Source organism: Inquilinus limosus, assembly GCF_002195995.1.
Taxonomy (GTDB): Bacteria; Pseudomonadota; Alphaproteobacteria; order DSM-16000; family Inquilinaceae; genus Inquilinus; species Inquilinus limosus_C.
This window is the reverse complement of record NZ_NHON01000011.1, coordinates 114,806-170,505: the sequence shown is the minus strand read 5'-3', so window position 1 is coordinate 170,505 and position 55,700 is coordinate 114,806. Positions and strand designations below refer to the sequence as shown.

General features: G+C 69.1%; 54 protein-coding genes (1 of these 54 cut by a window edge). 30 read left to right on the top strand and 24 right to left on the bottom strand.

Annotated features, from left to right (window positions below; translation table 11 throughout):
• From BWR60_RS08550 to BWR60_RS08525, 6 genes are all read left to right on the top strand, one after another.
• Positions 1-1,229, top strand: the 3' portion of a protein-coding gene (locus BWR60_RS08550) for a cysteine desulfurase (protein ID WP_088150577.1). 31 nt of this gene lie to the left of the window's left edge; only the last 1,229 of its 1,260 coding nucleotides appear in the window; its start codon lies beyond the left edge, outside the window; it ends in the stop codon at positions 1,227-1,229.
• Between the two features lie 2 nt (positions 1,230-1,231).
• Complete coding sequence (locus BWR60_RS08545) at positions 1,232-1,669, top strand: SufE family protein (RefSeq protein ID WP_088150576.1); 438 nt, start codon at positions 1,232-1,234, stop codon at positions 1,667-1,669.
• Positions 1,666-2,103, top strand: coding sequence for an iron-sulfur cluster assembly protein (locus BWR60_RS08540; RefSeq protein ID WP_088150575.1), 438 nt, complete (start codon positions 1,666-1,668; stop codon positions 2,101-2,103). The genes BWR60_RS08545 and BWR60_RS08540 overlap by 4 nt, the downstream gene beginning before the upstream one ends.
• Positions 2,104-2,366: 263 nt before the next feature.
• Positions 2,367-2,747 (top strand): HesB/IscA family protein, encoded by a 381-nt coding sequence (locus BWR60_RS08535; RefSeq protein WP_088150574.1) that lies wholly within the window; start codon positions 2,367-2,369, stop codon positions 2,745-2,747.
• On the top strand, positions 2,744-4,072 hold the full coding sequence (locus BWR60_RS08530; RefSeq protein WP_088150573.1) for a chloride channel protein: 1,329 nt from the start codon (positions 2,744-2,746) through the stop codon (positions 4,070-4,072). The genes BWR60_RS08535 and BWR60_RS08530 overlap by 4 nt, the downstream gene beginning before the upstream one ends.
• A 41-nt stretch (positions 4,073-4,113) precedes the next feature.
• Positions 4,114-4,422 (top strand): hypothetical protein, encoded by a 309-nt coding sequence (locus tag BWR60_RS08525; RefSeq protein WP_088150572.1) that lies wholly within the window; start codon positions 4,114-4,116, stop codon positions 4,420-4,422.
• A 164-nt stretch (positions 4,423-4,586) separates the two neighbouring features.
• Here BWR60_RS08525 and BWR60_RS08520 read toward each other — a convergent pair whose 3' ends face one another.
• A complete protein-coding gene (locus tag BWR60_RS08520) occupies positions 4,587-4,973 on the bottom strand; it encodes a nuclear transport factor 2 family protein (RefSeq protein WP_088150571.1) in 387 nt (128 codons plus the stop codon).
• A gap of 191 nt (positions 4,974-5,164) precedes the next feature.
• On the opposite strand from BWR60_RS08520, the gene BWR60_RS08515 reads away from it, so the two are divergent.
• The 5 genes from BWR60_RS08515 to BWR60_RS08495 all read left to right on the top strand — a co-directional run bounded on the left by BWR60_RS08515 (position 5,165) and on the right by BWR60_RS08495 (position 8,718).
• Positions 5,165-6,142 carry an aliphatic sulfonate ABC transporter substrate-binding protein gene (locus tag BWR60_RS08515; RefSeq protein WP_088150570.1) on the top strand — a complete coding sequence of 326 codons (978 nt, stop codon included), beginning with the start codon at positions 5,165-5,167 and terminating at the stop codon, positions 6,140-6,142.
• 2 nt (positions 6,143-6,144) lie between these two features.
• Entirely contained in the window at positions 6,145-6,972 is an 828-nt protein-coding gene (locus BWR60_RS08510; RefSeq protein ID WP_088150569.1) for an ABC transporter permease, read from the top strand.
• The gene (locus BWR60_RS08505) at positions 6,969-7,769 is read left to right on the top strand and encodes an ABC transporter ATP-binding protein (RefSeq protein WP_230982996.1); all 801 of its coding nucleotides are present in this window, start codon (positions 6,969-6,971) and stop codon (positions 7,767-7,769) included. Before BWR60_RS08510 ends, BWR60_RS08505 begins: the two co-directional genes overlap by 4 nt.
• Before the next feature lie 9 nt (positions 7,770-7,778).
• Complete coding sequence (locus BWR60_RS08500; RefSeq protein WP_088150568.1) at positions 7,779-8,288, top strand: OsmC family protein; 510 nt, start codon at positions 7,779-7,781, stop codon at positions 8,286-8,288.
• A gap of 130 nt (positions 8,289-8,418) precedes the next feature.
• The gene (locus BWR60_RS08495) at positions 8,419-8,718 is read left to right on the top strand and encodes a putative quinol monooxygenase (RefSeq protein WP_088150567.1); all 300 of its coding nucleotides are present in this window, start codon (positions 8,419-8,421) and stop codon (positions 8,716-8,718) included.
• A 70-nt stretch (positions 8,719-8,788) separates the two neighbouring features.
• Here the strand turns inward: BWR60_RS08495 and BWR60_RS08490 are convergent, their stop codons facing one another.
• The gene (locus BWR60_RS08490; protein WP_088150566.1) at positions 8,789-9,682 is read right to left on the bottom strand and encodes a LysR family transcriptional regulator; all 894 of its coding nucleotides are present in this window, start codon (positions 9,680-9,682) and stop codon (positions 8,789-8,791) included.
• 92 nt (positions 9,683-9,774) lie between these two features.
• On the opposite strand from BWR60_RS08490, the gene BWR60_RS08485 reads away from it, so the two are divergent.
• Complete coding sequence (locus tag BWR60_RS08485; protein ID WP_088150565.1) at positions 9,775-10,611, top strand: SDR family oxidoreductase; 837 nt, start codon at positions 9,775-9,777, stop codon at positions 10,609-10,611.
• On the opposite strand, the gene cysW is transcribed toward BWR60_RS08485, so the two are convergent.
• From cysW to BWR60_RS08460, 5 genes are all read right to left on the bottom strand, one after another.
• On the bottom strand, positions 10,608-11,519 hold the full coding sequence (gene cysW, locus BWR60_RS08480; protein ID WP_088150564.1) for a sulfate ABC transporter permease subunit CysW: 912 nt from the start codon (positions 11,517-11,519) through the stop codon (positions 10,608-10,610). The genes BWR60_RS08485 and cysW overlap by 4 nt on opposite strands.
• Positions 11,503-12,357: a sulfate ABC transporter permease subunit CysT gene (cysT, locus tag BWR60_RS08475; protein ID WP_218823401.1), complete on the bottom strand. Its 855-nt coding sequence runs from the start codon at positions 12,355-12,357 to the stop codon at positions 11,503-11,505. The genes cysW and cysT overlap by 17 nt, the downstream gene beginning before the upstream one ends.
• Before the next feature lie 244 nt (positions 12,358-12,601).
• A complete protein-coding gene (locus tag BWR60_RS08470) occupies positions 12,602-13,603 on the bottom strand; it encodes a sulfate ABC transporter substrate-binding protein (RefSeq protein ID WP_088150563.1) in 1,002 nt (333 codons plus the stop codon).
• A gap of 22 nt (positions 13,604-13,625) precedes the next feature.
• On the bottom strand, positions 13,626-14,690 hold the full coding sequence (locus BWR60_RS08465; protein ID WP_088150562.1) for a sulfate/molybdate ABC transporter ATP-binding protein: 1,065 nt from the start codon (positions 14,688-14,690) through the stop codon (positions 13,626-13,628).
• A 250-nt stretch (positions 14,691-14,940) separates the two neighbouring features.
• Positions 14,941-15,138, bottom strand: a complete 198-nt coding sequence (locus BWR60_RS08460) for a DUF3553 domain-containing protein (RefSeq protein WP_088150561.1) — start codon at positions 15,136-15,138, stop codon at positions 14,941-14,943.
• 90 nt (positions 15,139-15,228) lie between these two features.
• On the opposite strand from BWR60_RS08460, the gene BWR60_RS08455 reads away from it, so the two are divergent.
• From BWR60_RS08455 to BWR60_RS08445, 3 genes are all read left to right on the top strand, one after another.
• The gene (locus BWR60_RS08455; RefSeq protein ID WP_088150560.1) at positions 15,229-16,374 is read left to right on the top strand and encodes a trans-sulfuration enzyme family protein; all 1,146 of its coding nucleotides are present in this window, start codon (positions 15,229-15,231) and stop codon (positions 16,372-16,374) included.
• Between the two features lie 356 nt (positions 16,375-16,730).
• Complete coding sequence (locus tag BWR60_RS08450) at positions 16,731-17,825, top strand: ABC transporter ATP-binding protein (RefSeq protein WP_088150559.1); 1,095 nt, start codon at positions 16,731-16,733, stop codon at positions 17,823-17,825.
• Between the two features lie 77 nt (positions 17,826-17,902).
• The gene (locus BWR60_RS08445; protein WP_088150558.1) at positions 17,903-18,466 is read left to right on the top strand and encodes a GNAT family N-acetyltransferase; all 564 of its coding nucleotides are present in this window, start codon (positions 17,903-17,905) and stop codon (positions 18,464-18,466) included.
• Between the two features lie 4 nt (positions 18,467-18,470).
• Here BWR60_RS08445 and BWR60_RS08440 read toward each other — a convergent pair whose 3' ends face one another.
• From BWR60_RS08440 to BWR60_RS08430, 3 genes are all read right to left on the bottom strand, one after another.
• A complete protein-coding gene (locus BWR60_RS08440; protein WP_088150557.1) occupies positions 18,471-19,769 on the bottom strand; it encodes a sensor histidine kinase in 1,299 nt (432 codons plus the stop codon).
• A complete protein-coding gene (locus BWR60_RS08435) occupies positions 19,766-20,323 on the bottom strand; it encodes a hypothetical protein (protein ID WP_144445563.1) in 558 nt (185 codons plus the stop codon). Before BWR60_RS08435 ends, BWR60_RS08440 begins: the two co-directional genes overlap by 4 nt.
• 64 nt (positions 20,324-20,387) lie before the next feature.
• Positions 20,388-21,032 carry a response regulator transcription factor gene (locus BWR60_RS08430; RefSeq protein ID WP_088150555.1) on the bottom strand — a complete coding sequence of 215 codons (645 nt, stop codon included), beginning with the start codon at positions 21,030-21,032 and terminating at the stop codon, positions 20,388-20,390.
• A gap of 374 nt (positions 21,033-21,406) precedes the next feature.
• Here BWR60_RS08430 and BWR60_RS08425 point away from each other — a divergent pair, with 374 nt between their 5' ends.
• Entirely contained in the window at positions 21,407-21,721 is a 315-nt protein-coding gene (locus BWR60_RS08425) for a DUF736 domain-containing protein (RefSeq protein ID WP_088150554.1), read from the top strand.
• Positions 21,722-21,886: 165 nt separating this feature from the next.
• On the opposite strand, the gene BWR60_RS08420 is transcribed toward BWR60_RS08425, so the two are convergent.
• Together BWR60_RS08420 and BWR60_RS08415 are read right to left on the bottom strand one after the other, a co-directional pair.
• Positions 21,887-23,092, bottom strand: coding sequence for a lytic murein transglycosylase (locus tag BWR60_RS08420; protein ID WP_088150553.1), 1,206 nt, complete (start codon positions 23,090-23,092; stop codon positions 21,887-21,889).
• A gap of 104 nt (positions 23,093-23,196) precedes the next feature.
• Complete coding sequence (locus tag BWR60_RS08415) at positions 23,197-23,838, bottom strand: flavodoxin family protein (protein WP_088150552.1); 642 nt, start codon at positions 23,836-23,838, stop codon at positions 23,197-23,199.
• A 90-nt stretch (positions 23,839-23,928) separates the two neighbouring features.
• Between BWR60_RS08415 and BWR60_RS08410 the strand changes: the two genes are divergently transcribed.
• Positions 23,929-24,324, top strand: coding sequence for a winged helix-turn-helix transcriptional regulator (locus BWR60_RS08410; RefSeq protein ID WP_088150551.1), 396 nt, complete (start codon positions 23,929-23,931; stop codon positions 24,322-24,324).
• A 114-nt stretch (positions 24,325-24,438) separates the two neighbouring features.
• Here BWR60_RS08410 and BWR60_RS08405 read toward each other — a convergent pair whose 3' ends face one another.
• The gene (locus BWR60_RS08405; RefSeq protein ID WP_144445562.1) at positions 24,439-27,513 is read right to left on the bottom strand and encodes a class I SAM-dependent DNA methyltransferase; all 3,075 of its coding nucleotides are present in this window, start codon (positions 27,511-27,513) and stop codon (positions 24,439-24,441) included.
• A gap of 242 nt (positions 27,514-27,755) precedes the next feature.
• Positions 27,756-28,745: an aldo/keto reductase gene (locus BWR60_RS08400; RefSeq protein ID WP_230982995.1), complete on the bottom strand. Its 990-nt coding sequence runs from the start codon at positions 28,743-28,745 to the stop codon at positions 27,756-27,758.
• 279 nt (positions 28,746-29,024) lie between these two features.
• Here BWR60_RS08400 and BWR60_RS08395 point away from each other — a divergent pair, with 279 nt between their 5' ends.
• Positions 29,025-29,792: a hypothetical protein gene (locus BWR60_RS08395; protein ID WP_088150550.1), complete on the top strand. Its 768-nt coding sequence runs from the start codon at positions 29,025-29,027 to the stop codon at positions 29,790-29,792.
• Positions 29,793-30,069: 277 nt separating this feature from the next.
• Here the strand turns inward: BWR60_RS08395 and BWR60_RS08390 are convergent, their stop codons facing one another.
• Entirely contained in the window at positions 30,070-31,056 is a 987-nt protein-coding gene (locus BWR60_RS08390; RefSeq protein WP_088150549.1) for a D-2-hydroxyacid dehydrogenase, read from the bottom strand.
• Positions 31,057-31,277: 221 nt separating this feature from the next.
• On the opposite strand from BWR60_RS08390, the gene BWR60_RS08385 reads away from it, so the two are divergent.
• Positions 31,278-33,788: a GcvT family protein gene (locus BWR60_RS08385; protein WP_088150548.1), complete on the top strand. Its 2,511-nt coding sequence runs from the start codon at positions 31,278-31,280 to the stop codon at positions 33,786-33,788.
• A gap of 19 nt (positions 33,789-33,807) precedes the next feature.
• Here the strand turns inward: BWR60_RS08385 and BWR60_RS08380 are convergent, their stop codons facing one another.
• Positions 33,808-34,578 carry a class II glutamine amidotransferase gene (locus tag BWR60_RS08380; RefSeq protein ID WP_088150547.1) on the bottom strand — a complete coding sequence of 257 codons (771 nt, stop codon included), beginning with the start codon at positions 34,576-34,578 and terminating at the stop codon, positions 33,808-33,810.
• 315 nt (positions 34,579-34,893) lie between these two features.
• Between BWR60_RS08380 and BWR60_RS08375 the strand changes: the two genes are divergently transcribed.
• Positions 34,894-35,388, top strand: a complete 495-nt coding sequence (locus tag BWR60_RS08375; RefSeq protein ID WP_088150546.1) for a hypothetical protein — start codon at positions 34,894-34,896, stop codon at positions 35,386-35,388.
• Between the two features lie 39 nt (positions 35,389-35,427).
• On the opposite strand, the gene BWR60_RS36275 is transcribed toward BWR60_RS08375, so the two are convergent.
• Positions 35,428-35,619, bottom strand: a complete 192-nt coding sequence (locus BWR60_RS36275) for a hypothetical protein (protein ID WP_144445561.1) — start codon at positions 35,617-35,619, stop codon at positions 35,428-35,430.
• Between the two features lie 363 nt (positions 35,620-35,982).
• On the opposite strand from BWR60_RS36275, the gene BWR60_RS08370 reads away from it, so the two are divergent.
• The 3 genes from BWR60_RS08370 to BWR60_RS08360 all read left to right on the top strand — a co-directional run bounded on the left by BWR60_RS08370 (position 35,983) and on the right by BWR60_RS08360 (position 41,363).
• Entirely contained in the window at positions 35,983-37,566 is a 1,584-nt protein-coding gene (locus BWR60_RS08370) for a DegQ family serine endoprotease (RefSeq protein ID WP_088150621.1), read from the top strand.
• 139 nt (positions 37,567-37,705) lie between these two features.
• Positions 37,706-39,838 carry a glycoside hydrolase family 3 N-terminal domain-containing protein gene (locus BWR60_RS08365; RefSeq protein WP_088150545.1) on the top strand — a complete coding sequence of 711 codons (2,133 nt, stop codon included), beginning with the start codon at positions 37,706-37,708 and terminating at the stop codon, positions 39,836-39,838.
• Between the two features lie 193 nt (positions 39,839-40,031).
• The gene (locus BWR60_RS08360) at positions 40,032-41,363 is read left to right on the top strand and encodes a hypothetical protein (protein WP_218823400.1); all 1,332 of its coding nucleotides are present in this window, start codon (positions 40,032-40,034) and stop codon (positions 41,361-41,363) included.
• Between the two features lie 37 nt (positions 41,364-41,400).
• Here BWR60_RS08360 and BWR60_RS08355 read toward each other — a convergent pair whose 3' ends face one another.
• Together BWR60_RS08355 and BWR60_RS08350 are read right to left on the bottom strand one after the other, a co-directional pair.
• Positions 41,401-42,183 carry a CDP-diacylglycerol diphosphatase gene (locus BWR60_RS08355; RefSeq protein ID WP_088150544.1) on the bottom strand — a complete coding sequence of 261 codons (783 nt, stop codon included), beginning with the start codon at positions 42,181-42,183 and terminating at the stop codon, positions 41,401-41,403.
• 91 nt (positions 42,184-42,274) lie between these two features.
• Positions 42,275-43,192, bottom strand: coding sequence for a helix-turn-helix transcriptional regulator (locus BWR60_RS08350; RefSeq protein WP_179221680.1), 918 nt, complete (start codon positions 43,190-43,192; stop codon positions 42,275-42,277).
• Between the two features lie 108 nt (positions 43,193-43,300).
• On the opposite strand from BWR60_RS08350, the gene BWR60_RS08345 reads away from it, so the two are divergent.
• The 7 genes from BWR60_RS08345 to BWR60_RS08315 all read left to right on the top strand — a co-directional run bounded on the left by BWR60_RS08345 (position 43,301) and on the right by BWR60_RS08315 (position 49,627).
• Positions 43,301-44,764, top strand: coding sequence for an alpha-glucosidase/alpha-galactosidase (locus tag BWR60_RS08345; RefSeq protein WP_218823399.1), 1,464 nt, complete (start codon positions 43,301-43,303; stop codon positions 44,762-44,764).
• Positions 44,765-44,811: 47 nt separating this feature from the next.
• Entirely contained in the window at positions 44,812-46,062 is a 1,251-nt protein-coding gene (locus BWR60_RS08340; RefSeq protein WP_088150541.1) for an ABC transporter substrate-binding protein, read from the top strand.
• A gap of 232 nt (positions 46,063-46,294) precedes the next feature.
• Positions 46,295-47,200, top strand: coding sequence for a carbohydrate ABC transporter permease (locus BWR60_RS08335; protein ID WP_218823398.1), 906 nt, complete (start codon positions 46,295-46,297; stop codon positions 47,198-47,200).
• Positions 47,200-48,045, top strand: a complete 846-nt coding sequence (locus BWR60_RS08330; protein WP_088150539.1) for a carbohydrate ABC transporter permease — start codon at positions 47,200-47,202, stop codon at positions 48,043-48,045. The genes BWR60_RS08335 and BWR60_RS08330 overlap by 1 nt, the downstream gene beginning before the upstream one ends.
• Before the next feature lie 83 nt (positions 48,046-48,128).
• A complete protein-coding gene (locus BWR60_RS08325; RefSeq protein ID WP_088150538.1) occupies positions 48,129-48,821 on the top strand; it encodes a glutathione S-transferase family protein in 693 nt (230 codons plus the stop codon).
• A 3-nt stretch (positions 48,822-48,824) separates the two neighbouring features.
• On the top strand, positions 48,825-49,157 hold the full coding sequence (locus tag BWR60_RS08320) for an ArsR/SmtB family transcription factor (RefSeq protein WP_088150537.1): 333 nt from the start codon (positions 48,825-48,827) through the stop codon (positions 49,155-49,157).
• Positions 49,154-49,627 carry an SRPBCC family protein gene (locus tag BWR60_RS08315; protein WP_088150536.1) on the top strand — a complete coding sequence of 158 codons (474 nt, stop codon included), beginning with the start codon at positions 49,154-49,156 and terminating at the stop codon, positions 49,625-49,627. Before BWR60_RS08320 ends, BWR60_RS08315 begins: the two co-directional genes overlap by 4 nt.
• Positions 49,628-49,631: 4 nt before the next feature.
• Here BWR60_RS08315 and BWR60_RS08310 read toward each other — a convergent pair whose 3' ends face one another.
• The 5 genes from BWR60_RS08310 to cydD all read right to left on the bottom strand — a co-directional run.
• Positions 49,632-51,086, bottom strand: coding sequence for a sensor histidine kinase (locus BWR60_RS08310; protein ID WP_088150535.1), 1,455 nt, complete (start codon positions 51,084-51,086; stop codon positions 49,632-49,634).
• On the bottom strand, positions 51,073-51,753 hold the full coding sequence (locus BWR60_RS08305; protein ID WP_088150534.1) for a response regulator transcription factor: 681 nt from the start codon (positions 51,751-51,753) through the stop codon (positions 51,073-51,075). The genes BWR60_RS08310 and BWR60_RS08305 overlap by 14 nt, the downstream gene beginning before the upstream one ends.
• Before the next feature lie 70 nt (positions 51,754-51,823).
• Positions 51,824-52,243 (bottom strand): YbaN family protein, encoded by a 420-nt coding sequence (locus BWR60_RS08300; protein WP_230982994.1) that lies wholly within the window; start codon positions 52,241-52,243, stop codon positions 51,824-51,826.
• Positions 52,230-53,981 (bottom strand): thiol reductant ABC exporter subunit CydC, encoded by a 1,752-nt coding sequence (gene cydC, locus BWR60_RS08295; protein WP_088150533.1) that lies wholly within the window; start codon positions 53,979-53,981, stop codon positions 52,230-52,232. The genes BWR60_RS08300 and cydC overlap by 14 nt, the downstream gene beginning before the upstream one ends.
• Positions 53,981-55,700: thiol reductant ABC exporter subunit CydD (gene cydD / locus BWR60_RS08290; protein ID WP_218823397.1), on the bottom strand; the 1,720-nt coding region annotated here is incomplete at its 5' end. The genes cydD and cydC, both read right to left, overlap by 1 nt.

Below are 55,700 nucleotides of genomic sequence, written 5' to 3'. Positions count from 1 at the left end.
GCATCAACGCCTATGACGTGAACGCGGTCCGGGCGGATTTCCCGATCCTGTCCCGCACCGTCTACGGCAAGCCGCTGGTCTATCTCGACAACGCCGCCTCGGCGCAGAAGCCGCGCTCGGTGATCGACGCCGAGAGCCGCGTCTACGAGGAGGAATACGCCAACGTCCATCGCGGGCTGCACTATCTCAGCGGCGCCGCGACCGACGCCTTTGAGGCGACGCGCGAGGCGGTGAAGCGCTTCATCAACGCCCGCTCGATCAAGGAGATCGTCTACACCCGCGGCACCACCGAGGCGATCAACCTGGTGGCCCAGAGCTACGGCCGCGCCTTCCTCAAGGAAGGGGACGAGATCATCGTCTCGGTGATGGAGCACCATTCCAACATCGTGCCCTGGCAGCTGCTGGCGCAGGAGAAGGGGCTGGTCCTCAAGGTCGCCCCGATCGACGACGACGGCAACTTCCTGCTCGACGAGTACGAGCGCCTGCTGTCGCCGCGGACCAGGCTGGTCTCGGTCGCCTACATGTCGAACGCGCTGGGCACCATCGTCCCGGTCAAGGCGGTGATCGAGCGGGCGCATGCGGTCGGCGCCAAGGTGCTGCTCGACGCGGCCCAGGCGATCACCCACATGCCGGTCGACGTCCAGGATCTCGGCTGCGACTTCCTGGCCTTCTCCGGCCACAAGCTGTACGGCCCGACCGGCATCGGCATCCTCTACGGCCGCGAAGAGTTGCTGGAGGCGATGCCGCCCTGGCAGGGCGGCGGCGAGATGATCCGCACCGTCAGCTTCTCCGGTACCACCTTCGCCGAGCTGCCGGCCAAGTTCGAGGCCGGCACCCCGGCCATCGCCCAGACCATCGCGCTGAAGGCGGCGATCGACTATGTCACCGCGCTCGGCCTCGACACCATCGCGGCGCATGAGCACGAACTGATGGAATACGGGGTCGAGCGGCTGTCGCATGTCCCGGGCCTGACCATCGTCGGCCGGGCGCGGGACCGCGCCTCGATCATCTCCTTCGCCATGGACTGCGCCCACCCGCACGACATCGGCACGGTGATCGACCAGGCCGGTGTCGCCGTCCGGGCCGGCCACCACTGCGCCCAGCCCCTGATGGAGCGGCTGGGCCTGCCGGCGACGGCGCGCGCCTCCTTCGCCCTGTACAACACCAAGGCCGAGATCGACGTGATGGCCGAGGCGCTGGACAAGGTGGTCAAGCTGTTCGGGAAATGAGCATGTCGCTATCCCAGGAAGAGCTGGAGGAGAACTTCTCCCTCCTCGACGATTGGGAGGAGCGCTACGCCTACATCATCAGCCTGGGCGACGCCCTGCCGCCGTTCCCGGACGCCGAGCGGACCGAGGCCAACAAGGTGCATGGCTGCCAGAGCCAGGTGTGGCTGATCGCCCGGCCCGAGGACCAGGCGCCGGACCACATCGTGTTCCAGGGCGACAGCGACGCCCGCATCGTCAAGGGGCTGATCGCCATCGTCACCGGCGTGTTCTCCGGCAAGCGGCCGGAGGAGGTGGCGGCGATGGATCTGCGCGGCCTGTTCAACCGGCTCGGCCTCGACACCCATCTGACCAGCGGCCGCCGCAACGGCTTGGCCTCGATGGTCGAGCGGATCAAGGAGATCGCGCGGCGCACCCTCGCCGCGCGGGAGGCGACATCATGAGCAAACCCGCCTACTTCCCCGATGACGGCCTCGGCCTGAACGACTTCCTGCGCGCCGGCACGTTGGACGTGCCGGAACCGGACTGGATCCATGTCCGCACGCCGCTGTCGAAGATCGAGTACCCGCTCGATGTCGAGGCGACGCGCTCGGCCGTGCTCGACAACCTGACCCTGGTGTTCGATCCGGAGCTGCCGGTCAACATCGTCGAGCTCGGCCTGATCTACCGGGTCGAGGTGTCGCCGGAGGGCAAGGTCGAGATCGACATGACCCTGACCGCGCCGAACTGCCCGGTGGCCGGATCGATGCCCGCGATCGTCGAGCGCGGCGCCGCGGTGGTGCCGGGCGTGACCGAGGCCAAGGTCAACCTGACCTGGAGCCCGGCCTGGTCGATCGAGCGCGCCAGCGAGGACGCCCGTCTGGCGCTGGGGATGTGACGTTGTGAATGCGGAGAGGCCTGCTCTCGCCCCCTCACCCGAAATCGCTCCGCGATTTCGACCTCTCCCCAAGGAGAGGTGAAGGGGCCGCAGCTCCGATTCCCTCTCCTCGGGGAGAGGGAGGGGCCCGCGTGCGAAGCACGTGGGAGGGTGAGGGGGCAGGCCAGGCCTCGGCAAGGTGAGGACCAGCCCTGCAACCGCAGACCGTTGAAGTCTTTTCCCGATCGGCCCATCTTGTGGGTCGAGGACAAGAGGTGAACAGGATGCGCGCCCTACCGCCGCCGATTTCCCTGAGCGACCGCGCCGCCGACCGCGTGCGCGAGCTGATCGCGAAGTCGCCGAAGCCGATCCTCGGCCTCCGGGTCGGGGTTAAGGCGCGCGGCTGCTCCGGCCTCAGCTACTTCATGGAATATGCCGAGGAGCGGAAGAAGTTCGAGGATGTGGTCGAGAGCAAGGGCGTCACCGTCCTGATCGACCCTTCGGCGATCATGTTCCTGCTCGGCACCGAGATGGACTACGTCCAGGAAGAGTTCGGCGCCCGCTTCGTGTTCAACAATCCGAACGAGGTCGATCGCTGCGGCTGCGGCGAGAGCTTCCGGGTGGCCCAGCCCGAGGGCAAGGAGCCGGCCCCGGCCCAGGCATGATGCATCCGGCCGGCGGCGCCGCCCCGGATCTGACACCACGAACCCTTCGCCGCCTGCTGTCGCCGCCGCGTTTGCGGCGGCTTCTGCGTTTCGGCGTCGGCGGCCTCCTGGTCGGCTGCATGGCGGTCGCCTTCGCCGAGGCTGCCGACGGGGCGCAGAGCCTGTTCGCCTGGATCACCGACGGGCGGCTGTGGCTGGCGCCGATCCTCGGCGCCCTCGGCTTCGGGATCTCCGCCCTGGCGGCGCAGCGGCTGTTCCCGGCGGCGCCGGGCAGCGGCATCCCGCAATGCATCGCCGCGATGCGCCGGCCGCTGGAACTGGTGCCAAGCCAGCTGAACGCCCGCACCGGCATCGGCAAGATCGCGCTGTGCCTGTTCGGGCTGGCCTGCGGCGCCTCGATCGGGCGCGAGGGGCCGACCGTGCAGGTCGGCGCCGTGATCCTGGCCAGCCTGACGGCGAACGCCACCCCGGCCCGGCTGCGGCGGGTGATCACCGCCGGCGGCGCCGCCGGCCTGGCCGGCGCCTTCAACACGCCGCTGGCCGGTATCGTCTTCGCGCTGGAGGAGCTGGCCGCCGGCTTCGACATCCGCAACCGCATGGCGGTGCTGGCCGCGATCTTCCTGTCCTCCGCCGTCGCCATCGCCGTGCTCGGCGACTACACCTATTTCGGCCGCCATCCGCTCGATTTCACCGTCGTCGCGATCCCGGTGTTCCTGCTGGTCGCGGTGCTGGCGGGGATCCTCGGCGGCCTGTTCGGCCGCTGCGTCCTGGCCCTGACCCGGCTGCTGCCGCGGCTGTTCGCCCGCTTCGGCCGCTGGTCGGTTCTGGCCGCCGCCGCCAGCTGCGGCCTGCTGGCCGGGCTGATCGGCCTGGCCGCCGGCGGCGCCACCTTCGGCACCGGCTACGAGCCGACGCGGCTGGCGCTGGAAGGCGGCCATGCCCTGGCCTGGTGGTTCTTCCCGGCCAAGTTCGCGGCCACCGCGCTCGCCTCCTCGGCCGGCATCCCGGGCGGGCTGTTCGCGCCCTCGCTCTCGGTCGGCGCCGGTTTCGGCGCCATCTTCGCGCCGCTGGTCGGCCCGGACCTGGTGCCGTCGCTGATGCTGGTCGGCATGGCCGCCTACCTGACCGGGGTGACCCATTCGCCGGTCACCGCGCTGGTGCTGCTGGCGGAGATGACCGGCGAATCCCGAGGCCTCGCCATCCTGATCCCCTCGGTCGGCCTCGCCTGGCTCGGCTCCCGCCTGGTGCTGCGGCACGGCTTGTATCATTTGCTGGCCGAGCGAATTCTTGCACGAGCCGGCTGGAATCCTTCGGCAACAACCTGATATCGTCTGCTCCAAAGGAAAAAAGGCCTTTGGGGGTTCAGGTGAGATACGGTCTTCCGGCGCTGGTGGCGCTGGTGCTCTTGGGCTGCGCCCAGAAACCGGGCGAGCCGCCCGCCGTGCTGTCGCGGACGGTGCCGGTCAACGGCCTCGATATCGGCGTCACCCGGCTGACGCAGACGACCTGGGGCGCCTGGCTGGTGGGCCCGAGCCTGATCGGCCCGACCAAGGCCAAGGTCCGTGCCGCCGAGCGCAAGGCGATCGAGCAGGTGTCGGGCTGCAAGGTCACCAAGGTGGCCCCGGGCGACAACCCGATGCGGGCGGAGTATGTCGAGCTGACGGTGGCGTGTTAGGCGCGGACCGGCGCCCCTCTGGTCGGTGCGAAAGCCACCCCGAACCGTCATGGCGAGGAGCGAAGCGACGTGGCCATCCAGGGGCAGTTCGCACCGGCCCCTGGATGGCCACGCCCCTGCGGGGCTCGCCATGACGAAAGGGGAAGGGCCACCTCGCGCCGGCCTCAGCCGGCCGGCACCTTCAGCTCATAGCGCTCGACCCAGAGGCTGCGGTCGTGGGGCGGCTCGCCGGATTCGGCGAAGACCTCCACCGCCTCGGTGATCTGGCCGTCGCGCAGGCGGTACAGCGAGACCGCATGCACGATGTCGTTGCCGTCGGTCAGCAGCACGCGGGACACCGCGCGCTCGCCCGCCTGGATCAGCTCCTGCAGGTGGCAGCGCCAGCGGGCGGGGGAGTTGGCGTTCAGCGCAATGAACGCGTCGGCGCCGCGGATCCGCTCGCAGGTCTGCGGCCAATCCGCCACGAAGTCATCGGACAATAATCCCAAGGCGCAGGCCCAGTCGCGCGCATCAAAGGCACGCCACAGGGCGGCGACGACATGGTCGTCCATGGCATTCCGGTCAATTTGTTCCTAATTTGTTTCATTATGCCGAAGAGAATCCCCGCTGTCGAGGGATCTATTATAGACATATTTTTCAAGTGAATTAATGCATTTGACATAAACAATTTCCAAAATATGGTATTTCATCCGACAAACAACGGGCCGGGATCGTTGATCCTGTCCGGCCGAGAGGACCGACCATGATCACCCTGTCCCGCCGCCTGCTGCTTGCCGGCTCGGTCGTCGTTGCCGCCCTGGCGCCGGCGCTGGGCCGGGCCGCGGATCCGGTCTCCGCCATCACCCTCGACTGGGCCTATTACAACCCGGTCAGCCTGGTGCTGAAGGACAAGGGCTGGCTGGAGGAGGCGCTGAAGCCGCAGGGCGTGTCGGTGACCTGGGTGCAGAGCGCCGGCAGCAACAAGGCGATCGAGTTCCTGAACTCCGGCAGCGTCCAGTTCGGCTCCACCGCCGGCGCCGCGGCGCTGCTGGCGCGGATCAACGGCAGCCCGATCAAGGCCGTCTACTCATATTCCAAGCCGGAATGGACGGCGCTGGTGACCAATGGCGACAGCCCGGTCCAGTCGGTCGAGGATCTCAAGGGCAAGCGCGTCGCCGTCACCCGCGGCACCGACCCCTACATCTTCCTGCTGCGCGCCCTGGCCGATCACGGCCTGGCCGAGCAGGACATCGAGGTGGTGCTGCTGCAGCACGCCGACGGCCGCAACGCCCTGATCGGGAAGCAGGTCGACGCCTGGGCCGGGCTGGACCCGATGATGGCACAGGCCGAGCTGGAGCAGGGGGCGCGGCTGTTCTACCGCAAGCCGGACCTGAACACCTATGGCGTGCTGAACGTGAACGAGCAGTTCGCCGCCGACCATCCGGAGATCGTCGAGACCGTGATCCGCGCCTATGAGCAGGCGCGGACCTACGCCCTGGCCCATCCGGACGAGCTGCGCGCCGCCCTGGTGCAGGCCGCCGGCCTGACCGATGCGGCGGCGGCGAAGCAGCTGGAGCGCACCGACCTGTCCGGACCGGCGATCGACGCGCCGAAGCGCGACACCATCCTGGCCGCCGGGGTGGCGCTGCAGAAGGCCGGGGTGATCGAGGCCGGGGTCGATGTCGCGGCCGCGGTCGACGCGCTGCTCGATTCCCGCTTCAAGACCGCGCTGGCGCAGTAGCCGTGGCCAGCCTCGACCCCGCCGCGGCCGGTACGGGCATCCGCGGGCCGCGCGCCGCCGGTGCGATCGGCGCCGTCGTGATCGGGCTGGTCCTGCCGGTCGGTCTGGCCCTGGGCTGGGAGGTGCTGGCCGCCCTCGGCGTGGTCTCCACCCGCCTGCTGCCGCCGCCGTCGCAGATCCTGAGGACGCTGGGCGACCTGGCGAGCCGCGGCGTGCTGCTCGACCACGTGCTGGCGACTCTGTGGCGGATGTGGTGGGGCTTCCTGCTCGGCGCCGCCGCCGGCACGGCGCTGGGCGCCGCCACCGGCGTCTGGCCGCTGGCGCGCCGGCTGCTGGACCCGACGATCCAGGCGCTGCGCAGCATCCCGTCGATTGCCTGGGTGCCGCTGTTCATCCTGTGGTTCGGCATCTTCGAGACGCCGAAGGTGCTGCTGATCGCGGTCGGCGTGTTCTTCCCGGTCTACCTGACCCTGGCCGGCGCCATCGCCTCGGTCGACCGCAAGCTGGTCGAGGTCGGGCGGATCTACCGCTTCGGCACCTGGGACCTGGTGCGCCGCATCCTGCTGCCGGCCGCGCTGCCGACCTACATCACCGGCCTGCGCGGCGGGCTGGGCCTCGGCTGGATGTTCGTGGTGGCGGCGGAGTTCATGGGCGCCAGCAAGGGCCTGGGCTACCTGCTGGTCGACGGGCAGATGACCGGCCGGCCAGCCACCATCCTGGCCGCGATCCTGCTGTTCGCCGTGCTGGGCAAGCTCAGCGACATGGCCCTGGCCGCGCTCGGCGCCCGGCTGGTGCGCTGGCAGGACGGCTTCCGTCCGGAAGGGGCATGACCATGCTGTCGCTGCAGGGCGTCGCCAAGCGCTATCCGAACGGGCTGGACGCCCTGGCCGGCATCGATCTCACGGTCGAGTCCGGCGCCATCGTCGCCGTGGTCGGCGCCAGCGGCTGCGGCAAGAGCACGCTGCTGCGCCTGATCGCCGGGCTGGAGCGGGCCTCGGCCGGCACGCTGTCGGTCGCCGGCCATCCGGTCGACGGGCCGGGCGAGGATGTCGGCGTGGTGTTCCAGGAGCCGCGGCTGATGCCCTGGCTGACGGTCGAGGCCAATATCCGCTTCGGCCTCGGCCGGCTGCCCCGGGCCGAGGCGGCGCGGCTGGCGGCCGACGCCATCGCCCGGGTCGGGCTCTCCGGCTTCGCCGAGGCCTGGCCGCGCCAGCTCTCCGGCGGCATGGCCCAGCGCGTCGCCATCGCCCGGGCCCTGGTGGCCCGGCCCAAGGTGCTGCTGCTGGACGAGCCGTTCAGCGCGCTCGACACCTTCACCCGGCGCGACCTGCACCGCCACCTGCTGGAGATCCGCGACTGGCTGCAGCCGACGCTGATGCTGGTGACGCACGACATCGACGAGGCGCTGGTTTTGGCCGACCGCGTGGTGGTGCTGGCCGGCCGCCCGGGCCGGATCGCCGCCGACATCGCCGTGCCGCTGCCGCGGGCCGAGCGCGCCGGCGCGCCGGAACTGCTGCGCCTGCGCGAGGCCGTGCTATCCTCCCTGGCGCCGCCGCGGGATGCGGCGGCCGGCCGCGATGCGGGCGCCGCAGGGGCCCGGGCTTCGGCCGTGCCCGTCACGATCTGAGAGACCACGATGGATGCGGATTCGCTGCGCGCCCTGCAGGCGCCGCTGAAGGACCAGTATCGCGAGGCGCCGGATTCGGCCCTGGTCACCCTGCGCGCCAAGGGGCGGCTGGGCGAGGAGGGCGTGACCTGCAAGGTCGAGACCGGCCGCGCCTTGGCCGAGGCCGGGCTGCACCCGGCGACCGGCGGCGACGGCCTGTCGCTGTGCTCCGGCGACATGCTGCTGGAGGCGCTGGTGGCCTGTGCCGGGGTGACGCTGAAGGCGGTGGCGACGGCGCTGGCCCTGCCGATCACCGGCGGCACCGTCTCGGCGGAAGGCGATCTCGACTTCCGCGGCACGCTGGGCGTGGCCAAGGACGCGCCGGTCGGCTTCCGCGCCATCCGGCTGCATTTCGCGGTCGAGGGCGACCTGACCGAGGAGCAGCGGGCCACCCTGCTGAAGCTGACCGAGCGCTACTGCGTCGTCTACCAGACGCTGCGCACGCCGGCGGCGTTCGCCGTTGACCTGGTGAATGCCTGAATCCTTCCCGTATTCGCCGAAAACATCGGACGAATCCTTTGGGGTGGCCGATCGTTCGCCGCCGGCCGACGAAGGCTGGCGGTTCGTGCGGTCAGGGCGATAAGATCGGACAAAACGACGGAGTCTCGACATGATCCATGTCATCGCCCTGCTGACCGCCAAGCCCGGCCAGCGCGCCGCTCTGCTGGCGGAATTCCGCAAGCTTGTACCCGAGGTTCATGCCGAGCAGGGCTGCATCGAATACGGGCCCGCGGTGGATGCCGAGGGCAGCCCGGCCCGCTTCGGCGACGACACCTTCGTCGTGATCGAGAAGTGGGAGAGCCCGGAGGCGCTGAAGGCGCATTCCGTCGCCCCGCACATGAAGGCCTATGGCGAGCGCACCAAGGACCTGATCGCCGACCGGGCCGTCCACGTCCTGACGCCGGCCTGATAGACACGTCTTTCCAACCCAACCCGTCATGGCCACGGCGCTGCGCGCCTCGCCATGACGGGAGGGGCTGTCAGCGCTTCCGCGCCCTCTGAAACACGTCGATGAAGGCCCGCAGCCCGGCCGAGGGCAGGCGTTGGTGCGGGTAGTAGAGGCACAGCCCGGCGAAGGGCGGGGTCCAGTCCGCCAGCACCTGACGCAACCGGCCGGATTCCAGATCCGCCGCCGCGGTGCGGCCGCTGACGAAGGCCAGGCCGGCGCCGGCCAGCGCCGCCTGCTGGCTCAGCTCCGGGCTGCCGATGGTGAGCCGGCCGGGCGGGTCGATGCGGACCTCCTCGCCCTGGTGCTCGAACTCCCAGCGCAGCAGCGCGCCGCTCGGCAGCCGGGCGCGGATGCAGTCATGCGCGAACAGGTCGGCCGGCGCCCGCGGCACGCCCCGCGCCGCCAGATAGCCGGGCGCGCCGACCACGATCATCGCCTCGTCGATGCCCAGCGGCACCGAGACCATGTCCTGCGGCACGGCCTCGGCCAGGCGGATGCCGGCATCGAAGCCGGCGGCGACGATGTCGATCATCCGGCCCTCGGTCACCAGGTCGACCCGCATCTCCGGATACGCGGCCATGAACTCCAGCACCACCGGCAGGATCCGCGCCGACCCGCCCTCGGAGCTGTTCAGCCGCAACAGGCCGGCCGGCGTGTCGCGGAACCGGTTTACCGTCTCCACCGCCTCGGCGATCTCGCGCAGCGCCGGCTGGATCCGGGCCAGGAACTGCTCGCCGGCCTCGGTCACCGCGACGCTGCGGGTGGTGCGGTTGAACAGCCGCACGCCCAGCCGCCGCTCCAGGCTGGCCACCATATGGCTGAGAGAGGAGGGGGACAGCCCCAGCTCCGCCGCCGCGGCACGGAAGCTGCGATGGGCCGCGACGGCCCCCAGCGCGGTCAGCTCGCTCAGGGTGAGATCGGCCATTATCCGGCTGCTTTCATCAACTCATCCGGGATTGAACGGATTATCACAACAGCGGGGCAGGGGCATATCGGGGTCTCACCCAGGAGACCCCGATGACCCGCACCGTTCTCATCACCGGCTGTTCCACCGGCTTCGGCGAGGCCACTTCCCGCCTGTTCGCCGCGCGCGGTTGGAACGTCGTCGCCACCATGCGCCGGCCGGAGGCGAGCGCCGCTTTGGCCGCGCTCGGCGACAATGTCCTCGTCACCCGGCTGGACGTGCAGGACCCGGCCAGCATCGAGGCGGCGGTGGCCGCGGCAATCGCCCGGTTCGGCCGCATCGACGTGCTGGTCAACAACGCCGGCTTCGGCCTGTTCGGCGTGTTCGAGGCGGCGCCGCGCGACAAGATCCAGGAGCAGTTCGACGTCAACGTCTTCGGCGTCATGGACGTGACCCGCGCCCTGCTGCCGCATTTCCGGGCCAACCGGGCCGGGACCATCGTCAACATCGGCTCCGGCGCCGGCGTCTTCACCCTGCCGATGATCTCGCTGTACTGCGCCTCGAAATTCGCGCTGGAGGGCTTCTCCGAGGCGCTGTCCTACGAGCTGGCCTCTCTCGGCATCGCGGTGAAGATCGTCGAGCCCGGCGGCGTCACCAAGACCCGCTTCGGCGACCGCAGCGCCGCGGAGGCCGGTCATTCGGCCGACCTGCCGGATTACGGGCCTTTCCTGAAGGGGGCGATGCAGGTCTTCGCCGGGCTGCGTGCTTCCCGCGCCGACGCCACCAGCGAGGAGGTGGCCGAGGTGATCTACACGGCTGCCACCGACGGCACCGACCAGCTGCGCTACGTCGCCACCGAGGATATCAAGCCGCTGGTCCGGGCCCGGCGCGAGACCTCGGAGGCCGAGTACATGGAATTCATGCGCGAGCGGATGACGCCCCGCGGTTAATGTCCTGGTCTACCAGCGCGGCGGCTGTGGCGCTCCACCAGCGCCTTGGCCGTCAGCGTCACCAGGGCCAGCAGCGCCAGGGTCGAGGCGGCGGCGAAGGCGCCGACGGCGTTGTAGTCGTTATACAGCAGCTCGATCTGCAGCGGCAGCGTGTTGGTCTGGCCGCGGATATGGCCGGAGACGACCGAGACGGCGCCGAACTCGCCCATCACCCGGGCGTTGCACAGCACCACGCCGTACAGGAGCGCCCATTTGATGTTCGGCAGGGTGACGCGGAAGAAGGTCTGCCAGCCATTGGCGCCCAGCGTCGCCGCCGCCTCCTCCTCGTCGCGCCCCTGCGCCTGCATCAGCGGGATCAGCTCGCGCGCCACATAGGGCGAGGTGACGAACAGGCTGACCAGCACGATCGCCACCGGGGTGAACATCAGGCGGATGCCGTGATCCTGCAGCCAGGGGCCGAACAGGCCGTTGGCGCCGTACAGGAACAGGTACACGACGCCGGCCACGATCGGCGATACCGAGAACGGGATCTCGACCAGTGTGGTCAAGAGGCGCCGGCCGCGGAACTGGAACTTGGCGATGGCCCAGGCCGCCATGACGCCGAACACGGTGTTGATCGGCACCACGATCAGCGCCGTGGTCACCGTCAGGCCGATGGCGTGCAGCGTCTCGCTCTGGCCGATGTTGCGGGCGAAGACCGCCAGGCCGGCGGAGAAGGCCTGGGCGAAGATCACCACGATCGGCGCCACCAGCACCAGGCCGGCGGCCAGCAGCGCCAGGCCGATCAGGATGCGCCGGGTCCAGCGCCCCTCGCCGATGCGGGGCGACCGCCGCCGGACGGCCGCGGCAGCAGTCGCCGTCGGGGTCACAGCCGCCACGGCCGGGTCGCGGTCAACGGCGATCGACATGGCGCAGGAACCGGGCCTGGAGCAGGTTGGTGGCGAGCAGCAGCAGGAAGGCGGCGGCCAGGATGGTCAGCGCCAGCGCCGCGGCGGCGGCGTAGTCGTATTCCTCGAGCCGGATGAAGACGAGCAGGGCCGCGATCTCGGTCTGCATCGGCCGGTTGCCGGCGATGAAGATGACCGCGCCGAACTCGCCCAGGCTGCGGGCGAAGGCCAGGCTGCAGCCGGCCAGGAAGGCGGGCAGGATGGCTGGCCACACCACATGGCGCAGGGTCGACCAGTCGCCGGCGCCGAGGGTGCGGGCTGCTTCCTCGACGCCCGCGTCCAGATCCTCCAGCACCGGCTGCACGCTGCGCACCACGAAGGGCAGGCTGGTGAAGGCCATCGCCACCGCGATGCCCAGGGGCGTGTAGGCGACGGGCAAGCCGATCGCCGCCAGCGGCGCGCCGAACCAGCCGTTCTTGGCGAACAGCGCGGTCAGGGCGATGCCGGCCACCGCGGTCGGCAGGGCGAAGGGCAGGTCGACGATGGCGTCCAGCAGGCGCCGGCCGGGGAAGCGGTAGCGCACCAGCACCCAGGCCAGCAGCAGCCCGACCACGCCGTTGAACAGCGTCGCCGCCAGCGCCATGCCGAGCGTGACCTCATAGCTGGCCAGGGCGCGCGCCGAGGTGACGATGGCCAGGAACTGGGCCGGGGTCAGGCTGGCCGCCTTCAGCGCCAGCGCGGCCAGCGGCAGCAGCACGATCAGGACGAGATAGACCAGCGTGCAGCCCAGCGTCAGCCGGAATCCGGGCAGCACCCGGCGCCGGGCGGGACGGGGGGCGGCGAGGGCGACGCTGGTCACTGCCCCTGCCTTCCTGCGCGATGACGCGCAACCCAAAAGAGTCCCCCCTCCCCTTGCGGGAGGGGGGCAGGGGGAGGGGTCTGCGCGCGTCCGCGCGCGAACAGGCGGGGTCTGTCAGCCAGCCGGCTTTCCGCGATCCGGGGCCGGGGCGAGCCGAGAGAACCCCTTCCCCCTGSCCCCCTCCCGCAAGGGGAGGGGGGACTCGAAGGAAGCAAGGAGAGGGGGGCCGCCATCTCGACCTGGCTCACTGGTTCACGAAGACGGTGTCGAGGATGCCGCCGGAGGCGAAATGCTCGGCATTCACCTTGTCCCAGCCGCCGAACACCTCGTCGACCGTCGCCAGCGTGATCGCCGGGAACTGGTCGGCATGCTTGGCCGCGACCTCGGCCAGGGTCGGGCGGTAGAAATGCTCGGCCAGGATCTCCTGCCCCGCCGGCTGGTACAGGAAGTCGAGATAGCCGCGGGCCAGCTCCGCCGTGCCGCGGGCGTCGGCGACCTTGTCGACCACCGCCACCGGGAAATCGGCCTTCAGGCTGGTCGGCGGCACCACCACCTCGAAGCCGCGGTCGCCGTATTCCTTCTGGATGCCGCGGGTCTCGGCCTCGAAGGTGATCAGCACGTCGCCGGTCTCGCGCTCGACGAAGGTGGTGGTGGCGCCGCGCCCGCCGGTGTCGAAGACGGGCACATGCGACAGCACGGTCTTGACGAAATCCTGCGCCTTCTGCTGGTCGCCGCCATTGGCCTTCAGCGCCCAGGCATAGGCGGCGAGGTAGGTGTAGCGGGCGTTGCCGGAGGTCTTCGGGTTCGGGAACACCGCCTGCACGTCGTCGCGCGCCAGGTCGCCCCAGTCCTTGATGCCCTTCGGGTTGCCCTTGCGCACCAGGAAGGCTGGGAAGGAATAGTAGGGCGAGGCGCCGTTCGGGAAGGCGGCCTGCCAGCCCGGCTTGACCGCGCCGCCCTTCTCCAGCGCCGTGATGTCGGTCGCCTGGTTGAAGGTGACGACATCGGCCTGCAGCCCTTCCAGGATCGACCGCGCCTGCTTCGAGGTGCCGGCATGCGACTGCTCGACCGTCACATCCTGGCCGGACTTGCCCTTCCAATAGGTCTGGAAGGCCGGGTTGATGTCGACGAACAGCTCGCGCCCGACATCGAAGGAGGCGTTGAGGATGGTGGTCTGGGCCTGCGCCGCGGCCGCACCGCCGAACAGGCCGGCCGCGACGGCCAGCGCCAGGAAGGAACGCTTCATCGAAATCTCCTTGGAGGAATGCTCAGGCGGCCTGGCGGGCGGGGAACAGGCCGAAATGGCTGGCGCCGACCTGCAGGGTCTCGCCGGCGGCGGGCAGGCGGGTGGCCAGCTGGCGGCGGTGCCATTCCAGGTCGAGCGGGATGGCGCCGTGCTGGGTCACCGCCTCGACCCGCACCAGCGGGCCGACGACGTTGACGCTGCGGATCGCGATCGGGAAGGCGTCCGCGGCCCCATCCTGCGGCAGCAGGTCGTGCGGGCGGACGAAGATCTCGCCGGCGCCGTCCGGCCCGGCATAGCCCGCCGGCCGCGGCAGCACCGCGCCCTCGACATCGACCCGGTCGGGGCCGATGCGGCAGGGCAGGCGCACGGCCTGGCCCAGGAACTCGTAGACGAAGGGGGTCGCCGGCCGCTCATACACCTCGGCCGGGCTGCCGATCTGCTCGACCCGGCCGTGATCCATCACCACCACCTGGTCGGCCAGCTCCAGCGCCTCCTCCTGGTCATGGGTGACGAAAACGGTGGTCAGCTTCAGCGTCTGGTGCAGCTCGCGCAGCCAGCGGCGCAGATCCTTGCGCACCCGGGCGTCGAGCGCGCCGAAGGGCTCGTCCAGCAGCAGGATGCGCGGCTCGATCGCCAGGGCGCGGGCCAGGGCGACGCGCTGGCGCTGGCCGCCGGACAGCTGGTCGGGGTAGCGGTCGCCGAATTTTTCCAGCTGCACCAGGGCCAGCAGCTCCCTGGCGCGGGCGCGGATCGCCTCGGCCTCCGGCCGGGTCTGGCGCGGCCGCACCTTCAGGCCGAAGCCGATATTGTCGAGCACGCTCATGTGCCGGAACAAGGCGTAGTGCTGGAACACGAAGCCGACCTGGCGGTCGCGGACATCGACCGCCGACATGTCGGTGCCGCCGATCCGCAGGGATCCGGTATCGGCATGCTCCAGCCCGGCGATGATGCGCAGCAGCGTCGTCTTGCCCGAACCGGAGGGGCCGAGCATGGCACAGAGATGCCCGGCCTCGATGTCGAGGCCGATGCCCGACAGCGCGGTGAACTCCTGAAACCGCTTCTCGATCCCGCGAAGCTCGACGCGCATCGATTTTGCTCGTGTTTAATGTAAATAAAGGGCTTCCATCATAGCGGAGCGTGGAATGCGCGCCAGCGGAAAATCCACGAAGCGTCAGACAACGTGGCAATATTAAACGGTTGGTGATTGTATTATGGGAGGGCCCACCCCTCACTGTCATCCTCGGGCTTGACCCGAGGATCCAGGGGCTTTCAAGAGCCGCTCTGGGGGCCCCTGGATTGCCGGGTCAAGCCCGGCAATGACAAAGGGGGAACTGCCTCTATCGGTCCTCCGCCGGTTCCAGCCGGATCACCGAGCCGTCGATCAGCACCTTGCCGCGATTCTCGAAATTCACCGTGATCCGGCTGCCGATCACCGACTGCACCTGGCCGGGGCCCCAGTCGGGCTGGTCCGGGTGCCGCACCCACATGCCGGGCGCCAGCCCCAGATCGATCCCGAAACCGTTCTCGAACGCCATCAACAAGCTCCCAAGGCTTCACGGCCACGTTGCCACGGATTGCAGGGCCGCGTCAGGGGCGTTACACCCGGAAGGCATTTCGGAGTTCCCATGGTCGATCGGCCGCCCTGCCGCCCCGAAACCCTCGCCGCCCGCCTCGACGGCTATCTCTGCGGCGACACCGGCGCGATCGTGCCGCCGATCCACCCGTCCTCGACCTATGCCCGCGACGCCGCCTACGCCCAGGTCGGCGGCCGCGGCTACAGCCGCGACGACAACCCGACCTATCTGCAGGCCGAGGCGCTGCTGGCGCGGCTGGAGGGCGGATCGGCGGCGATGCTGTTCGCCTCCGGCATGGCGGCGATCGCGGCGCTGTTCCAGGCGCTGGCGCCGGGCGACCACGTGATCTGCTCGCGCGACATGTATTTCGGCACCGGGAAGCTGCTGCGCGAGCTGCTGATCCCCTGGGGCCTGGCCTGCGACCTGGTCGACACCACCGACCTCGACGCCCTGCGCGCCGCGATCCGGCCGGGGGTGACCAGGCTGGTCTATGTCGAGACCCCGGCGAACCCGGTCTGGTCGGTCACCGACATCGCCGCCGCCGCCGCCATCGCCCATCAGGCCGGGGCGCTGCTGGCGGTCGACAACACCTCGGCCTCGCCGGCCTTGTGCCGGCCGATCGCCCATGGCGCCGACCTCGTCGTCCACTCCGCCACCAAATACCTGAACGGCCATTCCGACGTGGTGGCCGGCGCGATGGTGGCGGCGGCGGACGGCCCGCTGTGGCAGCGCATCGGCCGCATCCGCTTCCTGGCCGGCCCGGTGCTGGGGCCGTTCGAGGCCTGGCTGCTGCTGCGCGGCATGCGCACTTTGTTCGTCCGGGTGCGCGCCGCCAGCGCTTCCGCCCAGCGCATCGCCGAGCGTTTCGACGGCCATCCGGCGGTGGCGCAAATCTGCTATCCCGGCCTGCCGGGCTTCCCCGGCCACGCCGTCGCGGCGCGGCAGATGGAGGGCGGCTTCGGCGGCATGCTGTCGCTGCGCCTGGCCGGCGGGCGGCAGGCGGCGCTGCGGGCGATCTCCCGCGTCGGCATCTTCATCCGCGCCACCTCGCTGGGCGGGGTCGAGAGCCTGATCGAACACCGCGCGACGATCGAGAAGGAGGACGGCACGGTGCCCGACGACCTGCTGCGCCTGTCGATCGGCATCGAGGCGGTGGAGGACTTGATTGCCGACCTGGAGCAGGCGTTGGCGGAGTAGTCCGGGCCAGCGCGGGATAAGTTTAGGCCAGATCGGCCGTCCCATCGCATCGAGGCGGTAAGAGATTGCCTCTCCCGCTTGCGGGAGAGGTCGGAGACGCGAAGCGGCTCCGGGTGAGGGGAGTTTGTCGAGGCCGGGACCAGCCCTCACCCGGTCTCGCTGCGCGAGCCCGACCTCTCCCGCCACGCGGGAGAGGCAATACGAGAAGACGCTCGACATCTTGCCGGCCTCCGACGTGACCGGACCTCAAGCCATCTCATTCCAGGTGCGGCACGCCGAGGCTTGACCCCGACAGCACTTCCTTCTGTCATGCGGGGCTGACCGAGGCACCGGACAAGAATCAAGACAGGGGCGGCATGGCGGACAGGGAAACGGGGGCCTTCGTCGACTTCGTCGACGTGGCCAAGACCTATGACGGCGAGACGCTGGTGGTGCGCGGGCTGGACCTCGCCATCCGGCAGGGCGAGTTCCTGACCCTGCTCGGCCCCTCCGGCTCGGGCAAGACCACGACGCTGATGATGCTGGCCGGGTTCGAGACGCCCACACGAGGCCGCATCCTGCTGGAGGGCAAGGCGATCGACGCGCTGCCGCCCTGGCGCCGCGACATCGGCATGGTGTTCCAGAACTACGCGCTGTTCCCGCATATGACCGTGCGCGAGAACGTGGCCTTCCCGCTCAAGGTCCGCGGCATCGGCGGCGCGGATGCGGAGAAGCGGGTCGAGCGCGCGCTCGACATGGTCAAGCTGGCCGGCTTCGGCGGCCGCCGCCCGGCCCAACTCTCGGGTGGGCAGCAGCAGCGGGTGGCCCTGGCCCGCGCATTGGTGTTCGAGCCGCGGCTGGTGCTGATGGACGAGCCCTTGGGCGCGCTCGACAAGCAGCTGCGCGAGCATATGCAGCTCGAGATCAAGCACCTGCACCGCTCGCTCGGCGTCACCGTGGTCTATGTCACCCACGACCAGGGCGAGGCGCTGACCATGTCGGACCGCATCGCCGTGTTCCATGAGGGCGGGATCGACCAGCTGGCGGCGCCGGACGATTTGTACGACCGGCCGGAGACCGCCTTCGTCGCCCAGTTCATCGGCGAGAACAACAAGCTGGCCGGGACGGTCGAGGCCCTGGCGGGCGGGCAGTGCACGGTCGCGGTCGACGGCGGCTTCTCGGTGCTGGCGACGCCGGTCGGGGCGGCCGGGCAGGGGGCCCGCGCCACCCTGTCGATCCGCCCGGAGCGGGTGCGGCTGGCGCCCGGCGCCGAGGCCGGGCCGAACCGCTTCCCGGCCCGGATCGAGGAGTTGATCTTCCACGGCGACCACACAAGGGCCCGGCTGTCGCTGCTGGGTCGCGACGACTTCGTGCTGAAGCTGCCGAACGCCGATGGCCGTCCGGCCCTGGCGGCGGGCGAGGCCGTGACCGTCGGCTGGGCCGCCGCCGACTGCCGCGCGCTGACGGCGTGAGTGACGGGAATCATTGAGCGACCCGCCGCTGCGGTTGTACGACGGATCGTTCCGCCGACTCACCCAGGGGCGCCGCGATGCCGGATCCGATCGTGCCGGTCGAGACCGAGAGGCTGATCCTCCGCCGCTTCGTGCCGGAGGATTTCGAGGCCTTTCACGGCTATCACCGCCTGCCGGAGGTCGCCCGCTACCTGTACCGCGACCCGCGCACGCCGGAGCAGTCGCGGGCGGCGCTGGAGCGGTTCGGCACGCTGAAATTCGAGGGCGAGGGCGATGATCTGGTGCTGGCGGTGGAAGGCCGCGACACCCGCGCCCTGCTCGGCGACGTGGTGCTGAAATGGGTCAGCCGCGAGGCCCGGCAGGCCGAGATCGGCTACACCTTCGCGCCCGAGGCCGGCGGCCGCGGCTATGCCACCGAGGCGGCGCGGGCGGTGCTGGGCCTGGGCTTCGGCCGGTTCGGCTTCCACCGCATCTTCGCCCGCTGCGACGCGCTGAACACCGGGTCGGTCAATGTCCTCCGGCGGCTCGGCATGCGCCAGGAGGCGCATCTGGTCCAGAACGATCGCTTCAACGGCGTCTGGGGCGACGAGCTGATCTTCGCCATGCTCGAGGAGGAGTGGCAGCGGCAGGCGGTGCGGTGAGCCGTCAGGCGGCTGCGCGCTGATCCGGCCTGTCCCGGCGCGGCAGCGGGTAGAGAATCCGCACCGAGGTACCGCGGCCTTCCGCGGAGTCGATGCGGAAGCGGCCGCCCAGCGCCTTGACCATCTCGGCGCAGCCGGTCAGGCCCAGCCCGACATGGCTGCCGGCCCGCATCGAGAAGAACGGCTCGGTCGCCTTGGCGCGCACCGCGGCCGACATGCCGAGGCCGTTGTCGATCACCTCCAGCACCAGCCGCCGCCCGAAGGGGAAGCGGTGGGTCAGCCGGGCGCGCAGGACGACGCGGGACTCCGGCTTCCCGGCCGCGGCCACGGCATGCTCGGCGTTGCGGATCAGCTCGTCCAGGATCAGGTGGAACTGCGGCGAGGCCACCAGCGCCGCCCTTGCCTCTTCCGGCACGTCGAACTGGATCCGGCCGCCATGGTCCTGCGACAGGGCGTCGAGGATGCTCTGCAGCGCCACGGTCCGGCTCGGCTTGGCCGAATAGGCGATCTTCAGCAGGCCGTTGTTGATGTCGTCCAGCTCCGTCGCGGCGCGCGAGGCGGCGGCCACCAGCTCCGGATCCGGCGCCTGGCCGTCGCGCAGGCTCTTGATGAACAGCGCCAGCGCCGCGACCCGCGACCGGGTCATGTGCGCGAACAGCGAGGCGAAGGAGCGGATCTGCTGGTCCTTGCGCCGCGCCATCATCGACTGCTGGTGGATGATCACCCCGACCACGATCACCGCCGCCAGCGCCAGCACGAAGATCGCCATGTTGCGCAGCGCGTTCTCGGCGATATGCGCGGTCTCGTTCAGCGTGCGGCTGTGCGCCCCGGTGGTGCCGGAGACCTGGAACATGTCCTGCTGGATGTCGGTCAGGAAATCCAGCGTCTCCTGGTCGTTCTCCGCCGCGCCCAGATTGGGCAGGATCCGGGTCTTGATGGTCTGGATGCTGCTGTCCAGCCGGGCGAAGTCCTGCGGATCCAGGAAATGGTCGATATATTGCAGGTTGCGCAGCGCCACCATGTTGAACTGCAGCAGCCCGACCTCCTGCGACAGCTGGGGCTGCCGCTGCCGCGTCGCCATCGACAGGCGCAGCAGCCCGACGATGTTGGCCAGCCGCTCCCGGATCTGCGAGCCCCGCCACTGCACCTCGTAGGACTGCATCAGGAGGATGTCGGTCTCCTCCCGGTAATGCTCGGACCGCATGAACGACCAGGAGCCCAGCAGGATGGCCACGACCAGCCCGACATAGGGCACGACGTCCAGCCAGCGGCGCAGCCCCCGGAGGGACGGGAGCCTGATCACTGCCCGGGCCTCAGCGCGACGACGAACCAGACCCAGATCGCGTTGCGCCCGGCGGTGTAGGATTTGGGCAGCTGGTCGAGCGGCCAGATGATCGAATAGGGCCCGGAATCCGCCAGGTCGAGCGGCCGGAACTCCTGCCCCTCGGCGCAGCGGCCGCTCTTGTGGTCCGCCCCGGTGCAGCCGCGCTCGATCGCCAGGATCGGCTGGTATTGCGAGATCTCGTCCATGCGGATGGCGGTGATGAAATCGTCATAGGCGAAGACGTCGATCGATCGTGCATCGCCCAGGCCGCTGCGGTCCAGCACCGCCTTCAGGTCCGGGCCGCGATAGCGGATCGTCTCGCCGCCCTCGGTCCACGGCGTCCCGGTCTCGATCACCCGCTGCGGGAAGTCGGTCCTGATCTGCTCCGGCGTGTAGGTGGCGATCGCCTGGCCCGGGGAGCTCTCGATCCGGAGGATATGGGGGTCCTCATAGCCCACCGGGGCCGCGGAGGCGCTGCAGGCGAGGGCCAGCATGGCGGCGGCGGACATCGCCATGCGGAGGACGCGGAACATCAGTCGAGCCGTGGACGGTGCCGGTTGGAGGGACGGGGAGGGCGGTCGCGCCGGACTTTCATGCTCAGGCGCCTTTCGGGAACAGCCCGTTCTTCAGCAGCTTGGCGCGCGCCTGCTTGTAGTACTTCTCGACCGTGTACGGGTCGATGCCGAAGCGGTCGCCCATCTTCTCGTAGATCTCCTTGCGCTTGACCCCCTTCGGCCGGCTGCGCATGAAGTCGATGATCTCCTGCTCCCGCGGGGTCAGGCCGGAATAGTAGAATTCCGGGGTCACCGCCTTGACCGCGGACAGCGACAGCGAGAAGCGCGTGTCCGAGATCTTGTCGATGATGCTGGACAGCGTGTCGCGGTCGAGGCCGGTCTTGCCGACATAGGCGTTGGCGCCCAGCATCCGGCAGGCCTCGCCCTCCTCGACGCTGTCCGACCCGGTGACGACGATGTGCAGCGCGTCGGGCGAGGCGTCGATCACCGCCTTGACCACGGCCAGCCGGTGCTGCGGCGAGGTCGGGTCGAAGCCGGGCAGGCCGGGATCGATGATCACCAGGTCGAAGCTGTGCTCGCGCAGCAGCCCGGCGGCGATCTCCCAGGTCGCGGCGCCCTGGACGATGCAGTCCCGCAGGGCTGCCTTCAGCTCGGCGATCAGGGCCAGGCGCATCAGATCCTGGTCTTCGATCACCAGCGCACGAGAGGTCTGATCGACGGCCGTCATGACTGCATCTTCCACGGTGGGACCCTTACAGGATCCTAGTCCGGCCGTCGGGGGTGCGCTAGGCCAGGATTCGTCTCGAATGCCATTGAATGTCCTGCGGAAAAAGGGGTGGGGGCCCCCCTTTCTTTGAGGCCGGATTCGGGCCTCAAGTGATGGGGTGGTGGCGGTCCCGATTCCGCGTGGTTATCGTTTGTGAAAGTCTCGAGAGGATGGAAAATTTACTAAAAATCTCGACATCTTTTGTCAACTGGAACCTTGGGCCGCTGATGGAGTTCCTTTGTGACATCTTGGGCGTGCCGGCCGGGTGTCCGCGGCAGATCATGCCTGGCGGGCCGGACCGGCTCGCCGCGCTGTCCCGTCATTGAGGACCCGTCATGACCACGATCGGCATCGGCACGCTGTACCGCAACCACGACATCATCGAGGGGCCGGTGCGGACGCTGCTGTTCCAGGATCGGATCCGGCTGGTCCCGAACCCGCATGCGGCCGAGAGCCCGAGGGCGCCGGACCTGCTGGTCTATTCCGGTGACGACCACGAGATCGGCGGCGCCTGGGCCTGCCGGCGGGAGGACCGCTCCGTCTCCTACAACGTGCAGATCCGCGACCCGCACGTCTCCCGGCCGATCCACGCCACGCTGTGCCAGTCCACCCAGGACGATGACAGATTCGACCTGTTCTGGTCGCATTGAGAGACCATTCGTAAATGCTACTGGCGCGGCCGTCTGACGGCGGACTCGAAGCTTCCGGTGCTCACGCACCAAACGTGCGCTGCACTCCGGTTCTCGAAACCGCCGCCAGCCGCCTCACGCCAGCGCATTTCCGAACGGTCTCTCGGGTGAGTAAATCCTGATGTCCTATTGCCCGCCGAGAGCGCGATAGACCTTCTGCCCGGCCCGGCCGGTCTGGGGCATGCCGAGGCGCTGCTCGGCGGCCGAGATCGCGGCGCGGGTGGCCGGGCCGATCTTGCCGTCGGCCTGGCCGCCGATGTCGTAGCCCTGGGCCAGCAGCAGCTGCTGCAGCCGCAGGCGCTGGGCCCGCGACAGTCCCGGGTCGTCGGTCGGCCAGGGCGTGCGCAGCGCCGGCCCGCCGGACAGGCGCTGGGCGAGATACGAGATCGCGATCGCGTAGGATTCCGCTGCATTGTAGGAGTAGATCGCGTCGAAATTGCGGAACACCAGGAAGCCCGGCCCCCGCGGCCCGGCCGGCAGGATGAGGCCAGCCTGGCCGCTGCCCGACAGCGGCGCCCCGTCGGCCCGCACCACGCCGCGCCGGGCCCAGTCGGAAAGCGGGTCCTTGTCCTTGCGGCCGGTCGGGCCGTTGTAGCCGGCCGGCACCCGCACCTCGATCATCCAGGGCTGGCCTTCCTGCCAGCCGGAGCGCTTGAGGTAGTTGGCGGTGGAGCCGAGCGCGTCGGCCACCGAATTCACCAGGTCGCGCCGGCCGTCGCCGTCGAAATCCACCGCCAGGCGCTGGTAGGTCGACGGGATGAACTGGGTCTGGCCGAAGGCGCCGGCCCAGGACCCGTTCAGCTCGTCCAGCCGCAGGTCGCCGGCGCTGACCAGCTTCAGCGCCGCCATCAGCTCGCCGCGCCAGAAATCGGTGCGCCGCTCGCCGGCGCAGACCAGCGTGGCCAGGGCATGCGGCAGGAAATAGCCGCCGGCCTCCTTGCCGTAGTCGCTCTCGACGCCCCAGACCGCGGCGATCACGGTGCGGTCGACGCCATAGCGCTGCTCCGCCTGCTGCAGCACGCGGCCGTATTTCGACATCATCGCCCGGCCGTCGGCGATGCGCTGGTCATCCACCAGGAAGGCCAGGTAGTCCCAGATCGGCGTCACGAATTCCGGCTGGGCCTGCGAGAAGCGCAGCACCTTGTCGTCCGGCTGGGTCAGCCCGTCGAAGGCGCGGGTGGCGACGCTGCGGTCGACCCCCGCCTTCACCGCGGAGTCGGCCAGGCCCGAGACGCAGGAGCCGAAATCGGCCAAAGCCGGGCCGGCGGCCAGCAGCGGGAGGAGCAGCGCCGCCCCGAAGGTCCAGCCGGATCCGAACAGGCGAGACGTCATACCCTTCCTCCACGCGATGGAACCCTGCCGCGGCGCGGCGGCGCGATCCTGTCCCATCCGGGCGGCGGGCACAACCCGCCCTGGACCGTCGCATCGGCGCCGCGTCAGGCCACCGCCTCGGGCCAGACCCGGGCCGGCCGGTCGGTGTCGATCTCGTAATCGGTGGCGTAGCGGTCGAAGAGGCCGCGCCCCAGCCGGCGGGCCTCGGCCAGCGGGTCCAGCGGGTCGCGCCGCACCTCGCCGCGGGCATTGCCGTGGCCGTGCACGACCCCGACGAAGCGCGACCGGGTGTAGCGGCTGTATTCCCGGATCTGCTGCACGATGGCGGCGGAGACGGTCGGATACGCCTCCTCGGAGCTGAGGACGAGGCCGATGCGCTTGCCGGTCATCCGCGCCTTCACCGTCTCGGACTCGGGATAGGAGGCGGCGACATAGCAGAACATCCGGTCGAAGAAGGCCTTGAGCTGGGCCGACATGCCGTACCAGTAGATCGGCGTGGCCAGGACCAGCCCGTCGGCGGTCAGGAACCGGTCGAGGAATAGCGAGCGGTAGCCGTCGTCGATGGCGCAGCTGCCGTCCGGCCGCCGGCATTGCCGGCAGTCGCGCAGGAAGCCGCCGATGGCATCGGCCAGATGCACCGTCTCGACGGCATGGCCGGCCTCGGCCAGGCCGGCGGCGACGGCACCGGCGAGGGCGGCGGAGTTCCCCTCGCGCCGGGGGCTGGAGCTGAGAATGAGGGCTTTCATGACGTCTCCTCGAGGGCTTGCGATCCGCGATACGGTCCTATGTATCGGGAGAGGGCCCGCGGCCCGCAATTACGCACCTTGAGGTAACCGATGGGGCCGTCTGCCCAACCCGAGCCTTCCTCCCCGCCGGACGTGTTCGATGAGACCTGCTCGGCCCGCCACGCGCTGGAGCTGGTGGCGTCGAAATGGGCTGTGCTGATCCTGTCGGCCCTGGCCGGCGGGCCGACCCGCAACGCCGAGCTCTTGTGCCGGATCGGCGGCATCTCGCAGAAGATGCTGACCCAGACCCTGCGCGACCTGGAGCGCAACGGCCTGGTGCTGCGCCAGGACTTCCACACCGCCAAGCCCTGCGTCGAATACCGCCTCAGCCCGCTCGGCGATTCCCTGAGCGAGACCCTGACGGCGCTGGACCGCTGGGCCGAGCGCCACTTCCCGGCGCTGGACGCCGCCCGGGAGGCGTTCGACGCGAGAGAAAGCGAACGGTGAGAATCAACGCGGTCGCACCTCGCCACTTCGCGCCGGGGTGGGCGCGCCGGCCAGGAATCATTAGGCCATCTGGCGATGTCTTGGCATGTACTACCAGACTGGACGGATGGCCTCTCAAAGATCGCGTTTCGGGCCCCGTTTCCGCTTTAAGGAAGCGGCAAGCGGTCTCTTTTCAAACGCTGGCACCTTCTCCTCGGCAGCTTGAAGGAGCGGCTGTTCAGACGGCTGAGCATATTGCATATTGCTAGGTGTGTCTGTCGTAAAGCTGCTGACAAGAGGCAGATGCCCTTGTCCGGATGGCGGTATGCTGATGCGGCGCCTTGGCTTGGATGGGTGTTGAGCGTCTGCCTTGGCGTGATTGAGCCTCAGCAATTCTGAGAGGGCATCCTCATCGGAAATGCTCTCTGGCCACCCATAGGCGGCAGCAACCGCTGCATCCAACCTTCTATGTGCCTCCACCAGCCAAGCTGGCCGGATGTTGTAGAGATTTGTGAGCGTCCGCGTGCGCAGGATCTCAGCAGCTTGTTCATCGATCGGCAGCAAGCGAGGTGGATAGCCAGCAACTGTCTCTGGAGCAGAGCGCACTAAATCCGGCGGGTTTAGCCACATCTGGCGTTGGGTCTCCAAGATCCTGGATGCAAGAGCGATTGGCTTCGCTCGAAGATCTTCCTCAAGTCGCTTTGACCAACGATACGGTTCAATGCCCTCCGGAAACGGATATGTCTCGAACGTGGTGCTAATTGTATACCGAGGATCGTTGCCTACTCCAATCCAGGAACCGGTTCTAAGAGCCCACATCTCGTGGAAGCGACTTTGCAAAATACCGAAAGTAATGTCATCGTCTCTTGCTATAATCAATAATTGGTGGTCCGGAATTATACCGTATGGTAACCATGCGAATATTCTATACTTTGAAACTTCGGGGGTGACAATATAGCGTTGGAGCCGAGAAATTGCACGTCGTAGGCCCGGTCGTGGCTCAGCATGTCGCCACCAGAATTTTCGATAGTTGTCGCGTCGATTGTTGAGGCGGGATGGTTTTACATTTTCCAATATGAAATGGAACGGCGCCTCATAGCAGGACGCTGATTCTTCATCCATTTCCAGACCGAAGTCGATAATCCACTTTCCCGTTGATCTCTGGGTAACATCCTTTCCGTTGAGCCACGGTCGCAACACGTCGGAATTGGGCCTGCCATTCACATTTAAGGGCAACGCAAGCCATTTACGTGCAAGCTCACCCGGTACGTCAAACGAGCCTCCCTTTGTGTTCCCCATAAAGGCAATGCCTGCATTCTCAGGCAGCCGCTTGGCGCTGGTCACGTCGGTCACTGTGGCCGTCAAATCAGCGGAAATGCGCTTGGCAGAACGACCGTTGAGTTTTGGGTTGATATTTGACGTACTCCTTGCAAAACAGACGACAGAGACGCGAATTGCCACCCCCTCCACAGCCCACGGTTCGTCGTCTCTGGCGTCAAAGATGACACCACTAGAAACAATATCCTCAAGTACTCGACGATTTGCGCCGCCTCGAATCGAGTTTGTTGTGACTAGGCCGGCTCGCTCCAGCTGCCCAGCCTTTACGCGATCCCAGGTTCTGGCTATCCAATACGCGACGAGATCAGCCTCTGCTGAAACTCGTCCTCGATAGACTTCAAACAATCGATCTACGTACTCGCTCCCTAGGTATGTCCTGAGCAATTTCCCGCCAAGAAAAGGAGGATTCCCGATCACTACGTCGGCTTCGGGCCATTCAGCCTCTTGGCCATCCTCAGTTAGCAGAGCGTCACGGCGCTGAATTCGGTTGAGAGTTTCGAGGACTGGCTTGCGGGAATAGCCCCAGCCTCGTTTCAAATTCCATTGGATCTCACCAATCCAAACGGTGACACGCGCAAGTTCAGCGGCATATCGATTAATTTCTATGCCATAGAGATTGGCGGGCCCTACAATTGGTATTTCTCGATGTAGTTGTGCGCTGATTTCCTGTGCTTCCAACCCTATTAGGTGTTCGAATTCTTTAAGGGCAAGTAGAGCCACATATAGGAAATTTCCCGACCCGCATGCGGGGTCAAGGACTCGGAATTTTCGAACGCTGTGAAGGGAGTTTTTGTAAACATCTTGCGCTTGACGCAGTGCTTTCTTCCGCTGAACTGGATTCTTCGATTGCTCATATATCCGAATAAAGTTTTGAATCTTCAGCTTTTCCGCTTCCCATTTTTCGCGCAACGGATGGACGATAACGGGATCTACAATCATGTCGATCTTTGCGCGATCGGTATAAAATTTTCCTAGTTGTGAGCGTTTGTCAGGATCGAAGCCACGTTCGAAAAGCGTCCCAAAAATCGATGGATCAATATCGGCCCATGATCGGCGGGATGCCTGAAGGACCGTCTTGATTTCGTTTTGAGTCAGTTCGAGCGCGGTGTCATCGTCAAATAGCCCGCCATTGAACCAGCCAACTGGATCGAAGCCGATCCAACCTCCGTCCCGCATCGCGTGGAACAATTCGCAAATATGTCTAGGGAAAGTCTGGGGGTGCGCCAACGACGACTCAAGGAGCCCTGTGAACAGCCCTTTCTTTAAAAGACCTACGTCCTGTGCGAACATGCAGAAAACAAGACGGTTCAAGAAATGGGCTATGACCTCGGGTTGATGTCCCCGCTGGCCAATGGCGTCCGCGAGCTGAGAGAACTCTTCTGCAGCTTGACGCGTAAGGCCTTCCGGTGTCTCTATCGGTCGCAGATGGTCGGGAGAGGATAAGGCAAATTTCAATAATTGACGCTTCGATGGGTTTATAATTTCTTCCAGATATATGATGTATTTTTCTGTGATCGAGTTTGTCCAATTGGTGTGTATTCTTGTCTCCTTTATATCTGAAACGATAAGCAAAGGAGGATTCTGAAGGCCAGGAGCGTATTGCTGCAATTGTGCGTAGGCCGTATCGAGATTGCTATCTTTTCTTTTGTACTCCCAAGCAAAGAAACCTTGGTGCCATACATCTGCCCAACCTGGTCGGCCAGAAGTTTTTGTGGTAGCGCGTTCGAAGGCATAAATTTTGCCGGATAGATCAATATCGGTTGGCGCTACTTCGCCAAGAAGTGTGCAAAGATCTATGAAATGGGATTGGGAAGCTGCTCGTTCCGATAAATTATTCTTAGACCATTTCTCAATAAACTGCTCAGGAGTCATCTCTTTTCTCGCATAATATTTGTTCGATAAAAAGAGAAACTATGAAGATATAATAGTATATGTCGACATTCCGTCTTGGGCAATGCTTAATGAAAACCTCCGCTTGGCATGGCTGAGAGATCAGCGGCATCCGTTGTGCCGATGTTTTGTCCTTGAAGCTGGAGAGTGCAGATACGGAGCTACTCTGAAGGGAGTCGTTGAACGCCAGGGCGGACGCAGCACTTCGTTGCCCGCAGGGCGCCTCAGATCTGCACCGATTTCATCCCGGCGGCGGCATAGCGCGTGCCGGCGGCGGCGCCGACCGGGATGGCGGCGTCCAGCCGGGCCAGGTCGTCCGGGGTCAGCGCCACCCGCAGGGCGCCGAGATTCTCCTCCAGCCGCGCGATCGACCGGGTGCCGGGGATCGCCACCACGTCGTCGCCCTGGGCCAGCAGCCAGGCCAGGGCCAGCTGCGACGGCGTGCAGCCCTTCTCGGCCGCCAGCGCCTCGAACCGGTCGACCAGGGCGCGGTTATGGGCGAAGTTCTCGGCCTGGAAGCGGGGATGGGCGGCGCGGCGGCCGTCGATCTGCGAGAGGTCCTGGATCGCCCCGGCCAGGAAGCCGCGGCCGAGCGGGGAATAGCCGACGAAGCCGATGCCGAGCTCCCGGGTGACCGCACGCGTCGCCTCCGCCTCCTCGCGATACATCAGCGAATACTCGGTCTGCACCGCCGCGATCGGGTGCACGGCATGGGCGCGGCGGATGGTCTCCGCCCCGGCCTCGGACAGGCCGAGATGGCGGACCTTGCCCTGTGCGACCAGCCGGGCCATGGCGCCGACGGTCTCCTCGATCGGCACCGCCGGGTCGACCCGGTGCTGGTAGTACAGGTCGATGGTATCGACGCCCAGGCGCCGCAGACTGGCCTCGCAGGCCTCGGCCACATACTCCGGCCGGCCGTCGACGCCGTTCGGGCCGCCCTCACGCCGGATCTGGCCGAACTTGGTGACCAGCACCACCCGGTCGCGCCGGCCCCTGATGGCGCGGCCCAGCAGCTCCTCATTGTGGCCCCAGCCATACATGTCGGCGCTGTCGAGATGGTCGATGCCGAGATCGATGGCGCGGCGGATCAGGTCCTCCGACGCCGCATCGTCGGCGGCGCCGTAGACGCCCGAGAGCGGCATCAGGCCGAGCCCGATGGCGGAGACCGCGAGGCCACCGAGCCGGCGATGCGTGATGGGGGAATCCGTCGTCATGCGTCCGTCCTTCCGATCAGGCCGTTCTGCTTGCGCGTTCCAGGGAGCCGCCGCGGCGGGGCAGGGGTGCCGGCGGGCGGGCTGTTCCCGGCCAGTCTGACTCGCAGGGGCACCGGCGCCAAGTCCGCCGGAGGTCCAAAGCGGGCGGCAAAGGGCGGCGGCTTCTGCGTCCCATTTGCGCCTCGGCAAGCGCAGAAATCGGGGCGCGAAGCGGCTCCAGCCACGCGTAAACACAATGTTCATTGCGCGATCCTGCGCGACTCGTTCATGATACGTTCCATGAAGGCGTCGCACTCCGTCCCCAACCAGCAGCCTGCTCCGACGGCCCGCGACCGGGCCGAGGCCGAGCAGGCCGCGCGCATGCTCGACCGGCTGGCCGAGATGGCGATGGAGCAGGCGGAGGTGACGCATCAGGCGGCCCTGGCTGCCGCCCGGGCCGGCGATGCCGCCCAGGCCAAGGATCTCGGGCTGGCCTTCGACCGCGCCGCCCGCGTCGTCCGCCGCAGCCTGGCGCTGAAGTTCCGTTTCGCCCGCGACCGGCAGGAGATGGCGGACAAGGCCGTCGCCCGGTCCCGCGACCAGGCCGAGGAGAAGGCCGGGCGCCGTCGCCAGGTGGCCCGGGCCGTCGCGCGGTCCATCGCCGCCGACCGCGACATCGATGGCCGCAAGGCCGAACGCCTCTCGGCCGAGATGTGGGAGCGGCTGATCGACGACGAGGACATCGATGCGGTCCTCGCCCTGGCCGGGCACTCGGTCGAGGAGATCGTCATCGGTCTCTGCCGCGATCTCGGCGTCGACCCGAAGCCGGTGCTGCTGCACGGGCTGGACGGCGCCGATGCCGGCCCGGCACCGCCGACGAGGGCGGGGCCGCCGCCCGACCCGCCACTCCCCCGGCCATGGTGGCCCTACTGCCGCATCATCCCCACCGAGGAGGGCAGGCAGGTCGGAGAACCCTACTGGTGGAACTGCGAGACCGACCAGCGGGTCGAGGACCCACGCGAGCTCGACGAGCTGAACGCCCGCGCCGCCGCCGCCCGACGACGATGACGGGATCGGACGGGCGTGCGAACACATTGCCTCTCCCGCTTGCGAGGGCTTTTCACAACGCCACTCCCTCGGCGTCATTGCGAGGAGGCGAAGCCGACGAAGCAATCCAGGGGCCGGTGCGCACTGGCCCCTGGATTGCTTCGCTGCGCTCGCAATGATGGTGTTGGGAACTCTGAAAAGGGTCTCGCTGCGCTCGCAATGACGGCAAAGGGCGGGGATGCGCCCTGAAACGCTCCCGCTCGCGGACGAGACGACAGGCCTCCCCGAGGCTGTCCCCTCAGCCCTTCGGCCCGCCCGCCACCAGGTTGAAGGGCCGGCCCTGCTCGAACGCGTCGATCAGGTCGACCAGCTGGTCGGCCAGGGCCTGCATGGCGCCGCGCGCGGCCCAGGCGACATGCGGCGTCAGGATGAAGTTCGGCAGGTCCAAGAGCTTCATCAGCGGCGCGTCGGCCGGCGGCGGCTCCGGCATCGCCACGTCGAAGCCGGCGCCGCCGATGCGGCCGGCCCGCAGCGCCTCGGTCAAGGCGGCCTCGTCGACCAGCCCGCCCCGCGCCGTGTTGATCAGCAGCGCCTCCGGCTTCATCCGCGCGAACTCCGCGGCGCCGATCAGGCCGCGCGTCTCCGGCCGCAGCGGGCAGTGCAGCGAGATCACGTCGCTGGTCGCGATCACCTCGTCGAACGCCAGGCGGCCATCGGCCGGCGCCGTATCGCCCTTGCGGCCGGCGAAGACCACGTCCATGCCGAAGGCCCGGCCGATCGTCGCCACGGCGCTGCCCAGCGACCCGCCGCCGATCAGCCCCAGCCGGGCGCCATGCAGGTCCAGCACCGGATGGTCGAAGAAGCAGAACTGCCTGGCCTCCTGCCAGCGCCCGGCCTCGACCGAGCGGCGATAGGGCAGCAGCGACCGGCGCAGCGCCAGGATCAGGGTGAAGACATGCTCCGGCACCGTGTGCACGGCATAGCCGCGGATGTTGCAGACGGCGACGCCGTGCCGGTCGCACCAGGCGGTGTCGACGCAATCCGTGCCGGTGGCGGCGACGGCGATCAGGCGGAGGTCCGGCAGCCGCTCCAGCACCGGCTCGCGCAGCGGCACCTTGTTGATCACGGCGACGCTCGCACCGTCCAGCCGCTCCGGCACCTGTTCCGGTGCGGTGCGCTGATGCTCCTCCCAGCGATGCGGGAAGGCGGGCGGGCGCAGGCGGATCGCCGGGGCCAGCGTCTCGCGGTCGAGGAAGACGATCTTCGGTGTGGATGGCAGCGTCATGGTCGGCCTCGCGGGAATCCTGCCAGCCAGCATGCCGATCCCGGCGCGGCCGGCCAGTCCGATTGCGACATGGCCGGCGTTCGGGCGGGCAGGGGGCGTCGGCGAGGAGGCTTTGGCGGGCCTGCGACATCACAGGTCGCGGCTGGGTTAGCCCCGAACCGGCCCGGCCCGGACACTCCCATCACGATGGCCGGAGTGGCCCGCAGGGAGCGGTTCGAGCGATGAAGTCAACAGCGCGCGTGGTGGTGATCGGCGGCGGCGTGGTGGGCGTGGGCACGCTCTACCACCTGGCCAAGAAGGGCTGGACGGACGTCGTCCTGATCGAGCGCAAGGAGCTGACCTCCGGCTCCACCTGGCACGCCGCCGGGCTGCTGCCGCTGTTCAACATGAGCTACTCGGTCGGGCAGATCCATAAGTACTCGGTCAAGCTCTACAACTCGCTCGAGGCCGAGACCGGCCAGCATGTCGGCTTCCGCCAGGTCTCCAACATCCGCCTCGCCCGGACCAAGGATCGCTGGGACGAGTTCATGTACTACAAGGGCGTGGCCGACACGATCGGCATCAAGGTCAACGTCCTGACCCCGGCCCAGGTCAAGGAGGTCTGGCCGCTGTGCGAGACCGACGGCCTGATCGGCGCGATCCAGCACCCGGATGACGGCTACATCCAGCCGGCCGACCTGACCCAGGCCTTCGCCAAGGGCGCCCGGGCGATGGGGGCGGAGATCCATCGCTTCACCACCGTCCTCGGCATCGAGCAGACCCCGTCCGGCGAATGGCTGGTCAAGACCGACAAGGGCGACATCACCTGCGAGCATGTGGTCTCGGCCTCCGGCAACTTCGCCCGCCGCACCGGCGCCATGGTCGGGCTCGACGTGCCGGTGATCCCGGTCGAGCACCAGTACATCGTCACCGAGCCGCACCCGGCGGTGCAGGAGCGGCAGCGCCAGGGCCTGCCGGAGATGGGCGTGCTGCGCGAGGCCGACAGCTCCTGGTATCTGCGCGAGGAGGCCGGCGGCTTCATCCTCGGCCCCTACGAACCGGGCGCGCCCGTCTGCTATGTCGACGGGCCGGACGAGCAGTCCGAATACGAGCTGTTCCAGGAGGATCTGGAGCGGATCGCGCCGCATATCGAGACCGCGATCGCCCGCGTGCCCGCCTTCGGCGAGGTCGGGGTCAAGAAGGTCTATAACGGCGCCATCGCCTACACCCCGGACGGCAGCCCGATCATCGGCCCGGCCTGGGGCCTGAAGAACTTCTGGCTGAACGAGGGCCACAGCTTCGGCGTCACCGCCGCCGGCGGCGCCGGCTGGCAGCTGGCCGAATGGATCGTCGAGGGCGAGCCCTCGATCGACATGATGGGCGTCGACCCGCGGCGCTTCGGCCCCTACGCCTCGCGCGGCTACCTCAAGGCCAAGAACGAGGAGGCCTACCGCAACGTCTTCACCGTTCACTACCCGGATGAGGAGCGGGCCGAGGCCCGGCCGCTGAAGCGGGCGCCCTGCTACGACCGGATGAAGGCGCTGGGCGCCGTGTTCGGCACCGTCTATGGCTGGGAGCGGCCGAACTGGTTCGCGCCCGAGGGTTATGAGCTGACCGAGGCGGACCTCAACAAGCCCGACACGCTGGTCAACGAGAACCACCCGCCGGCGGCGCCGGGCGAGGCCATCCGCGAGAAGTGGAGCTTCCGCCGCTCGAACTACTTCGAGTTCGTCGGCCGCGAGGCCCGGCATGTGCATGAGACCGTCGGCCTGCTCGACATGTCGGCCTTCGCCAAATACACGGTCAGCGGGCCGGGCGCGGCCGCCTGGCTGGACGGCATCGTCGCCAACCGGGTGCCGAAGAAGCCGGGCCGCATGACCCTGGCGCATCTCTTGTCGAAGAACGGCGGCGTGCGGTCGGAGTTCACGATCTACTGCGAGGGGCCGAACCGCTACTACCTGGTCGGCGCCGGCGCCTTCGAGCGGCACGACTGGGACACGCTGCAGAAGCTGCGGCCGCGCGACGGCTCGGTCGAGCTGCAGAAGATCACCACCCAGACCGGCGTCTTCGTGCTGGCCGGCCCCAGCTCCCGCGCCCTGCTGCAGAAGCTGACCGACACCGACCTGTCCAACGCCGCCTTCCCCTGGCTGTCGGGCAAGCCGATCAATGTCGGCATCGCCCAGGCCCAGGCGCTGCGCGTCAACTTCGTCGGCGAGCTGGGCTGGGAGCTGCACCATCCGATCGAGATGCAGAACACCATCTTCGACCTGCTGATGGATGCGGGGAAGGAGTTCGACCTGAAGCCCTTCGGCATCCGCACGATGGACTCGCTGCGGCTGGAGAAGTCGTACCGGCTGATCCCGCGCGAGCTGTCGATCGAATACGCGGCGCTGGAATCGGGACTCGACCGCTTCGTCCATCCGAACAAGGGCGACTTCATCGGCCGCGACGCGCTGGTGGCCTGGCGCGAGCGCGGCTTCAGGAACCGCTTCGTGACGCTCGAGGTGCTCGACGTCACCGACGCCGACGCCCGCGGCAACGAGCCGATCACCAAGGGCGGCGAGCTGGTCGGCCGCTGCACCTCGGGCGGCTATGGCTGGCGCCTCGGCAAGTCCCTGGCCCTGGCGATGGTGCGGCCGGATCTCGGCGAGATCGGCACCGAGCTGGACGTCACCATCCTCGGCAAGCCGCACCGCGCCGTGGTGATCGAGGAATCGCCCTTCGATCCGAACAACGAAAGGCTGCGGGCGTGACGGAAAGCCGGCCGGCGGATCAGGGGCGGAACGGCTCCAGGTCCAGCCGGCCGGCGCAGTCGGTCACCAGCAGATGGCCGGGCGGCACCTGGTGCCAGTGGTCGAAATCGCCGTCCAGCGGCTCGGACACGATCAGCCGCTGCTCGTCGATCGAGCAGTAGAACAGCGATGGCGGCGTCTCGTCGCTGGCATAGCGCACCGCCCAGACGCTGCAGCCGTCGCTCAGCGCCGCGGTCATGCGCAGCGGCTCGGCGACGGTCGCGCCGGCCATGATGTCGCCGATCGCCGCGACGGTGCGCCGCAGCGCCCCGGCCGGGTCGGTCTCCAGCCCGAAGCCGAACAGCGCCAGGAAGATCAGCTCGCTGTCGGTGGTGCCGCCGCGATGCGGATACAGCTCGTCCGGGATCAGCGCGTCGAGGCGCCGGCGGATCCGGTCGTAGCCGCCGATCTGGCCGTTGTGCATGAACAGCCAGCGGCCCTGGGAGAAGGGGTGGCAGTTGGCCCGGCTGGTGGCGGTGCCGGTCGAGGCCCGGACATGGGCGAAGAACATCTTGGCCCGGATCTGGTGCGCCAGGCTCTTCAGGTTCGGGTCGGCCCAGGCGGGCAGGATGTCGCGGTACAGGCCGGGCACCGGCCGCTCGCCGTACCAGCCGACGCCGAAGCCGTCGCCATTGGTCGCCACCACGGCCTTGCGGGCGTGCAGGCTCTGCTGGATCAGCGAGAATTCGGGTTCGAACAGCAGCTTCTCGAGGAAGATCGGGGCGCCCGAATAGCTCAGCCAGCGGCACATGATCGCATCGACTCGTCAAAGACCGGAACCGGCTTGTGGAATACGCCGTTGCGGGACCGGCGTCACCCCTGACATCCCGGCAACAGGTCTGGACGAATCGTCGTCGCCTGTCTGAAAACTTTCAATGTCATCCTCCAATTGGGGGATGCATAGTTTAGGATGTGAGAGCAGAGTTTTCTCGCGTGTGCGGCGAGCTTCCTGTGGGGGGATGGTTAGGTGGGGTTCGACGAGTCGATTGCGGACCGGCAGCTTCGGACGGTCTACCGGATATGGGGCCGACTGGCGGCGAGGGGCCGGCTGCCCGCGTGCGACGACATGATCTTCGCCAGTCTCAGCCGGCTGCCGCCGCCGATCCTGCTATGGGCGTGGATGCCGTGCGAGGGAACGTTCCGCTTCGCGCTGGACGCCCAGGGCGCGGGGCTGCCCTCGGACCGGAACCTGCCCGGCCGGGCGCTGGAGGATCTCTGCGCCGGCGAGCGCCACGACGCGATGCGCCGGGCGCTGATGACGGTGCAGCTCTCCGAACGGCCGCTCTACGCCGAGTTCGCGCTGTCGGACGGCCTCGACAGCGTCCGCAAGCGCACCCTGCTGCTGCCGCTGTCGGACGCCACCGACGACCTGTCCTATGTGCTGATGCTGGTCGCCACGGTCTGGCCGGTCGACGCCGCCGTGCAGCAGCGCATCGACGGCTGCCATGACGTCCGCGTCCATGTGCTGAACCAGCTGTCGGACGAGGTCGACGCGCATTGGGGCGATCCGCAGCCGGAGATCGACCCGGCCGAGCTGCACGCGCTGCTGACCATCATCTGATGGTCCGCCATCCGGTCGGACGGGCCGAAGCGGCCCCGGTCAGCGCCAGCCCAGCGAGCGCTCGGGGGATGGCAGGGCCTGGCGGGAGGTGACGCGAACGGGCTCATCCCGCTCGCGGCTGCACCACCACGCGCCGACGGCAAGTCCGACGGATGGGCCGATGATGGCCCAGACGACAAGAAGTGTTGTGACCATGTTGTCTCTCTCCCGCTCACCGGGATCGGTGAACATCGGGATCGGTTTTCGGCATATCGGCCGATACCCGAGATATGGGCAGGCCGATGCGAAGAACAACCTCTCGGTTTGGCGGCCGGCCGCTGGCGGGATGCCGAGGCACGGTGCCGGCACCGGCCGAAGCCGCGGTCTGGTTTTGCGCCGCGGGGACGGGGGGCGGCAACATACTTTTCGTTAAGCTCACAAGGAATTGCCCCAATTCCGAAACGAAATTGCTGTGCGGCGCGGGGGCGATTCAGCGGACCTTCATTAAATCGAATTAATACCGACGAAACAGGCGTTTAAAGGCCGAGGCCCCATCTTCATCACCATACGCCGACCGATTGCGGCGGCGCTTGGACAGTGGTGGAGATGACGCAGATGAAGACCCCCCTCGGTTCCGACGATCGCGGCCCGCGGACCGGCCTCCGCCGGATGACGGCGGCGCTGCTGCTCGGCACGGCCCTGATCGGCGTGCCGGTCGGGGCTGTCCTGACCTTCGACCGCCCGGCCGTGGCCCAGAGCCAGGCCGAGGCGCCGACCTCGATCGTCCCGGCCGCCCCCGGTTCCTTCGCCGGCCTGGTGCGCCAGGTCACCCCGGCCGTGGTCAATGTCTCGACCACCGAGCACCCGTCGGCCTCGCAGATGGCCGATGAGGACGAGGGCGGCAACGGCCCGCGGATGCGCCAATTCCCGCCCGGCTCGCCCTTCGACGAGTTCTTCAAGCGCTTCTTCGACGAGCAGCAGCCCGGCCGCCGCGGGCCCCGTGGCGGTGGGGGCGGTGGCGATAGCGACCAGGTGATCCATGGCGCCGGCTCCGGCTTCATCATCGACCCGGCCGGCTATATCGTCACTAACAACCATGTGGTGAAGGACGCCGACAACATCACGGTCACCCTCAATGACGGTACCGTGATCCCGGCCAAGGTCGTCGGCACCGACGAGAAGACCGACCTCGCCCTGCTGAAGATCGAGACCGACAAGAAGCTGACCGCGGTCGAGTGGGGCGACAGCGACGCCGCCCAGGTCGGCGACTGGGTCGTGGCCGTCGGCAACCCGTTCGGCCTCGGCGGCAGCGTTACGGCCGGCATCGTCTCGGCCCGCGGCCGCGACCTGCATTCCGGCCCGTTCGACGACTTCCTGCAGATCGACGCGCCGATCAACCGCGGCAATTCGGGCGGCCCCAGCTTCGACACCAGCGGCAAGGTGATCGGCATCAACAGCGCGATCTACTCGCCGTCGGGCGGCTCGGTCGGCATCGGCTTCGCCATCCCGTCGAACCTGGCCAAGACCGTGATCGCGCAGATTCGCGAGCATGGCAGCGTCGAGCGCGGCTGGCTCGGCGTGCAGATCCAGGCGGTGACGCCGGAGATGGCCGAGGCGCTCGGCCTCGAGAAGGCCAAGGGCGCGCTGGTCGCCGATGTCCAGGACGACAGCCCGGCGCTGAAGGCCGGTCTGCACCAGGGCGACGTGATCACCGGCTATGACGGCAAGCCGGTCAACCAGCTCTCCGACCTGCCGCGCCTGGTCGCCGACACCACCGCCGGCAAGACCGTGCCGGTCGAGGTGCTGCGCAACGGCAAGACCGAGACCATCTCGGTCGAGATCGCCAAGCTGCCGGGCTCGAAGGAGGTCGCCAGCGCCGAGGAGAACGGCCCGGCGGTCGACGACCAGCTCGGCCTGTCGCTCTCGGCCCTGACCCCGAAGGTGCGCCGCGAGTTCAGCGTGCCGGACGAGGTCGAGGGCGTGCTGGTCACCGGCATCCGCGAGGACGGCCCGGCGCGCGAGACCGGCGTCGGCCCCGGCGACGTCATCGTCCGGGTCGGCAGCGAGGCGGTGAAGACCCCGTCCGAGGTCGCCAAGCAGGTCAAGGCGGCCAAGGAAGCGGACCGCAACGCCGTGATGCTCCTGATCAACCGCCAGGGCGACCAGCGCTTCGTCGCCCTGAAGCTGCCGAAGGCTTGATGACCTAAAAGCCTTCAGTCTCCTTCCCCTCAACTCGGGCGCCGGTTTCCCCCTTTCCGGCGCCCGTTTTTTTTGCCTTGATCCCGGGCGGACCTCCCGGCATCGGGCCGGTTGGGACAGGCAATGGCGGAGTAGGCCCTTGGACCGGATCGAGACCCTGCTCGCGGCGATGACGCTGGACGAGAAGATCGGCCAACTCACCATGATGTCCTCGAACCTGGCGGTGACCGGGCCGGTGCTGCCCGGCGACGTCACCGAGGGCATCCGCGCCGGCCGCATCGGCAGCCTGTTCAACCATTGGGGGCCGGAGCGGGTGCGCGAGACCCAGCGCCTGGCGGTGGAGGAGACGCGGCTGAAGATCCCGCTGTTCTTCGCCTTCGACGTCATCCACGGCCACCGCACCATCTTTCCGATCCCGCTGGCCGAGGCGGCGCTGTTCTCGCCCGAGCTGTGGGAGCGCACGGCCCGCGAAGCGGCGATGGAGGCGGCGGAGGACGGGCTGGACCTGGTGTTCTCGCCGATGCTCGACATCGCCCGTGACCCGCGCTGGGGCCGCATCTCGGAAGGGCCGGGGGAGGACCCCTGGCTCGGTTCCCGCATCGCCGAGGCCAAGGTCCACGGCTATCAGACGGCGGACCTGGCGGCGCCCGACGCGGTGGCCGCCTGCGCCAAGCACTATCTGGCCTATGGCGCCGCGCTGGCGGGCCGCGATTACAACTCGGCCGACGTGTCCGATCATGCGATCCGCGAGGTCTACCTGCCGCCCTTCGCCGCCGCCCTCGCCGCCGGGGCGGCCACGGTGATGCCCGCCTTCAACGACGTCGCCGGCGTGCCGATGACGGCCAATGCCCGGCTGCTGCGCGGCACGCTGCTGGGCGAGCTCGGCTTCGACGGCGCGGTGATCAGCGACTACAACGCGATCATGGAGCTGCTGCCCCACGGCGTCGCCGGCGACGCCGTGGAGGCCGCGGCGCTGGCGCTGAAGGCCGGTGTCGACATGGACATGATGAGCGGCGCCTATGCCGCCGGCCTGCCGAAGGCGCTTGAGCGCGGCCTGGTCACGCAGGACGAGATCGACGATGCGGTCCGCCGCGTGCTGCGGCTGAAGCAGCGGCTGGGCCTGTTCGACGACCCGTATCGCCGCGTTGTCGCCGTGCCCGACGCCTTCCACGCGGCGGAGCGGCGGCGCCTGGCGCGCGAGGTGGCGGCGAAGTCGATCGTGCTGCTGACCAACAAGGGCGTGCTGCCGCTGGCGACGTCGGCGAAGCGCATCGCCGTGATCGGGCCCCTGGCCGATGCCCGGTCGGAGATGCTCGGCTCCTGGGCCGGCGCCGGGCGGTGGGAGGAGGCTGTGACCATCCTCGAGGGGGTCAAGGCCGCGCTGCCGCAGGCCGAGATCGCCTATGTCCCCGGCACCGAGATCGAGACCGGCGGCGACGCCGGCATCGCCGCCGCCGTCCAGGCCGCGCGCGGCGCCGATGTGGTGCTGCTGTGCGTGGGCGAGGCCGCGATCATGAGCGGCGAGGCCGCCAGCCGGGCCCGGCCCGAGCTGCCCGGCCGCCAGCGCAACCTCGCCGAGGCGGTGCTGGATCTCGGCGTGCCGGTGGTGACGCTGCTGACCTCCGGCCGGCCGCTGATGCTGCCCTGGCTGTTCGAGCGCGCGGCGGCGGTGGCGGCGACTTGGTTCCTCGGCCACGAGGCCGGCCACGCTGTGGCCGACGTGCTGACCGGCGCGGTCAATCCGTCCGGCCGGCTGCCGGTGACCTGGCCACGCGATGTCGGCCAGGTGCCGATCTATTTCGGTGAGCGCAACACCGGCCGCCCGACCGACCCGGACCAGCATTACACCAGCAAATACATCGACATCCCGGCCACGCCGCAATTCGCCTTCGGCCACGGCCTGTCCTACAGCCGCTTCGCCCTGAGCGACCTGCGCCTCTCGGCCCCGATGCTGCGCCCGGGCGAGACGCTGACGGTCGAGGTGACGGTGACCAACACCGGCGCGGTGGCGGGGGAGGAGACGGTGCTGCTGTTCATCCACGACCCGGTGGCCAGCGTGGCGCGGCCGCTGCTGGAGCTGAAGGGCATGGCCAAGGCGGCACTGGCGCCCGGCCGGAAGCAGGTGCTGAGCCTGGCGTTGGCCGCCGAGGCGCTGGCGTTCCCGGGCCTGGACCTGAAGCCGGTGCTGGAGGCCGGCGAGATCGAGATCCTGGTCGGCACCAGGGCAGAGCGGTCCGAGCTGCTGTCGGCGATGATCCGGGTCGAGGTCTGAGGGCCGGCTTCAAGGCAAAGCCGTCATTGCGAGGAGCGGAGCGACGAAGCAATCCAGGGGCCGGTGCGAGCCGCCCCTGGATTGCTTCGCTGCGCTCGCAATGACGGGACGGGAGAGGCGGGGGATGTCTTGTTGATCTGGATTGATATGTTATAACATTAATTCCAGTTAACGATTCCCAGGATTCCCCGACATGACCAGGCCTCGCTGGACCGTTGCCGGAGCGCTGCTGGCCGCGCTCACCCTTGCCGCCGGCCCGCTGCCCGCCCATGACCACACCTCGCGCGGCCGCCTGGTCTTCGCCGATCATGAAGCCCCGGTCGTCAGCGTGCTCGACCTCGACACCGGCAAGGTCACCCACAGCTTTCCGGTCACCAAGGCCGACCCGACGCTGATCGGCACCGAGGGCGGGCGCTTCGTGGTGATCCGCACCGGCGACGATGCCGGCACCATCCGGCTGCTGGACAGCGGTCTGTTCTTCGAATCGCATGAGGACCATTTCGACATCGAGAAGGGCGAGGTCCGGCTGCTCGACCTCGTCCTCGCCGGCGACAAGCCGTCCCATGTCGTGTCGGAGAAGGGCTGGCTGACCGTGTTCTTCGACGGGCAGCGCCCCTGGCTGGGCAAGAGCGACCCGAAGGTGGTGGCACTCCGCCTCGACGCGCTGGACCGCGGCACGGCGGAGCCGGAGATCTGGCCGGCGCCCGCGCCGCAGCACGGAATCGCCGTGCCGCTCGGCGGCGACCGGTTCCTGGTCTCGGTGTCGAAGGAAGCCTATGCCAGGGGCGACGACCGCACCGTGTCGTCGCGGCCGAACGGCTTCGAGATCCTCGATCGGTCCCAAGGCTGGAAATCGGTCGAGTCCTTCAACGACGCGTCGGACCCCGATCGCTCCTGCAAGGAATTCCACGGCCATGCCGCGCTGGGGGAGACCCATGCCTTCGGCTGCAACCCGCGGATCGAGGGCAGCGCCGCCAGCGACGGCGGCGTGCTGGTGGTCGGGCCGGGGCCGGATGGGGCCTGGGGCTCGCGCAAGCTGGCCTATCCCGACGGCCGCCGTGCCAGCGCGATCAAGGGCCGCGCTGCCGGCCGCTATCTGGTCGCCAACTATGGCGGCGAGAATGGCCGGCCCTTCGAGGCGCTGCTGCGGATCGACCCGACGGCCGAGGCGCTGACCGCTGCCGACGTGTTCCCGATCCCGGCCGGCCAGGCCGTCTGCCAGTACGAGCTGACGAATGACGGCAAGCGCGTCGTCAACCTGACCCAGGACGGCAGGCTGCGGGTCTACGACATCGCGCCGGAGTGGAAGGCGGTGGCGGAATTCGACGCCGTCCCGGCCTTCGACTGCGCCTGGGACGCGGCGACGCCGGCCCCGGCGGTCGCCATCATCGGCAACAGCGCCTTCGTCAGCGACCCGGAGAACGGCCGCATCCGCGAATTCTACCTGAACAGCCTGAAGCAGGGGCTGGACGTCCCGGTCGGCGGCAAGCCCTCCGCCATCGCCGGCGGCGGCAGCGCCGGCTGAGCCCGGTCCGGCCGCCGGCTCCGGCCGGCGGCCGGCTTCAGGCGCGCGGCTGCCCCGAATCGTGCCGGGTCCGAACGCTGCAGGAATGGTCCTGCAACTCCTCCGCCGAGGCATTGTCGCCGGGTTCGACGCTGTCGTTCAGCAGCAGGAAGGCCGGCCGGCCGTCGGCCAGCGTCGTGCCGGTCAGCAGCAACGTCTGGTCCGCCATCGCCTCGCCCCGCGGCTGGATGTCCGCGAACAGCAGCTGGAACGGGTCGGTCTCCCCCAGCGTCCCGTCGCGGATCAGCCGGGCGCGATAGCTGTGCCCCGGCAGGGGCATCGGCAGATCGGTCCATTGCTCGCCGATCGTGGTCTTCAGGGCGGCGAGGGCGGCGATCACCTGTGGCTGCATGCAGTCGATATGGATGTGCAGGTGGTTCTGGCTGCGCCCGCTGGTGGAGTTGACGGCCAGGCCGATCTCCTCGCGCCGCAGCGGCGTCCCGATCGCCTGCTCCAGATAGCTCCGGGCTTCCCAGGCATCGCGCCAGTAGTTGCGGGCGCCGGGCGCGACCAGCTCGGGGCTCTCGATGCCGTCGATGCGCCCGGTCGGCATCAGCAGGTACTGGCCGATGCCGTTGCGGTCCTTGAAGACGACGTAGCCCTGGTCCAGGTCGACCTTGGCGCACGGATTCCGCGCGGCGCCGCTGCGGGCCGCCGGGACGCATTGCTCGCTGACGATCCGCCACAGCGCGTCCGGGTCCGGCCTCACAGTGACCCAGGCGCCGATCGCGCCGAGGGCGACGACGGTCGCGAAGAATGCCAGTACCGCTGATCTCTTCATGCGCTCCTCGAACCTGGTCGATCGTCAATACGGCCGGAGGAGTTGCACGACGATTGCACGAGCCCGGAAAACGACTGCCATTGCAATCCGGCTAGGACGGGCTCGCCGGGCCGGGCTCCTCGACCCGGCCGGTCCGCACCGCCCCGGCATACATGCCGCTGCGCCGGAAGTCGCGCGGCCCGATGCCGTAGAAGCGGCGGAATGCCTTGGTGAAGTAGTTGGCATCGTCGAAGCCGCAGCGCTGGGCGATCACCTTGACCGGCGCTTCGTCGACATGCAGCAGCCGCGCCGCCTCCTCCATCCGCAGACGCAGTAAATAGCGCGCCGGCGTCGTGCCCTCATGCGCGGCGAAGACCCGGCTGAAGTGATAGCGGCTATAGCCCGCGGCCTTCGCCATGCGGGCGACGTCGATCCGCTCCGCCGGCTGGCCGGTGCACAGCGACACCGCCCGCTCGATGGCCGCCGGCCGGGGTGAGGCCGCCGGCATCTCGCCCCAGGGCAGCAGCTCCTCGGCCAGGGCCATCGCTGCCGCATAGGCGAGGGCGGAGGCCCGGGCCGGGCTGGCGGCCTCGCCCTGCAGCGCCGACAGGCACAGGCCCGCCAGCCGCTCCACCGCGGCCTCCGGCGGCGTCACCACCGGGCCGTGCGCGGCCGTGACCTCGCGCCAGACCCGCTGCACCTCGCGGCCGTTCAGGCACAGCCAGAAGAACTCCCATTCCGGGTTGCGGCCCAGCCAGTAGCGGTTGTCCTGCGGGAAGCGCAGCAGCATGGTCTGGCCCGGCCGCAGCTCCCAGCGCCGGCGCTCGACCCGCAGATGACCGCGGCCGCCCAGGGTGTGCTGCAGCAGCACGAAGGGCGCGTCACCGCGCCTCAGCCCGTGCCAGTCATAGCCTGGATCGGTGCAGCGGTCGTAGCCGGCGCTGGTGACCATGGCGTGCAGCCGGTAGCGGTCCTTCGGGAACACCACCGAGACCCCGCCCGGGGCGCGGTCGCGCAGCGTCGGCAGCATGGAATGCCCCATGATCGCACGAAATTCCTCTTTCGCCGGTTTTCCCGGCCCCATAGACCATAGCACGAAATGGCTTGCCGAGGGGCCGATGGGCCCTGGGAGGATGCGATGAAGGTTGCCGTGATCGGCGCGGGCAGCGTCGGCTTCACCCGGAAGCTGGTGCGCGACATGCTGAAGGTGCCGGAGCTGCAGGACACCGAATTCGCGCTGCACGACATCAATGCCGACAATCTCGACATGGTGGCGCAGATCCTGCGCCGCGACATCGAGGCCAACCGGCTGCCGGCGCGGGTGACGACATCGGCGGAGCGGCGCCGGGCGCTGGCGGGCGCGCGCTACGTCATCAGCTGCGTCCGCATCGGCGGCCTGCGCGCCTTCGCCAGCGACATCGAGATCCCGCTGAAATACGGCGTCGACCAATGCGTCGGCGACACCATCTGCGCCGGTGGCATCCTGTACGGCCAGCGCAACATTCCGCAGATCCTCGATTTCTGCCGCGACATCCGGGCCGAGGCGGAGGAGGGGGCGTGGTTCCTGAACTACGCCAACCCGATGGCGATGAACACCTGGGCCGCGATCGAGCATGGCGGCGTCGCCAACACCATCGGCCTGTGCCACGGCGTGCAGCATGGCTGGCACCAGATCGCCGAGGTGCTGGGGGCCGAGGACCCGCGCGAGGTCGACACCATCTGCGCCGGCATCAACCACCAGACCTGGTATATCGACATCCGGTTCCAGGGCCGAAGGATCGAGGCCGGGGAGCTGCTGGAGGCCTTCGAGCGCCACCCGCGCTACAGCCAGGAGGAGAAGGTCCGGATCGATGTGCTGCGCCGCTTCGGCTGCTATTCGACCGAGAGCAACGGCCATCTCAGCGAATACCTGCCCTGGTACCGGAAGCGGCCGGACGAGATCAACCGCTGGATCGACCTGTCGAACTGGATCAACGGCGAGACCGGCGGCTATCTGCGCCACTCCACCGAGCAGCGGAACTGGTTCGAGACCGATTTCCCGCGCTGGCTGGCCGAGGCCGGGGCGCCCTTGTCCGACTACCGCCGCTCCGACGAGCACGGCAGCTACATCATCGAGGCGCTGGAAACGGGGCGCGTCTATCGCGGCCATTTCAACCGGCGCAACGAGGGGTTGATCACCAACCTGCCGCAGGATTGCATCGTCGAGACGCCGGGCTTCGTCGACCGCTTCGGCCTGAACATGGCGGCGGGGCTGGAGCTGCCGCTGGGCTGCGCCGCCACCTGCAGCGCCTCGGTCAACGTCCAGCGCATGGCGGTGCGGGCGGCCGTGACCGGCGACCTCGACCTGCTGCGCCTGGCCGTGCTGCACGACCCGCTGGTCGGCGCCGTCTGCAACCCGGAGGAGGTCTGGCAGATGGTCGACGAGCTGCTGGTGGCCCAGGCCGAATGGCTGCCGCAATACGCCGATGCGATCGACGGCGCGAAGCAGCGCCTGGCCCGCGGTGGCGTGGCGACGCGCGACTGGGGCGGCGCCGCCCGGCTGTCGGTGCGCAGCGTCGACCAGCTGCGCGAGGCGCGGGCCACGGCCAAGGCCGCGACCTGACCGGGGCGGCCAGCGCCCCGGCGAACCATCAACGAGGGGAGGCGACCATGAGACTGACCAAGATCGCGCTCGTGCTGGCGGGGCTGCTGCTGGCGCTGCCCGCCATGGCCGAGCCGGTGACCCTGCGCTTCTGGGTGGCCTGGGACCCGGCCCAGCCGGACGCCAAGGCGATGCAGGCGCAGATCGCCGCCTTCGAGCAGGCGCATCCGGACATCAGGATCGAGACCCAGAACATCGCCTTCAGCGCCCTGCACGACAAGCTGGTGACGGCGGTGGCCGGCGGCGACGCCCCCGACATCTCCTGGGGCCTGCCGGAATGGTTCGGCGAGCTGGTCCGCATGGGTGCGCTGCTCGACCTCACCCCCTATGCCGCCGACTGGCCAGGCCGCGAGGCGATCTATCCGAATGTGATCGAGGCGCTGACCATCGACGGCAAGCTGATGGCGATGCCGCATTATCTCGGCATCCGGGCGCTGCTCTACCACGAGGAGACGCTGAAGAAGGCCGGGATCGCCGAGCCGCCGAAGACCTGGGACGAGCTGGTCGCGGCCGCCCAGAAGGTCAAGGCGGCGACCGGCCAGTACGGCTTCGGCATCGCCGGCACCGGCGTGCGGGCGCCGCAGGAGCTGATCATGTACCTGGCCCAGAACGACGTCGCCATCGCCCGGCGCCAGCCGGATGGCGGCTACAAGAACAGCTGGGCCGACGACAAGGCCGAGCTGGCGCGGGCCACCGAGGTCTTCGCCTTCTACCGCCGCCTGCTGGACGAGGGCGCCTTGCAGCCCGAGGCCGCCGGCTGGGGCTGGGAGGAGGAGGACAGCAACTTCGCCCTCGGCAAATACGCCATGGCGGTGGACGGCGCCTGGATGCAGTCCCGTGCCCAGACGAACCCGCAGACGATGGCCGATGTGAAGGTGGCGCCGCCGCCCTACAAGCTGAAGCCGGCGACCTTCTTCGAGATCAACCCCTTCTACCTCTACAAGGCGACGCAGCATCCGAAGGAGGTCTGGAGCTTCGCCGCCTTCATGACCGGCCGCGACTACCAGGCCGCGGGACGGCCGACCACCTCGATCCGCCGGGACGTGGTCAGCCCCGGCGTGTGGGGCGAGGGCTTCTCCTCGCTGGCCTCGACCGGCGTGGTGTTCCCGCCGGTGGCGCTGGGCCAGATCACCCGGGCGATGGAGGAATCGATCGGCCGGGTGCTCTTGAAGAAGGAGGACCCGGCCGAGGTCGCCGCCTGGCTCGCCAAGCAGGTCAACCGCGCCCTGCGCCAGTCCGGCGAGCTGAGCTCGTCGTGAGTTGAGCTTGGCCGGGGCTGCCCCCTCACCCGAAATCGCTCCGCGATTTCGACCTCTCCCCAAGGAGAGGTGAAGAGTCCCTCTCCTCGGGGAGAGGGAGGGGCCCGACGCCGAAGGCGGCGGGAGGGTGAGGGGGAGAGCCGGCCCTTCCGGTGAAGCAAGTGCCTGGAGATATCGCGTCATGAAGGCTGCGGCGGAAATCGGGATACGCGCATCGGCGCCGGCGGGGCCTGTGGACGCCCGCCGTCCCCCGACCCGCGCCGCCCGGATCCGGCGCACCGCGCTGGTGTTCCTGGCGCCGGCCGGGATCCTGATCCTGGTGCTGGTCGCCTATCCGCTGCTGCGGGTGCTGTGGGACAGCCTGCGCACCGTCAACCTGGTCAACCCGTCGGTCACCGGCTTTGCCGGCTGGGACAACTACCGGACGGTGTGGGAGGACGGCGACTTCCTGCCGGCGCTGGGAAACACCGCGATCTGGACCGGCCTGTCGGTGGCCGGGGAATACGCGCTCGGCCTCGCCTCCGCCGTGGCGCTGGCCCAGCCGGTGCGGTTCCGCGCCATCTTCCGCGGCCTGATCATCATCCCCTGGGTGATCCCGATCGCCGTCGCCGGGCTGAACTGGACCTGGATGCTGACGCCCGACTACGGGATCCTGAACATCTGGATGGTGAAGCTGGGCCTGCTCGACGCGCCCTATCCCTGGCTCGGCCAGATGGACACGGCGCTGCTCACCGTCACTTTCGTCAACATCTGGCGCAGCTATCCCTTCTACACCCTCAGCCTCCTGGCCGCGCTGCAGGCGATCCCGCGCGAGCTGCACGAGGCTGCGGCGGTGGACGGGGCAGGGGCCTGGCGCCGCTTCCGGGTCATCACCCTGCCGCATCTGCGCACAGTGTCGCTGACCCTGGTCTTCATCCACATCGTCTGGACCGCGATCAATTTCGATTTCATCTGGGTGATGACCGAAGGCGGCCCGCTGAACGCGTCGGAGACGCTGCCGATCATGATCTACCGGTACGCCATGCAGGATTTCGACGTCGGCGCCGCCTGCGCCGTGGCCTCGATGTCGATGGCCTTCCTGGCCAGCCTGTTCTTCGTCTACCATTACGGCGTCGCCCGGCGCCGGCGGGAGGGCTGATGGTCATCGGCACCTCCCAGCGGTCGCTGCGCGGCGTGCTGACCTACGGCACGCTGATCCTGTTCGCGGCCTACAGCCTGTTCCCGTTCCTGTGGATGATCGACACGGCGCTGAAGCCGGTGGCGGAGGTGCGCAGCGCCGATCCCAGCTTCTGGATCGACGCCCCGACCCTGTCGAACTTCACCCGGGTGCTGCTGGACAGCGAGTTCCTGACCTATTTCCGCAACAGTCTGATCGTCGCCGCCGGGTCGACCATCCTGACCATCACCATCGCGGTGTTCTGCAGCTACGCCCTCAGCCGCTGGGCCTATCTGTCGCTGTCGCGGCTGGTCGGCGGCGCGCTGCTGCTGTCGCAGATGATCCCGGGCGTGCTGCTGCTGGTGCCGCTCTACATCCTGATGCAGCGCCTCGGCCTCTTGTCGACCTATGCGGCGCTGATCATCGTCTACTGCACCTTCACCATCCCGCTCTGCACCTTCATGCTGAAGGGCTTCTTCGACGCCGTGCCGCGCGAGCTGGAGGACGCGTCGGAGATCGACGGCTGCTCCCGTACCGGCTTCATCCTGCGGGTGCTGCTGCCGGTCTCGGCGCCCGGCATCTTCGCCACCGCGGTCTTCGCCTTCGTCACCGCCTGGAACGAGTTCATGTTCGGCTATGTGCTGATCAACAGCGATGCGCGGCGGACGCTGACGCCCGGCATCATGCTGTTCAAGGGCTCGCATCTGACCGACTGGGGCGGGCTGATGGCCGCCTCGGTCCTCGCCGTGGTGCCGATCGCGCTGGGCTTCGTCTACCTCCAGCGCTTCCTGGTCGAGGGTCTGTCGGCCGGGGCGGTGAAAGGCTGACGGTTTCCAGGAGCGGAAACTGTTGTTGCCGTCGAAGCCGCCTTCGAATAGTTTCCGGATAAGGAAACTATGAGAGCGGACCGATGGCCCTGACGCTGTATCTCCACCCGCTGGCCTCCTTCTGTCACAAGGTGCTGATCGCTTTCTATGAGAACGGGACCGCGTTCGAGCCGGTGACGGTCGACCTGCAGGATCCGGGCGAGGCGGGCGCGCTGATGGCGAAGTGGCCGGTCGGGAAGATCCCGGTCCTCCATGACTCCGGGCGCGACCGCGTGGTCGCCGAGACCAGCATCATCATCGAATACGTCCAGCTTCACTATCCGGGCCCGGTGCCGATGTTGCCGGAGGACGGAGACCAGGCGCTCGACGCCCGGCTGTGGGACCGCGCCTTCGATCTCTATGTCGCCACCCCGATGCAGCGAATCGTCGGCGACCGGCTGCGCCCGGCGGAGAGCCGCGACCCGTACGGCGTCGCTGAGGCGCGGCGGTCGCTCGACACCGCCTACGCCATGCTCGACGCGCATCTCGTCGGCCGGGAATGGGCGATCGGCGACCGCTTCACCCTGGCCGACTGCGCCGCGTCGCCGGCGCTGTTCTACGCCTCGATGGTGCATCCCTTCGAGACGGCGTACCCGAACCTTTCTGCCTATTTCGAGCGGCTGCTGGCGCGGCCGGCGATGCGGCGCACGCTGCGCGAGGCGCGGCCGTTCTTCTCCTGGTTCCCCTATCGCGAGGCGATGCCGGACCGGTTCCTGCACGACGAGCCGGAAGCGTGAGGGATGCAGCCGCAGGCCCTCGACCGCATCTTCATCGCTTTGTCCGACCCGAACCGCCGGGGCATGGCCGAGCGCCTGAGCCGCGGCCCGGCGACGGTCAAGCAACTCGCCGAGCCGGCGGGGATGCGGCTGCCCTCGGCGGTGAAGCACCTCAAGGTGCTGGAGGACAGCGGCATCGTCATGTCGCGCAAGGCCGGCCGCGCCCGCACCTACAGCCTGCAGCCCGCCGCCCTGACCGTGATCGCCGACTGGGTGCGCGACCGCGAAGCCGCCCTCAACGCCGCCTTCGACCGGCTGGAGGCCCTGATGCACGAGATCCCCGAGGAGACGCCGTGACCACCGTCGACCACGCCACCTTCGTCGTCGAGCGCGACCTGCCCGGCAGCCCGGCGCACGCCTTCCGCTTCTGGGCAGAGCCGACGCTGAAACGGCGCTGGACCGACTGCCATCCGGAGTGGACGGTGCTGGAGGACCTGTTCGACTTCCGGGTCGGCGGGGTCGAGGCCAAGCACTGGCGGATGCCCGACGGGCAGGAGCTGACCTTCCGGGCCCGATATCTCGACATCGTGCCCGGCCAGCGGATCCTCTACGCCTATGAGATGAGCTTCGGCGGCCAGCGGGTCTCGGCCTCGCTGGCGACGATCGAGCTGCTGCCGGCCGGCAGCAGCACCCGGATGAAGTTCACCGAGCAGGCGGCGTTCCTGGCCGGCGGCGACGGCGCCCTACGCCAGCGCGTCGGCGGCACCGAGGACGTGTTCGACGGGCTGGTCGAGATCCTACGGCAGGACCTCGCTGCCGGCCGGTAGCCGCTCAGGACTGTGGGGAGGCGAGCCGGCCCAGCGGCGGCGCGATCTGGGCCGTCTCCTGCGGCGCGTCCTGAGGGGCGGCCAGCACATGCGGAAAGCGCAGGGTGATGCGCAGGCCCGGCGCGTTGTCGGACAGGGTCAGTGTCGCCTTGTGCAGCCGCGCCACCGCCGAGACCAGTGCCAAGCCGAGCCCGGCGCCGGGCGCGCTGCGGCTGGCGTCGAGCCGGACGAAGCGGTCCAGCACCCGGACGCGCGCCTCCTCCGGAATGCCGGGTCCGGTGTCGCGGATGTCGAGCACCGCGCCGTCGCCGTCGCGCCGGACGTCCAGCGCGACCCGGCCGCCCTCCGGCGTGTACTTGATGGCGTTGTCCAGCAGGTTGGCCACGGCCTGGGCCAGCAGGTGGCTGTTGCCGGGCACGGTCACGCCGGGCTCGATCGCGCTGGCCAGGCTCTGGTTCTTCTCCTCCGCCACCGGGCCGTACAGCTCGCCGGCATCGGTCGCCAGGGCCGAGAGGTCGATCGGGCTGAACCGGTCGCGCACCGCCCCGGCCTCGGCCAGCGCGATCTCCAGCAGCGCGTTGAAGGTGGCAAGGATGCCGTCGGCCTCGCGGATCGCATCCTCCATCGCCCGGCGATAGCCGTCGGCATCGGTCTCGCCCATCAGCGACACCTCCAGCCGGCTGCGCAGGCGCGAGATCGGGCTGCGCAGGTCGTGCGCGATGTTGTCGGCGACGCCGCGCATGCCGGTCATCAGCCCGTCGATCTGGTCCAGCATGGCGTTCAGGCTGGTGGCCAGGCGGTCGAACTCGTCGCGGTTGCCGCGCACCGGCATGCGCCGGGCCAGATCGCCCTGCAGGATATCCTCGGTGCCGCGGTTGATGCCCTCGATCCGCGCCAGCATGCTGCGGCTCATCAGCACCCCCCCGACCAGGCCCAGCACGCCGGTCAGGATCAGGCCGCCGATCAGCGCATCGGTCATCAGCTTGGTGAAGTCGGTGCGCTCGGTCATGTCGCGCCCGACCAGCAGGTAGAAGCCGCCGCTCAGCTGGAAGGTGCGGGCCCGCGCCACCTGGGGCTTGGGGTTCTCGCCGACATCGGTCGCCACCAGGAAATCGACCGTGCTGTCGGCGGCGCCCCGGGCGATCGGCGGCCAGGAGGACAGGTTGCCCTCGATCCGATTGTAGTTGCGGTCGGCGAGCAGATAGAGGCCGCGCCGGCCCGGGGCGGCCTGGCTGCGCTCGCGGATGATCCGCACCAGGCCCAGCAGGCCGAACTGGCGGTACTGCTCGGCCAGGCCGGTGATCTCGGCCTGGATGGTGTCGTCGGTCTGCGAGCCGATCACCCGCACCGTCTGCCAGTAGACGAAGCCCAGCACGCCGGCGACGGAGATCCCGAACACCAGCATGTAGATGATCGCGTAGCGGAAGGTGGAGCTGCGGAGGACCCTAATCAGATGCACGGAGGCAATATCCCGCGCCACGCACGGTCTGCAGCAGCGGCGTCTCGAAGTCCTTGTCGATCTTCTGCCGCAGCCGGCTGATATGGACGTCGATCACGTTGGTCTGCGGATCGAAGTGATAGTTCCAGACATTCTCCAGCAGCATGGTGCGGGTGACCACCTGGCCGGAGTGGCGCATCAGGTATTCGAGGATCTGGAACTCGCGCTGCTGCAGGTCGATCTTGCGGCCGGAGCGGCTGACGCTGCGCGACAGCAGGTCCATCCGCAGGTCGCCGATCTGCAGCTCGGTCTGCGCCGCCGCCGGGCTGGCGCCGCGGCGCAGCAGCGCCTCCAACCGGGCCAAGAGCTCGGTGAAGGCGTAGGGCTTGGTCAGGTAGTCGTCGCCGCCGGCGCGCAGGCCGCGCACCCGGTCGTCGACCTGTCCCATCGCGCTCAGGAACAGCACCGGGGTCTGGTTGCCGTTGCGCCGGATGGTCTCGACGATCAGCAGCCCGTCCATGCCCGGCAGCATGCGGTCGACGATCATCGCATCGTAGGTTTCGCTGGTCGCCAGGAACAGGCCCTGCGGCCCGTCCGGCGCATGGTCCACGACGAATCCGCTCTCACGCAGACCCTTGGTCAGGTATTGCGCGGCCTGGGCGTCGTCTTCGATCACGAGGATTCGCATGAACCGAACCTTACGACGAGGCGGGGCGGTTCGGAAATGACAAGCATGTCATGCCCGGCCCATCTCCCAGTCAGGTTTTGCCGTGCGGCGCCGCGTTCGGGCGGGTCAGGATGTACAGGATCAGGATCGCGAAGAAGGCGGCGACGATCCCGACCACCAGATGCGAATGCACCGAGACCGCCACGATCGCCAGGCTGCCGCACAGGCTGACCACTGCCAGCAGCTTGGCCCAGGCCGGGATCGCGCCGTGCCGCTCCCAGGCCTGCAGCGGCGGGCCGAAGCGGCGATGGGTCAGCAGCCAGTTGTGCAGCCTGGGGGAGGATCGAGCGAAGGCCCACAGCGCCAGGATCATGAAGATCGTGGTCGGCCACAATGGCACGAAGATCCCGATGACGCCGGCGACGACGCACAGCGCGCCGAAGGCCTGCAGCACCAGACGCATCGCGGTGGGCCCGAGGACTCCGACGCGGTTCAGGTCAAACCGCGGCATGGCGCTTCGCCCGGGCCGGCAAAGCAGCGTCCAGCACCTCGGCCGGCACGCCCTGCACCGCGATCCGGCCCTCGGCCATCAGCACGGCGCTGTCGGCCAGGCGCAGCAGCGCCGGGCGGTGGGTGATGACCAGCGTGGTGCGGCCGGCGGTCAGCCGCTCCAGCGCCTCGATCACCTGGTCCTCGGTGTCGGCGTCCAGCCCCTCGGTCGGCTCGTCCAGCACCAGGATCGGCGCGTCCTTCAGGACGCAGCGGGCCAGCGCGATGCGCCGGGCCTGGCCGCCGGAGACCTGGACCCCGGCCTCGCCGACCCAGGTGTCCAGCCCGCGCGGCAAGGCCTCGACCCAGCCTGAAAGCCCGGCGGCCTCGACTGCTGCCGCGAGCTGGTCGTCCGCGGCCTCCGGGTCGCCGATCAGCAGGTTGTCGCGGATCGTGCCGGCGAAGATCTGGCTGCGCTGAGACAGATAGGCGACGCGGCGCCACAGCTCGGCCTGCGGCAGGCGGCGCAGGTCGACGCCACCGATGGTGACGCTGCCCTCGTCCGGGTCGCGGAAGCGCAGCAGCAGGGCGGTCAGCGTGCTCTTGCCGCTGCCGCTGGGGCCGATCACGGCGATGCGCTGGCCCTCCGGCAGCTCCAGGTCGATATCCTGCAGCGCCGGCCGGTCGCCGGGGCGGTAGCGGTAGGACACGCCGGTCAGGGCGATGGTGTTCCCCGCCGGGGCGACGGCCGGCGCCTCCGGGTCGCGCACCAGCGGCGCCAGCCCGGCGAAGTCGAGCAGCCGGCGGGCGGCGGCGCGGGTGCGGCCGAGATTCTGGAAGGCCAGGGGCAGGGGCACCAGCGCGTCGAACAGGGCCAGCGCGCCCAGCATCATCAACGCCACGGCCGGGCCGGGCAGCACCCCGGCGGCGACGCCGGCCACGCCCAGGGCCAGGATCGCCAGCGCCGCCAGGTGCCCGGCCAGGCCGGACAGGGCGGTGGAGATGCCGGACAGCCGGGCCATGCGCCGCTGCGCCGCCATCAGCGTCTCGTTCTCGGCCAGCACCGCCTCGGCGTGGCGGCTATCCGCCTGGTAGACCTTCAGCTCGGCCAGGCCCTGCACGCCCTCGACGATGCGGGTGCGCAGCCGCGCCGTGGCCAGGGCGATGGCCTTGCCGGCCGGGGCGCCGATCCGCTGCATCGCCCAGGGCAGGACGAGGCCGACCAGCAGGGCCAGCGCCACCACGATCACCGCCGCCGCCGGGTCCAGCCACAGCAGCACGCCGCCGACCAGCAGCACCGCCAGCACGGCGACCACGGCCGGAACGATCACGCGCAGATAGATGGCGTCGAGGGAATCGACGTCGGCGGTCATGCGGTTCAAGAGGTCGCCGCCGCGCTGCTCCTCCAGCCGCGCTGGGGCCAGCGGGATGGCGGCGCGGAACAGCCAGACGCGCAGGCCGGCCAGGAAGCGGAAGGTGGCGTCATGCGTCACCAGCCGCTCGGCATAGCGCGACCCGGTGCGCAGCACGGCCAGGCCGCGGATGCCGGCCGAAGGGCTGGCGAAGTTGAAGGCGACCGCGGTTGCCGCCGCCGCGCCGGCGACGGCCGAGGCGGCGATGAACCAGCCGGACAGCACCAGCAAGCCGAGGCCGGAGAGGGCGGTAACGACGGCCAGCAGCAGGCCGAAGGCCATCTTCCGCCGCTGCGGCCGCGCCAGGCGCAGGATGGCGAGGAGGGGGCGGTCGGTCTGGCGGTCCATCACGCGGCCTCCGCCTGCACCCGGCCCTGGTCGAGCAGGATCCGGCGGTCGGCGATCGCCATCGCCGCCGGGCTGTGGGTGGCCACCACCACGGTGCGGCCGCGGGCCAGGCGGCGGATCGACTCCAGGATCTCGGCCTCGGTCTCGCGATCCAGCGAGGCGGTCGGCTCGTCCAGCAGCACCAGCGGCGCGTCCTTCAGGAAGGCGCGGGCCAGGGCGACGCGCTGGGCCTGGCCGCCGGACAGACCGACGCCGCGCTCGCCGACGGGCGTGTCGAGGCCCTGGGGCAACGCCGCCGCGAACTCGGTCACCCGGGCCTCGGCCGCGGCGCGCTCGACCGCCGCATCGTCGGCCTCGGGCCGGCCCAGGCGGATGTTGTCGCGCAGCGTGCCGTGGAACAGCACCGGCGCCTGGCCGATCCAGGCGATGCGGCGGCGCAGTTCCTCCGGGTCGATCTCGGCCAGGTCGATGCCGTCGACCAGCACCCGCCCGGCATCCGGCCGGCGGAAGCCCAGCAGCAGCGACAGCAGGGTCGACTTGCCGGCGCCGCTCATGCCGACCAGGGCGATGTGGTCGCCCGGCGCGATCCGCATGCTGACCCCGCGCACGGCGCTGCGGGCGCCGCCGTCGAAGGCGACCGAGACGTTGTCGAACACGATGTCGAACTCGCCCTGCGGCATCGGCCGGCCTCCGGCGGGTGCCTCCGCGGGACCGTCCAGCACCTCGGCCAGGCCTTCGGCGGCGCCGATCGCGGCCACCCGGTCATGGTAATAGGCGGCCAGCAGCCGCAGCGGCTGGAAGAAGTCGGGCGCCATCAGCAGCACGAACAGGCCGCTGAACAGCGTGAGGTTCGGCGCCGTGCCCCAGCCGATAAAGCCGAGCAGGCCGAGGCCGACATAGGTGGCCACGACGGCGACCGCGACCGAGGCGAAGAACTCCAGGCTGGCCGAGGACAGGAAGGCGATGCGCAGCACCCGCATGGTGCGGTCGCGGAAGGCGTCGGCGGCCAGGGCGATACCCTCGACCTCCGCCTCGGCCCGGCCGAACAGCCGCAGCGTCGCCAGCCCCTGCAGCCGGTCGAGGAAATAGGCGCTCATCCGCGCCAGGGTGCGGAACTGCTTGCGGCTCTCATCCGCCGCTTTCATGCCGATCAGCGCCATCATCAGCGGCACGAAGGGCCCGGCGATGGTCAGGATCACGCCGGACACCCAGTCGATCGGATAGACCGCGGCCAGGATCAGGATCGGCAGGACCGAGGCCACCCGGCTCTGCGGCAGGAAGCGGGCGTAGTAGCCGTCCAGCGCCTCGACCCGCTCGATCAGCGTGACCGCCAGGTCGCCGGTTTGCCGCTCCGCCCGCCAAGCCGGCCCCAGGGCGTGGACGCGGTCGAGGATCTGCCGCCGCAGCCGGGTCTTCACCTGCGTCGCCGCGACGGCGCCAAGCGCCTCCCAGACCCAGGCGGCGCCGGCCCGCAGCAGCGCCGCGGCCAGCAGCGCGGCGAAGAGCGGCCAGAGGTCGGACAGCCTAGCCCCTTCCATCACCGCGCGCTGCAGGATCCAGGCGATCAGCCCGGCCTGGGCGACGCCGCACAGGCCCTGGGCGATCCCGGCTGCGGCGGTCAGCCCGATCGGCCGACGCGCCAGCCCGGCCTGCCGCTTCAGCCAGCGGCCGGCGGCGCGGTCGTCGATCGGGCCGGTCGAGGACGGGCGGGGCGGGGTG

Bases quoted from the DNA above. Each gene is read 5' to 3' on its own strand.
- BWR60_RS08545 (WP_088150576.1), top strand. From the start codon at position 1,232: ATGTCGCTATCCCAGGAAGAGCTGGAGGAGAACTTCTCCCTCCTCGAC.
- BWR60_RS08540 (WP_088150575.1), top strand. From the start codon at position 1,666: ATGAGCAAACCCGCCTACTTCCCCGATGACGGCCTCGGCCTGAACGAC.
- BWR60_RS08535 (WP_088150574.1), top strand. From the start codon at position 2,367: ATGCGCGCCCTACCGCCGCCGATTTCCCTGAGCGACCGCGCCGCCGAC.
- BWR60_RS08530 (WP_088150573.1), top strand. From the start codon at position 2,744: ATGATGCATCCGGCCGGCGGCGCCGCCCCGGATCTGACACCACGAACC.
- BWR60_RS08520 (WP_088150571.1), bottom strand. From the start codon at position 4,973: ATGGACGACCATGTCGTCGCCGCCCTGTGGCGTGCCTTTGATGCGCGC.
- BWR60_RS08515 (WP_088150570.1), top strand. From the start codon at position 5,165: ATGATCACCCTGTCCCGCCGCCTGCTGCTTGCCGGCTCGGTCGTCGTT.
- BWR60_RS08505 (WP_230982996.1), top strand. From the start codon at position 6,969: ATGACCATGCTGTCGCTGCAGGGCGTCGCCAAGCGCTATCCGAACGGG.
- BWR60_RS08500 (WP_088150568.1), top strand. From the start codon at position 7,779: ATGGATGCGGATTCGCTGCGCGCCCTGCAGGCGCCGCTGAAGGACCAG.
- BWR60_RS08495 (WP_088150567.1), top strand. From the start codon at position 8,419: ATGATCCATGTCATCGCCCTGCTGACCGCCAAGCCCGGCCAGCGCGCC.
- BWR60_RS08490 (WP_088150566.1), bottom strand. From the start codon at position 9,682: ATGGCCGATCTCACCCTGAGCGAGCTGACCGCGCTGGGGGCCGTCGCG.
- BWR60_RS08485 (WP_088150565.1), top strand. From the start codon at position 9,775: ATGACCCGCACCGTTCTCATCACCGGCTGTTCCACCGGCTTCGGCGAG.
- cysW (WP_088150564.1), bottom strand. From the start codon at position 11,519: ATGTCGATCGCCGTTGACCGCGACCCGGCCGTGGCGGCTGTGACCCCG.
- BWR60_RS08470 (WP_088150563.1), bottom strand. From the start codon at position 13,603: ATGAAGCGTTCCTTCCTGGCGCTGGCCGTCGCGGCCGGCCTGTTCGGC.
- BWR60_RS08465 (WP_088150562.1), bottom strand. From the start codon at position 14,690: ATGCGCGTCGAGCTTCGCGGGATCGAGAAGCGGTTTCAGGAGTTCACC.
- BWR60_RS08460 (WP_088150561.1), bottom strand. From the start codon at position 15,138: ATGGCGTTCGAGAACGGTTTCGGGATCGATCTGGGGCTGGCGCCCGGC.
- BWR60_RS08455 (WP_088150560.1), top strand. From the start codon at position 15,229: ATGGTCGATCGGCCGCCCTGCCGCCCCGAAACCCTCGCCGCCCGCCTC.
- BWR60_RS08450 (WP_088150559.1), top strand. From the start codon at position 16,731: ATGGCGGACAGGGAAACGGGGGCCTTCGTCGACTTCGTCGACGTGGCC.
- BWR60_RS08445 (WP_088150558.1), top strand. From the start codon at position 17,903: ATGCCGGATCCGATCGTGCCGGTCGAGACCGAGAGGCTGATCCTCCGC.
- BWR60_RS08435 (WP_144445563.1), bottom strand. From the start codon at position 20,323: ATGTTCCGCGTCCTCCGCATGGCGATGTCCGCCGCCGCCATGCTGGCC.
- BWR60_RS08430 (WP_088150555.1), bottom strand. From the start codon at position 21,032: ATGACGGCCGTCGATCAGACCTCTCGTGCGCTGGTGATCGAAGACCAG.
- BWR60_RS08425 (WP_088150554.1), top strand. From the start codon at position 21,407: ATGACCACGATCGGCATCGGCACGCTGTACCGCAACCACGACATCATC.
- BWR60_RS08420 (WP_088150553.1), bottom strand. From the start codon at position 23,092: ATGACGTCTCGCCTGTTCGGATCCGGCTGGACCTTCGGGGCGGCGCTG.
- BWR60_RS08415 (WP_088150552.1), bottom strand. From the start codon at position 23,838: ATGAAAGCCCTCATTCTCAGCTCCAGCCCCCGGCGCGAGGGGAACTCC.
- BWR60_RS08410 (WP_088150551.1), top strand. From the start codon at position 23,929: ATGGGGCCGTCTGCCCAACCCGAGCCTTCCTCCCCGCCGGACGTGTTC.
- BWR60_RS08405 (WP_144445562.1), bottom strand. From the start codon at position 27,513: ATGACTCCTGAGCAGTTTATTGAGAAATGGTCTAAGAATAATTTATCG.
- BWR60_RS08400 (WP_230982995.1), bottom strand. From the start codon at position 28,745: ATGACGACGGATTCCCCCATCACGCATCGCCGGCTCGGTGGCCTCGCG.
- BWR60_RS08395 (WP_088150550.1), top strand. From the start codon at position 29,025: ATGAAGGCGTCGCACTCCGTCCCCAACCAGCAGCCTGCTCCGACGGCC.
- BWR60_RS08390 (WP_088150549.1), bottom strand. From the start codon at position 31,056: ATGACGCTGCCATCCACACCGAAGATCGTCTTCCTCGACCGCGAGACG.
- BWR60_RS08385 (WP_088150548.1), top strand. From the start codon at position 31,278: ATGAAGTCAACAGCGCGCGTGGTGGTGATCGGCGGCGGCGTGGTGGGC.
- BWR60_RS08380 (WP_088150547.1), bottom strand. From the start codon at position 34,578: ATGTGCCGCTGGCTGAGCTATTCGGGCGCCCCGATCTTCCTCGAGAAG.
- BWR60_RS08375 (WP_088150546.1), top strand. From the start codon at position 34,894: ATGATCTTCGCCAGTCTCAGCCGGCTGCCGCCGCCGATCCTGCTATGG.
- BWR60_RS36275 (WP_144445561.1), bottom strand. From the start codon at position 35,619: ATGTTCACCGATCCCGGTGAGCGGGAGAGAGACAACATGGTCACAACA.
- BWR60_RS08370 (WP_088150621.1), top strand. From the start codon at position 35,983: ATGAAGACCCCCCTCGGTTCCGACGATCGCGGCCCGCGGACCGGCCTC.
- BWR60_RS08360 (WP_218823400.1), top strand. From the start codon at position 40,032: ATGACCAGGCCTCGCTGGACCGTTGCCGGAGCGCTGCTGGCCGCGCTC.
- BWR60_RS08355 (WP_088150544.1), bottom strand. From the start codon at position 42,183: ATGAAGAGATCAGCGGTACTGGCATTCTTCGCGACCGTCGTCGCCCTC.
- BWR60_RS08350 (WP_179221680.1), bottom strand. From the start codon at position 43,192: ATGCTGCCGACGCTGCGCGACCGCGCCCCGGGCGGGGTCTCGGTGGTG.
- BWR60_RS08345 (WP_218823399.1), top strand. From the start codon at position 43,301: ATGAAGGTTGCCGTGATCGGCGCGGGCAGCGTCGGCTTCACCCGGAAG.
- BWR60_RS08340 (WP_088150541.1), top strand. From the start codon at position 44,812: ATGAGACTGACCAAGATCGCGCTCGTGCTGGCGGGGCTGCTGCTGGCG.
- BWR60_RS08330 (WP_088150539.1), top strand. From the start codon at position 47,200: ATGGTCATCGGCACCTCCCAGCGGTCGCTGCGCGGCGTGCTGACCTAC.
- BWR60_RS08325 (WP_088150538.1), top strand. From the start codon at position 48,129: ATGGCCCTGACGCTGTATCTCCACCCGCTGGCCTCCTTCTGTCACAAG.
- BWR60_RS08320 (WP_088150537.1), top strand. From the start codon at position 48,825: ATGCAGCCGCAGGCCCTCGACCGCATCTTCATCGCTTTGTCCGACCCG.
- BWR60_RS08305 (WP_088150534.1), bottom strand. From the start codon at position 51,753: ATGCGAATCCTCGTGATCGAAGACGACGCCCAGGCCGCGCAATACCTG.
- BWR60_RS08300 (WP_230982994.1), bottom strand. From the start codon at position 52,243: ATGCCGCGGTTTGACCTGAACCGCGTCGGAGTCCTCGGGCCCACCGCG.
- cydC (WP_088150533.1), bottom strand. From the start codon at position 53,981: ATGGACCGCCAGACCGACCGCCCCCTCCTCGCCATCCTGCGCCTGGCG.